The 57,671-nt window shown below is 34.9% G+C and carries 45 protein-coding genes and 1 tRNA gene (2 of these 46 running past the window's edge); 29 read left to right on the forward strand and 17 right to left on the reverse strand.

Annotated features, from left to right (window positions below; genetic code table 11):
* On the reverse strand, positions 1 to 115 hold the beginning of the coding sequence (locus tag M9897_02265) for an acyl-CoA dehydrogenase family protein (protein MCO5267703.1). Its footprint begins 1,574 nt before the window's first position; 115 of the gene's 1,689 nt are visible here — the first part of the coding sequence; it begins with the start codon at positions 113 to 115; the stop codon falls past the left edge of the window.
* Between the two features lie 152 nt (positions 116 to 267).
* Here M9897_02265 and M9897_02270 point away from each other — a divergent pair, with 152 nt between their 5' ends.
* Positions 268 to 588: a hypothetical protein gene (locus tag M9897_02270; protein ID MCO5267704.1), complete on the forward strand. Its 321-nt coding sequence runs from the start codon at positions 268 to 270 to the stop codon at positions 586 to 588.
* Between the two features lies 1 nt (position 589).
* On the opposite strand, the gene M9897_02275 is transcribed toward M9897_02270, so the two are convergent.
* Positions 590 to 1,996: a cbb3-type cytochrome c oxidase subunit I gene (locus tag M9897_02275; GenBank protein ID MCO5267705.1), complete on the reverse strand. Its 1,407-nt coding sequence runs from the start codon at positions 1,994 to 1,996 to the stop codon at positions 590 to 592.
* A gap of 509 nt (positions 1,997 to 2,505) precedes the next feature.
* Here M9897_02275 and mfd point away from each other — a divergent pair.
* Positions 2,506 to 5,850: a transcription-repair coupling factor gene (gene mfd, locus M9897_02280; GenBank protein MCO5267706.1), complete on the forward strand. Its 3,345-nt coding sequence runs from the start codon at positions 2,506 to 2,508 to the stop codon at positions 5,848 to 5,850.
* A 56-nt stretch (positions 5,851 to 5,906) separates the two neighbouring features.
* On the opposite strand, the gene M9897_02285 is transcribed toward mfd, so the two are convergent.
* From M9897_02285 to purD, 3 genes are all read right to left on the reverse strand, one after another.
* A complete protein-coding gene (locus M9897_02285; protein ID MCO5267707.1) occupies positions 5,907 to 8,111 on the reverse strand; it encodes a peptidylprolyl isomerase in 2,205 nt (734 codons plus the stop codon).
* 94 nt (positions 8,112 to 8,205) lie between these two features.
* Complete coding sequence (locus M9897_02290; protein ID MCO5267708.1) at positions 8,206 to 9,462, reverse strand: hemolysin family protein; 1,257 nt, start codon at positions 9,460 to 9,462, stop codon at positions 8,206 to 8,208.
* Between the two features lie 39 nt (positions 9,463 to 9,501).
* Positions 9,502 to 10,776, reverse strand: a complete 1,275-nt coding sequence (gene purD / locus M9897_02295) for a phosphoribosylamine--glycine ligase (protein ID MCO5267709.1) — start codon at positions 10,774 to 10,776, stop codon at positions 9,502 to 9,504.
* Positions 10,777 to 10,946: 170 nt separating this feature from the next.
* On the opposite strand from purD, the gene M9897_02300 reads away from it, so the two are divergent.
* From M9897_02300 to M9897_02310, 3 genes are all read left to right on the forward strand, one after another.
* Entirely contained in the window at positions 10,947 to 12,263 is a 1,317-nt protein-coding gene (locus M9897_02300; protein MCO5267710.1) for a peptidoglycan DD-metalloendopeptidase family protein, read from the forward strand.
* 2 nt (positions 12,264 to 12,265) lie between these two features.
* On the forward strand, positions 12,266 to 13,324 hold the full coding sequence (locus M9897_02305; protein MCO5267711.1) for an FAD-binding oxidoreductase: 1,059 nt from the start codon (positions 12,266 to 12,268) through the stop codon (positions 13,322 to 13,324).
* Between the two features lie 110 nt (positions 13,325 to 13,434).
* Positions 13,435 to 13,848: a BrxA/BrxB family bacilliredoxin gene (locus M9897_02310; protein ID MCO5267712.1), complete on the forward strand. Its 414-nt coding sequence runs from the start codon at positions 13,435 to 13,437 to the stop codon at positions 13,846 to 13,848.
* A 77-nt stretch (positions 13,849 to 13,925) separates the two neighbouring features.
* On the opposite strand, the gene dprA is transcribed toward M9897_02310, so the two are convergent.
* Positions 13,926 to 15,041, reverse strand: coding sequence for a DNA-processing protein DprA (gene dprA / locus M9897_02315; protein ID MCO5267713.1), 1,116 nt, complete (start codon positions 15,039 to 15,041; stop codon positions 13,926 to 13,928).
* A gap of 51 nt (positions 15,042 to 15,092) precedes the next feature.
* On the opposite strand from dprA, the gene M9897_02320 reads away from it, so the two are divergent.
* Genes M9897_02320 through crcB form a run of 6 tightly spaced genes read left to right on the forward strand, consistent with a single transcriptional unit; the run spans position 15,093 to position 22,134 of the window.
* Positions 15,093 to 17,477: a TonB-dependent receptor gene (locus tag M9897_02320; GenBank protein MCO5267714.1), complete on the forward strand. Its 2,385-nt coding sequence runs from the start codon at positions 15,093 to 15,095 to the stop codon at positions 17,475 to 17,477.
* 1 nt (position 17,478) lies between these two features.
* Positions 17,479 to 18,204 carry a 3-deoxy-manno-octulosonate cytidylyltransferase gene (kdsB, locus tag M9897_02325; GenBank protein ID MCO5267715.1) on the forward strand — a complete coding sequence of 242 codons (726 nt, stop codon included), beginning with the start codon at positions 17,479 to 17,481 and terminating at the stop codon, positions 18,202 to 18,204.
* A 38-nt stretch (positions 18,205 to 18,242) separates the two neighbouring features.
* Entirely contained in the window at positions 18,243 to 19,436 is a 1,194-nt protein-coding gene (locus M9897_02330; GenBank protein MCO5267716.1) for an SPOR domain-containing protein, read from the forward strand.
* An 18-nt stretch (positions 19,437 to 19,454) separates the two neighbouring features.
* Positions 19,455 to 20,663, forward strand: coding sequence for a C1 family peptidase (locus tag M9897_02335; protein MCO5267717.1), 1,209 nt, complete (start codon positions 19,455 to 19,457; stop codon positions 20,661 to 20,663).
* A 2-nt stretch (positions 20,664 to 20,665) separates the two neighbouring features.
* Complete coding sequence (locus M9897_02340; protein ID MCO5267718.1) at positions 20,666 to 21,733, forward strand: hypothetical protein; 1,068 nt, start codon at positions 20,666 to 20,668, stop codon at positions 21,731 to 21,733.
* A gap of 2 nt (positions 21,734 to 21,735) precedes the next feature.
* Entirely contained in the window at positions 21,736 to 22,134 is a 399-nt protein-coding gene (gene crcB / locus M9897_02345; protein MCO5267719.1) for a fluoride efflux transporter CrcB, read from the forward strand.
* On the opposite strand, the gene M9897_02350 is transcribed toward crcB, so the two are convergent.
* On the reverse strand, positions 22,124 to 23,362 hold the full coding sequence (locus tag M9897_02350) for a glycosyltransferase (protein MCO5267720.1): 1,239 nt from the start codon (positions 23,360 to 23,362) through the stop codon (positions 22,124 to 22,126). The genes crcB and M9897_02350 overlap by 11 nt on opposite strands.
* Positions 23,363 to 23,409: 47 nt before the next feature.
* Positions 23,410 to 24,411 carry a lipoate--protein ligase gene (locus tag M9897_02355; GenBank protein MCO5267721.1) on the reverse strand — a complete coding sequence of 334 codons (1,002 nt, stop codon included), beginning with the start codon at positions 24,409 to 24,411 and terminating at the stop codon, positions 23,410 to 23,412.
* A 411-nt stretch (positions 24,412 to 24,822) separates the two neighbouring features.
* Here M9897_02355 and recQ point away from each other — a divergent pair, with 411 nt between their 5' ends.
* Genes recQ through M9897_02380 form a run of 5 tightly spaced genes read left to right on the forward strand, consistent with a single transcriptional unit; the run spans position 24,823 to position 29,250 of the window.
* A complete protein-coding gene (recQ, locus tag M9897_02360; protein ID MCO5267722.1) occupies positions 24,823 to 27,015 on the forward strand; it encodes a DNA helicase RecQ in 2,193 nt (730 codons plus the stop codon).
* 18 nt (positions 27,016 to 27,033) lie between these two features.
* The gene (locus M9897_02365; protein ID MCO5267723.1) at positions 27,034 to 27,804 is read left to right on the forward strand and encodes a tRNA pseudouridine(38-40) synthase TruA; all 771 of its coding nucleotides are present in this window, start codon (positions 27,034 to 27,036) and stop codon (positions 27,802 to 27,804) included.
* A gap of 21 nt (positions 27,805 to 27,825) precedes the next feature.
* The gene (pnuC, locus tag M9897_02370; protein MCO5267724.1) at positions 27,826 to 28,425 is read left to right on the forward strand and encodes a nicotinamide riboside transporter PnuC; all 600 of its coding nucleotides are present in this window, start codon (positions 27,826 to 27,828) and stop codon (positions 28,423 to 28,425) included.
* Positions 28,422 to 28,928 (forward strand): ATP-binding protein, encoded by a 507-nt coding sequence (locus M9897_02375; protein MCO5267725.1) that lies wholly within the window; start codon positions 28,422 to 28,424, stop codon positions 28,926 to 28,928. The genes pnuC and M9897_02375 overlap by 4 nt, the downstream gene beginning before the upstream one ends.
* 37 nt (positions 28,929 to 28,965) lie before the next feature.
* The gene (locus tag M9897_02380) at positions 28,966 to 29,250 is read left to right on the forward strand and encodes a hypothetical protein (protein MCO5267726.1); all 285 of its coding nucleotides are present in this window, start codon (positions 28,966 to 28,968) and stop codon (positions 29,248 to 29,250) included.
* Between the two features lie 7 nt (positions 29,251 to 29,257).
* Here the strand turns inward: M9897_02380 and M9897_02385 are convergent, their stop codons facing one another.
* Positions 29,258 to 29,605: a MerR family transcriptional regulator gene (locus tag M9897_02385; protein MCO5267727.1), complete on the reverse strand. Its 348-nt coding sequence runs from the start codon at positions 29,603 to 29,605 to the stop codon at positions 29,258 to 29,260.
* Between the two features lie 131 nt (positions 29,606 to 29,736).
* Positions 29,737 to 32,175 (reverse strand): gliding motility-associated C-terminal domain-containing protein, encoded by a 2,439-nt coding sequence (locus M9897_02390; protein MCO5267728.1) that lies wholly within the window; start codon positions 32,173 to 32,175, stop codon positions 29,737 to 29,739.
* Between the two features lie 249 nt (positions 32,176 to 32,424).
* Here M9897_02390 and atpB point away from each other — a divergent pair, with 249 nt between their 5' ends.
* From atpB to M9897_02440, 10 genes are all read left to right on the forward strand, one after another.
* Complete coding sequence (gene atpB / locus M9897_02395) at positions 32,425 to 33,519, forward strand: F0F1 ATP synthase subunit A (GenBank protein MCO5267729.1); 1,095 nt, start codon at positions 32,425 to 32,427, stop codon at positions 33,517 to 33,519.
* A gap of 33 nt (positions 33,520 to 33,552) precedes the next feature.
* Positions 33,553 to 33,756: an ATP synthase F0 subunit C gene (gene atpE / locus M9897_02400; GenBank protein ID MCO5267730.1), complete on the forward strand. Its 204-nt coding sequence runs from the start codon at positions 33,553 to 33,555 to the stop codon at positions 33,754 to 33,756.
* Positions 33,757 to 33,831: 75 nt separating this feature from the next.
* Positions 33,832 to 34,326 carry a F0F1 ATP synthase subunit B gene (locus tag M9897_02405; protein ID MCO5267731.1) on the forward strand — a complete coding sequence of 165 codons (495 nt, stop codon included), beginning with the start codon at positions 33,832 to 33,834 and terminating at the stop codon, positions 34,324 to 34,326.
* A 2-nt stretch (positions 34,327 to 34,328) separates the two neighbouring features.
* On the forward strand, positions 34,329 to 34,862 hold the full coding sequence (atpH, locus tag M9897_02410) for an ATP synthase F1 subunit delta (protein MCO5267732.1): 534 nt from the start codon (positions 34,329 to 34,331) through the stop codon (positions 34,860 to 34,862).
* Positions 34,863 to 34,898: 36 nt separating this feature from the next.
* Complete coding sequence (gene atpA / locus M9897_02415; protein ID MCO5267733.1) at positions 34,899 to 36,473, forward strand: F0F1 ATP synthase subunit alpha; 1,575 nt, start codon at positions 34,899 to 34,901, stop codon at positions 36,471 to 36,473.
* A gap of 40 nt (positions 36,474 to 36,513) precedes the next feature.
* Positions 36,514 to 37,389, forward strand: coding sequence for an ATP synthase F1 subunit gamma (gene atpG, locus M9897_02420; GenBank protein MCO5267734.1), 876 nt, complete (start codon positions 36,514 to 36,516; stop codon positions 37,387 to 37,389).
* 156 nt (positions 37,390 to 37,545) lie between these two features.
* Entirely contained in the window at positions 37,546 to 42,345 is a 4,800-nt protein-coding gene (locus M9897_02425) for a PKD domain-containing protein (protein ID MCO5267735.1), read from the forward strand.
* 114 nt (positions 42,346 to 42,459) lie between these two features.
* Complete coding sequence (locus M9897_02430) at positions 42,460 to 45,261, forward strand: PKD domain-containing protein (protein MCO5267736.1); 2,802 nt, start codon at positions 42,460 to 42,462, stop codon at positions 45,259 to 45,261.
* Between the two features lie 290 nt (positions 45,262 to 45,551).
* Positions 45,552 to 45,932, forward strand: a complete 381-nt coding sequence (locus M9897_02435; GenBank protein MCO5267737.1) for a hypothetical protein — start codon at positions 45,552 to 45,554, stop codon at positions 45,930 to 45,932.
* 33 nt (positions 45,933 to 45,965) lie between these two features.
* Complete coding sequence (locus tag M9897_02440; GenBank protein ID MCO5267738.1) at positions 45,966 to 48,488, forward strand: PKD domain-containing protein; 2,523 nt, start codon at positions 45,966 to 45,968, stop codon at positions 48,486 to 48,488.
* A gap of 122 nt (positions 48,489 to 48,610) precedes the next feature.
* Here the strand turns inward: M9897_02440 and M9897_02445 are convergent.
* The 7 genes from M9897_02445 to M9897_02475 form a co-directional block, all read right to left on the reverse strand.
* Positions 48,611 to 48,685: transfer RNA gene (locus M9897_02445), tRNA-Val, on the reverse strand.
* Positions 48,686 to 48,772: 87 nt separating this feature from the next.
* On the reverse strand, positions 48,773 to 49,957 hold the full coding sequence (locus M9897_02450) for a Mur ligase family protein (protein MCO5267739.1): 1,185 nt from the start codon (positions 49,955 to 49,957) through the stop codon (positions 48,773 to 48,775).
* 28 nt (positions 49,958 to 49,985) lie between these two features.
* Positions 49,986 to 50,717: a hypothetical protein gene (locus tag M9897_02455; GenBank protein ID MCO5267740.1), complete on the reverse strand. Its 732-nt coding sequence runs from the start codon at positions 50,715 to 50,717 to the stop codon at positions 49,986 to 49,988.
* 19 nt (positions 50,718 to 50,736) lie between these two features.
* A complete protein-coding gene (locus tag M9897_02460; protein MCO5267741.1) occupies positions 50,737 to 51,171 on the reverse strand; it encodes a biopolymer transporter ExbD in 435 nt (144 codons plus the stop codon).
* Between the two features lie 11 nt (positions 51,172 to 51,182).
* The gene (locus tag M9897_02465) at positions 51,183 to 51,887 is read right to left on the reverse strand and encodes a MotA/TolQ/ExbB proton channel family protein (protein ID MCO5267742.1); all 705 of its coding nucleotides are present in this window, start codon (positions 51,885 to 51,887) and stop codon (positions 51,183 to 51,185) included.
* A 41-nt stretch (positions 51,888 to 51,928) separates the two neighbouring features.
* Positions 51,929 to 53,287, reverse strand: coding sequence for a sodium:proton antiporter NhaD (gene nhaD / locus M9897_02470; protein MCO5267743.1), 1,359 nt, complete (start codon positions 53,285 to 53,287; stop codon positions 51,929 to 51,931).
* Positions 53,288 to 53,418: 131 nt separating this feature from the next.
* Positions 53,419 to 54,489: an anhydro-N-acetylmuramic acid kinase gene (locus M9897_02475; GenBank protein ID MCO5267744.1), complete on the reverse strand. Its 1,071-nt coding sequence runs from the start codon at positions 54,487 to 54,489 to the stop codon at positions 53,419 to 53,421.
* 121 nt (positions 54,490 to 54,610) lie between these two features.
* On the opposite strand from M9897_02475, the gene M9897_02480 reads away from it, so the two are divergent.
* From M9897_02480 to M9897_02490, 3 genes are all read left to right on the forward strand, one after another.
* Positions 54,611 to 55,753 carry an acyl-CoA dehydrogenase gene (locus M9897_02480; protein ID MCO5267745.1) on the forward strand — a complete coding sequence of 381 codons (1,143 nt, stop codon included), beginning with the start codon at positions 54,611 to 54,613 and terminating at the stop codon, positions 55,751 to 55,753.
* Between the two features lie 59 nt (positions 55,754 to 55,812).
* Entirely contained in the window at positions 55,813 to 57,561 is a 1,749-nt protein-coding gene (locus tag M9897_02485) for a T9SS type A sorting domain-containing protein (GenBank protein MCO5267746.1), read from the forward strand.
* An 86-nt stretch (positions 57,562 to 57,647) separates the two neighbouring features.
* Positions 57,648 to 57,671, forward strand: the 5' end (the start) of a protein-coding gene (locus M9897_02490; protein MCO5267747.1) for a cob(I)yrinic acid a,c-diamide adenosyltransferase. The gene runs 528 nt beyond the window's last position; 24 of the gene's 552 nt are visible here — the first part of the coding sequence; it begins with the start codon at positions 57,648 to 57,650; the stop codon falls past the right edge of the window.

The following is a 57,671-nucleotide window of genomic DNA, read 5'->3' on the forward strand; positions in this document are numbered from 1 at the left end:
GTAAGTGATGTTTTATGAAATAATCTTGAAGTACTTGATCTGTAGTAAAAAGGTTATAATCCGAAATTTCAGTATATTGATTAAACACTTCGTGTGTGTTATATTCATTATGCATAGTAGTAGTTTTATTTTTTTAAAGTTAAAAATTATTTCTTAAATAAGTTAGCTTCTTGAGTATTTAAAAATGAGCAAATAAAAAGCTTTTTATATAATCACATAAACTCTTTTTTTTGCAGAATGTTATACTTAAAATGTTAAAATTAAATAATGTCAACTAATAACTCTAATATTCAAATAAAAGATATGCAAGATGCCATATCTAAGGTAGTTACCATAAGTCCCGAATTTCTTTCACATAAAATTTCTGCAACCCAGATGGCTCATACTATGATACAAGCTGTTGAGGAGTATGAAAAGAAAGCAAAACAAGATGGGAGCCTGTATCCCCAAAGTTCGGAAGCAGAAGAATTATTAGCAATTTTAGCTGAACTCAATGGTTGTGGTTCAGGATTTCTGGCAGATCGTTGTGATGCTGCTTGCGTGGCTAGAACAATTACCTATGTAGCTAATAAATATCCAAATAAGTAGTCTATTTAGCTCCCTTGAAACTTTTCCAAATAGCGATTAAAAACATGATTCCTCCTGTTACTGCGAGTAAACCTCCAATACCTGCAATGATGAGTCCTATCATGGCTTCGTTTGTGGCAATAATCTGATCGGTTCCAAATTTCTTACGTTCTAATCCGTGTGACCCGGCATAAGCAAAACCGATAACAAATAAGAGCATTCCAATTCCAAAGACAAAAGGTTGTTTGGCTGCTAATTTTTTCACCTTTACTGTTGGGAAAGGTTTTCCATATACTTCCATTAAGACATAGGTAGCTGTCATAAATGCGATTGTTACTGATCCTAATGTGGAATGATAATGTGCTGGAGTCAGGGTGTTTGGGCCTAAACCACGAATTGATGCACCAATCAAGAAACCTAGGGACATAAAGGTCATACTTACAATCAATCCATTAAAGAGTGGGTTTTGTAGTGCCTTCTCTTCATATAATTTCTCTTTTCCTGCTTTCCAAAGTTGATAGAAAAGTACAATAATAATGGTAGAAACGATAGGGAAAATACCCCAGCGCATATACTGTGAGAAACCAATATAATAGGTTCCAGATGATGTTCCATCTTGTATTAAAAGTGGAGAAAAAAGAGGTGGAATTACATAAATAATAAATAAGATAGCTGAAAATTTATAACTAAGTGCTGTACGTTTGGTAATCTTTTTAAATAGCATTAGCCATACTGCAACTGTCGCTGCTGCATTAACGAACTGAAGAATATGTCCTCCTCCCCACATCATAAACTCATAATATGTTTGGGTAGGTAATCCTTTTTCAGTTTGAAAGTATGAGATGACAAATAAGATAATACTTACAATAAATAGGATAGCAGAAGCTTGAAGTGCAGGGATAGCATCTTTCGCTAAAATTTTGAATTCTAATTCTTCATACTTTGAATAATTAAAAAATAAATAACGATTCGCAATAACCATGATCAAAGAAATCCCAAAAAGAAGTAAACCAACTAGATATAATTTATGATCTAATACAGGTACATAGTTATTTAATACTGGTGTCGTATTGGGAATAGCTAAATTAAAAATTAATATGAGCGTTCCTATAATGGCTAAGTACAAAGCAGGCTTTTGTAATATAAGTTTAGTGTTGTTTCGGGGGATTAATAAAAACATCCCACAAATGAATGAATACAAGAAAATAATCAATGCTAAATCAACATGTACAACTAATACACGCTTTACCCACATAGGATCCGTAAATATTTTACTGATAAAAGGAGCTCTACCAAAGATAAAGGCAAGTGACATTAATCCCGCCAATAAAAGTGATCCAATACTTAAGTAAAACCAAGGTTTAGAAATAATAGGAGAATGTATTAATTCTTTTTTATCTGATGAGGAATTGTTTGTATCGTTAGCCATGAGTTTCAAATTTTCGACAAATTTAGTTTTTTTTGATGAATGGGAAATATTAGAATGGAAAGTTTGCTTATGTTGTCAGTCCTCGGTACGTTGTCAGCCCTCGGTACGTTGTCAGTCCTCGATACGTTGTCAGTCCTCGGTACGTTGTCAGTCCTCGATACATTTTTCTCCTATCGTCAAAAAACTCGGTCTGACAACTGGATGAACTGTTAACCCTTGATACCCTTTGGTGTACTCAGGACATGCATTCCTCATTTTTCGGTATACTTGGTCTGACAACCGAATGGACTGTCAGGTCGAGTGATTTTTCGCAGAAAAATTTGCCTGTCCTGAGCTTGCCGAAGGGTATCGAGGACTGACATTGTAGTATTCGGGGTCTTTTGTTAACTATTTCATTTCTTAAATCTTTACAATGAATACTACCTAGCATTCGTATTTAATATTAAAACTTCTATGAGCTTTGCATAAACCTAATGAATCTCTTACCTTTGCACTCACAATATTTTTGCGTGGATATTCAAAGTGTACAAAAGGAATTTCAGAAACTTGAAACGGTTAAAGAAACAATCGATAGACTTCGTAGTAGACCTGCGTTTATCCAGTGGAGAGGAGTTGTAGGCTCAGGGAAAGCTTTTGCAGCTAGTGTTGTAACTGAACAGGTTCCGGGACATCATCTATTTATCCTACAAGATAAAGAGGAAGCGGCCTATTTTCTGAATGATTTACAAAGTATTTACGGTGATGATCAACGCATCGTATTTTATCCGTCTTCTTTTAAAATCCCCTATCAATTAGAAAAAACGGACAATGCTAATGTAGTTAGTAGAACGGAGGCACTTGATTTAATTTCTAAGAATCCTAATTCCCTGATAATAACTTATCCAAAAGCACTTTTTGAAAAAGTACCCACTAAACAACGCATCGAAGATAATTCCTTTAAAGTTGAAAGAGGAAGGGATTATGATATTGAATTTTTGAACGAATTTCTGATGGAACAAGGTTTTTCCATTGTTGATTTTGTATATGAACCAGGACAATTTGCGATAAGAGGAGGTATTCTGGATATTTTTTCCTATTCTAATGATCATCCCTATCGATTGGAGTTTTTTGGTGACGAGATAGAATCTATACGATCTTTTGATCCGGTAACACAATTGTCAGTTAAAGAACATGGGTTTTTCCATATTGTACCTCATATCCAAATCTCTTTGAAGAAAGAAGAAAATGGAAGTTTTCTATCCTTCTTAGGGTCAAATACACAAGTTTGGCTCAGTTCATATAAAGAGATTCTTGGTCAATTAGAAAATGAATACAAGAAAGCAGCTGAGATTTTTGATAATTTACCCGATACAGGAGTAAAACATAGCCCTCCCGCCGATTTATTTTTTCACCCAAGTGAATTTGAAAAACAAATTGCCTTATTTTCTCAAGTGGAGTGGGGACCTGATTATACGCATCACGAAGCATATAGAATTGATTTTAATCAGAAAGCACAACCAGCTTTTAATAAGAACTTTGAGATTTTATCTCAAGAGTTGGTATTAAAGAAAAAATCAGCCTTCCATAATTATATATTCTCCAATCAACCTAAACAAATTGAGCGTATTATTGATATTCTTAAAGATATGGGTGAAAAGGCTGAATTTACCCCTATTCATCAGGCGATACATGAAGGATTTGTGGATGAATCGTTGAAGTTAGTTTGCTATACAGATCATCAATTATTTGAACGTTATCATAGATTCCGCTTAAAAGAAGGTTTCAAGCAAGCACAACAAGCTTTAACTCTCAAAGAATTACAGAGTCTCCAAAAAGGTGATTTTGTAACACACATTGATCATGGGGTTGGTCGTTTTAGCGGTTTGGAAACGATTGATGTCAATGGCAAACCACAGGAAGCCATTCGTTTAGTATATAAAGATAATGATGTGTTGTATGTTTCCATCCACTCACTACATCGTATCTCTAAGTTTACTGGTAAAGATGGAACACCGCCAACCATGCATAAATTAGGTTCTCAAACCTGGTCGAAATTAAAGCAAAAAACAAAGAAAAGAATAAAGGAGATTGCCTTTGATTTGATTCAATTGTATGCCAAGCGAAAGAGTCAGCCTGGTTTTGCTTTCTCTCCTGATACTTATTTACAGCATGAGTTAGAAGCTTCCTTTATTTATGAAGATACGCCAGATCAATTAAAAGCAACGGAAGCTGTAAAACGAGATATGGAGAAGGATATTCCAATGGATCGTTTGATTTGTGGTGATGTTGGATTTGGAAAAACAGAAGTTGCTGTACGTGCCGCTTTTAAAGCAGCTACAGATGGGAAACAAGTGGCTGTTTTAGTACCAACTACGATTCTTTCTTTACAACATTACAGAAGTTTTTCAGAACGTTTAAAGGATTTTCCCGTGCGAGTTGATTATGTTAACCGTTTTAAGTCAACTGCTAAAACAACGGAAACACTGAAAGATTTAGCTGATGGCAAAATTGATATCCTGATAGGGACTCACAAAATGGCATCTAATAATGTTAAGTTTAAAAATTTAGGTTTGATCATTATTGATGAAGAGCAGAAATTTGGTGTTTCTGTAAAGGATAAATTAAAAACGTTGAAAGCTACGGTTGATACGTTAACTCTAACAGCTACACCGATTCCACGTACACTTCAGTTCTCCTTAATGGGTGCTCGTGATTTAAGTGTTATTAATACATCTCCTCCTAATCGACAACCAGTACTTACAGAAGTTATTGAATTTAATGAAGAAGTCATTCGGGATGCTATTTCGTATGAGATAAGTCGTAATGGGCAGGTATATTTTGTCCATAATCGATTAGAAAACATTCAGGAAGTTTCCGGAATGATACAACGTTTGTGTCCAGGAGTTCGCGTTGGCATTGGTCATGGTCAAATGGATGGTGCTAAATTGGAGAAAGTTATGATGGATTTCATCAATCACGAATATGATGTGTTGTTAGCAACTACGATTATTGAATCAGGTATTGACATTGCTAATGCAAATACGATTATCATTAATCATGCGCATAATTTTGGTTTGAGCGATTTACACCAGTTGCGTGGTAGAGTAGGACGATCTAATCGAAAAGGATTTTGTTATCTGATAGCCCCCAGATATAATATGCTAACTTCAGAAGCACAGAAACGTTTAAACGCACTGGTACAATTTTCAGATTTAGGTTCTGGATTTAGTATTGCTATGAAAGATTTAGATATTCGAGGAGCTGGAAACTTATTAGGGGGAGAACAAAGTGGATTTATTGCTGATATAGGTTTCGATATGTACCAAAAAATCCTCAATGAAGCAATCGAAGAGTTAAGGGAGACAGAATTTAAACAACTTTTTGAAGAGAGAGAAACGGATGATTTTCAACAACATACACAAGAATGTGTATTAGAGACTGACTTGGAAATTCGCATTCCAGATGATTATGTAAATAATGTCAATGAACGTTTGTCTCTCTATCAAGATTTAGATAATCTGGATAATCCAAACGATTTAAAAACGTTTAAAAACGGTTTGATTGATCGTTTTGGTCCGCTTCCACAGTCCGTAGAGGATTTATTTTTATCTCTCCAGCTTAGATGGAAGGCTCAAGAGATTGGGTTTGTACGCTTGGTCATTAAATCTCAAAAAATGATTGGGTATTTTAATGAGAATCCAGAACATAGCTATTATCAAGGGCCTAAATTCACTCAAGTATTGAATTATATTCAGCGTAATCCCAAGGGAGTAAAGATGAGTGAAAAAGATAATAGATTACGTCTAATCTACTCAGATGTGAAAGATATTAATGATGCTCTAACACGTTTAAGTGAGGTAATGATGCCTTTATAACAATTAAAAAAGGCTGCTTCAATTGAAACAGCCTTTTGCATTATTGTGGGAATTTTTTAACGAATTCCGTATTTTCTTAAATTTCTATTATCTACCACTTGTGCTCCTTCAATCAATGCATTTTGGAATTGATTTCTCAGGTTAGAAGCATCTTGGCTTTTTAATTGTTCTTTTTCAGCAGAGTAATCTTCTGTAGCAGGAGCATCAGCTGTTGCATCTATTCTAACTACAAACACACCATTCTGACCTTTAACAGGGATAGAAGTTTCACCATCAGCTAATCCAGAGAAAATAACACCAACTAATTCTGGTTCACTACCCACTTGTAAGTTTCTAGCGGAGAAAGTAACACCTTCAGAGATAATGTCAACCCCTAAACTCTCAGCCATTTTCTTCAAATCTTTTCCGAAAGCAACCATATTGTCAATTAAGTATTGTGCTTGTTTTTCTTTACGGACTTGTGTGTTAATTTGATCTTTTACTAAATCAAATGTAGGAACGCCTTCAGTAATAACGCTAGCAACGTATGCCACCATGATTTGATCATGATCACGAATAGGAGAAGAACTGATATTTCCTTCTTTTACACCTTCTTCATACGCTAAGCGTAAAAATTTACCTTCAGCAATTTCACTAAATCCTCCAGCTAATTGAGGGTTATCATCTCTAATTATTTCAAAACGAACACTAGAAGCGTTTAATTTAGCGATAGAATCAAATAGTTGTGCATGTTCTTCTGCATTCTTATTTTTGAATAAGTCATCTAATTGGAAGATAATGCTTGAGGCAATACTATTTGTATTATCTACAGTTATTTTGGATGGTACAATACTCTTTACTATAGAAGCTATAACAGGTCTATTTGTTTCCTCTCTCCCTAACACTTCAATGATATGAATACCATAACTAGTTTTAACACTACCAAGTGTTCCAATAGGTTTTTGAAAAGAGAAATCATTAAACTCAGGAACCATCATTCCTTGTGTAAATTTCTCATATTTACCACCATTGCTAACAGAACCTGGATCTTGACTAAATTCAGTAACCATTTCTTCAAAGTTGTGTTTAGTCTTAATTACTTTGATGATACTATCTGCTTTCTTTTGGGCTGTTTCAACAGCTTCAGGAGTTTGAGCTGTTAATAGAATATGTCTTACAGTAGCTGTCTTTTCGGGAATAAATTTAAGAACTTTGGAAAGTACAGCTCCTTTATTACTGATATAAGGACCTACTAGATCACCTACTTTTGCATTTTCCATCTGAGATGCTATAGTCAAAGGATAGATGTTCCCGTAAGGAACTCCAGAATTCTCTGGGCGTGCCATTGCAGTAGAATCACTTGCAAATACTTTCTCATCACTATATTTTAGTACGAATGCAGAATCTTTATTTGTTTCTTTGAATTTAGGTGCTAACTTGTTTAAGAATTCCACAGCGTTGGCTGTATCAGCATCGCTTGGAAATACATACATAGAGAAGTAAGCAATCTTTCTACTTGCTTTTTGCTTGTAAATCCCTTCTTCTTTATGTTTATTAAAGTAAGCCAGCATTTCTTCTTCTGTAGGATCGCCTATAGCACCATCAGGGATTCTAGCAAAAGCTTGATATACATAGGATACATTCTTTACAGTTTTTGTATTGTAGTATTCTTTCTTTGCTTCTAAGCTTGTAGTATGCACCCCACTAGTTAATAAAGTTGTATATTTTTCTTCTAATCTAACTTGACGAACGTAGTCTAAAATACTTTGATATTGTTTTACCTGATTAGGGTCGTTAGATTCTTGTAAAGAATTTAATGCTTTTCTTAACTCTTCAGGAGCAAATTGACCAGTCACAGAATCAGTAAATTGAGCAGATAAACTAGAAGGAGTATATCCGTTTTCTCCATATAAAATATTGTCTAATTCAAACTCGTCCACAATTAGGCCAAGTTTTTTATATTCGTTATCCATTAACTTTTCGACAACAGAAGTTCTCCAAGCCTGATTTCTCGCATTCATTTCATCTTGACGAGTAAAGGTTGCTTGTTGTCCTGGGTTTTGCATCTGTTTGCTTTGGAAAATATTATTACGAGCATTATTTAAATAATTCTCATATTTTGGTTCATCCATTTTTTCCCCATTTACAGTACCAATTCCATAAACATCTTCTTGTTGTCCAGAACTTTTATTAAAATCTCCAATGATAAAAGCAAGCATAGCAACACCTACTACTATCACTAAAAGCCATGATTTTTCACGTATTTTTCCAATTAATGCCATTTGTATATTTTAATTAAGGGTGCGAATATAATATATAAGAATCAAATTTAAAAAGGATTAGGAGATATTCATTCAGAAAACTATATTTTTCTAATTAATCTTCATCTAGTTTCATCTGTATCAGCTCAATTCTACGCTCACTTACGCTTTTAATCTCTATAGTATATTTACCTAATTTTAGAATATCTCCTTCTGTTGGAATATCTTCTAAATGGTAGAGAATTAAACCTCCTAAGGTTTCATATTCATTAGATTCTTCTAATCCAAAATCATAGGTTTCATTTAAGTAGTCAATATATTGTCGTGCTGAAAATAAGAATGTCCTCTCATCTATGCGTTGTTCTATGAGTTCATCCTTATCGTGTTCATCCTCAATATCTCCAAAAATTTCTTCTACTACGTCCTCAATAGTTACCAAGCCTGAAGTTCCGCCATATTCATCTACTACTACAGCTATATTCCCATGTTGTTTGGCAAATATTTCTAATAAATTTTTAGCTAGGAGCGCTTCTGGAACAAAAGCAATCGGTATCAGAATTTCTTTTACTCTTTCGGGTTTTTTAAAAAGTTCAAAACTGTGAACATATCCGATGATATTGTCAATAGAGTTTCTATAAATCAAGATTTTAGATAATCCGCTTTCAATAAACTTTTGTTGTAGTTCCTCAATAGTACATTCAATATCTAGGGAAACGATATCTGTTCTAGGAATCATGCAATCACGTGCTCGTAATTCGGAGAAATCTAATGCATTCTGTAAAATTTGCATTTCGTTATCCAGTTCACCTCCTCTTTCTTCCATGCGTTCATTTAAATCACGCACATAATAATCTAAATCTACACGTGAAAATTCAGTCACGTCACTTTTCATTTTGATTCCAAAAATGCGGAGTAAGGCATTGCTTAATAGAACCGTAAATAGGGTGAGAGGATAAAGTAAGTAATAAATAAGAGCAGTTGGAAGCACTAATAATCGTAGCATAAAGTTAGGATTAATTTGAAAAAGTGCCTTAGGTAGAAATTCAGATAAAATAAGTATGATTAATGTGGAAATAAAAGTTTGGGTTAGCATAACTAGCGCGTCGTTTCCACCGACTAAAGGTGAAATCCATGACTCTAATAAAAGTGCCATCCAAATACTATATACAACCAATGCGATATTATTTCCTAATAAAAGAGCTGCAATAAATCTGCTATCATCTTTTACAAAACGTGCTAAAATCTTTCCTGAAAGAATACCTTTCTGTTTGTCTAACTCGATTTTTAAACGATTGGCACTTATATAAGCTATTTCGACTCCAGAAAAATAAGCTGATGCTAATAAAGAAATTAAAATGATGCTGAGAATCATGTGAGTGTCTATTCAATAGTTAAAAGTACTAAAAAAAGATTATATCAAATCTTTTCCAATATCTTTTCTGTAATATGCACCTTCAAATTCAATATTTTCTATGGTAATATATGAATTTTCGGTTGCGGTTTCCACATCTTTTCCAAAAGATGTTATTGAAAGGACACGACCTCCACTAGATAAAACCGCAGGTCCATCCGCTACTGTTCCGGCGTGAAAAATCAGACTGGAGGTAGGAACATTTAACCCATAAATAGTTTTACCTTTTTGATACTTTTCGGGATATCCTCCTGAAACCATCATAACCGTTGCGGCTGTTCTTTCATCTATTTCTAGATCTCTTTCAGAAAGTGTTTGTGTGGCAACACCTTCAAATAAATCCATGATATCCGATTTAATACGTGGAATTACCACTTCAGTTTCAGGATCTCCCATACGACAGTTGTATTCAATAACGTATGGCTCTCCTCCAACATTAATAATTCCAATAAAGATGAAACCTTTATAATCTATTTTGTCTGCTTTAAGCCCTTTAATCGTGGGAACAATCACCTGATTATATACTTTATCTAAAAATTTACCTTTTGCAAAAGGAACTGGGGACACGGCGCCCATTCCTCCGGTATTGAGTCCTGTATCATTTTCTCCAATTTTTTTATAATCTTTTGCTTCAGGAAGCACTTTGAATCCTTCTCCATCTGTTAATACAAAACAAGAAACTTCAATGCCTTTTAAAAATTCTTCTATAACAACCTTCTTTCCTGCAACACCAAATTTATCATCCAATAACATTGAAGAAAATTCCTTCTTAGCTTCGTGAATATCGTTTAAAATTAATACTCCTTTTCCAGCAGCTAAACCATCTGCTTTTAGTACGTATGGAGGTTTTAATGAGTCTATGAAAGCAAAACCCTCTTTGATATTTTCTTTGGTAAATGTTTGATGTTTGGCTGTTGGTATGCCATGTCGATTCATGAAGTCTTTTGCAAAATCTTTACTCCCTTCAAGTTGAGCTCCTTCTTTGCTTGGGCCAATAATAGCTATAGAAGATAATTCTGAATCATTTCTAAAGAAATCAACGATCCCTTCGACTAATGGCGCTTCGGGTCCAACAATAACCATGTTAATTTTTCTACTAATCACAGCTTCTTTTACCGCTGTAAAATTACATGGGTCAATGTCTAAATTAAGACCAAAATCACTAGTACCCGCATTGCCTGGTGCGATATATAAATTATCTAATATGCTACTTCTAGCTATTTTCCAAGCAAGAGCATGCTCTCTTCCTCCAGATCCTAATAACAATACGTTCATTATCTTCTTCTAATTTCTCTATTATTTTCTGTTACAAAATTAATATTTAAGACTTGAAAGAAGGGACAGCTTGTTAAAATTTATCAAAAAAATATGTTTATATCTCTTAAAGTGTTTAAATTTACGGCTTGTTTTGCTAAACTTTACCTATACGGTTCTAATTTTTTTACATGAGAAATAGAAAAAACTCCGTAACAAAAAATATAATACGACTTGCTAAAGTTGCTCTTCTTGTGGCTACTATAAGTTTGTTAACTTTTTGTAACTCAACATCCAAGAATATTTCGTCTAATTATCCAGCAGATACATTGAAAATACAAAAGCAAATGCTTTTTGGCTTTGATTTAAATCTATATGATGTTCATTATGATACCGTTAAGAGTGGATGGACATGGAATAATCTTTTTGCCGATTTTGAAATTGGGCAGCACGCTATTAATCAATTGGTTGAAAGATTGAGAGATAATTTATTTGGAATGAAATATATTGTGGCGGGTAAACCATTTGCTGTTTTCAAACCTAAAACCAAAAATAAATCTCCCCTTCTTGTTTATGAAACTGATGCACTTTCATACGTTACTATGCAGTTTGAAGATGATACTGTTAAATTAAATAAAGCATATAGACCTGTAGAACTTGTTGAGAAGACAATTAGTGGGACTATTGCACAGAACTCCAACCTTTCTAACGAGTTAAACAAGCAATTTTCTTCTTATAACATGACAGCAACCATCTCTGAAGCTATTGAAGGTATTTATGGTTGGAGTATCGACTTTTTTAAATTGCAGGTAGGAGATAAGTTTATTACTGTATTTGATGAACAAGTTGTGGATGGTGTACCTTATAAAATTGATAGAATTAAGTATATATGGTTTGAGCATGCAGGAAAAGGATTATATGCTTTCTATTACAATGATTCTATTAATGGTATAACAGGCTATTATGACGAAGCAGGGAATGAGATGAAGAGACCTTTCTTAATGGCTCCCGTACAATACTCGCGCATTAGTTCAGGTTTTTCTGCCAGCCGTTTTCATCCGGTTCAAAAGAGATTTAAAGCACACCTAGGAACGGATTATGCTGCGCCAACTGGAACACCTATTCAAGCAACTGCTGATGGTACTATTGAAAAAGCAGCCAGAAGTGAATACAACGGGATTTTTGTTAAAATAAGACATAATTCAGTATATGAAACGCAATATTTACACATGAGTAAAATTGCAGATGGAATTCGTCCGGGAGTACGTGTGAAACAAGGACAAACTATTGGATATGTTGGACAAACGGGATTAGCTACGGGTCCTCATGTTTGCTATCGATTTTGGAAAAATGGTCAGCAAATAGACCATCGAGCAGAAACCTTCCCAAAATCTGAACCAATGAAAGAATCAGCTAAACCTGCTTATCTTGAATATATTTCTCCATTAAAAGAAAATATAGACAAAGAGATTGTTAAAATAAAGAAGGTAGGTAAACCTGTAGTATAAGCATGAAAGCCTTAATTATTGGTGGAGGTTTATCCGGAATTTGTTTAGCACATCAATTTATTGATAAGCATATTGATTTTAAGATTATTGATGATAATCAAAATTATAGCACCAAGATAGCAGGAGGGATGATTAATCCAATGACTTTCCGAAGAATGATCAAAACTTGGAGGGGAGATGAGTTGATTCCTGTATTAAAAGAAGTTTATACTTCTATTGAAAAACGTATTGGTGAGAAGTTCTTCTTTCCTATTAATATACGCAGAGCTTTTTCTACAGAACACGAGCGTTTGTTGTGGGAAGGTTGTACAGATGATGAGGCTTATAGTGCGTATGTGAATCCGATAGAAAAACCCGAAAATACGCCGGCATACTATCATAACCCGTTTGGGAATGCCATTGTAAATAGCCCGGGATATATAGAAGCAGAGATCTTTATGGATGCTAATCATCGCTATTTTATGGCACACCATTTATTACGTTATGAAAAAGTAAATTATGCAGATATTGATGCAGAAAATCTTTCTTATAAAGGTGAAAAATATACGCATATAATTTTTGCAGAAGGAGCTCGTGCTGAAAAGAACCCATTCTTTAATTATCTACCCTTTAAGAATGCAAAAGGAGAAATATTGACTATAGGGCCCAATATCTTTCGTAAAGATGAGATCTTAAATAGAAAATGCTTTCTTCTACCCACACAGACCGAAAACTATCGTTTAGGTTCTACTTATACATGGGGAACATCCGACCCTTCTATCACTCAAGAAGCAAAGGATGAGATTTTAGAAAATTATAAAGATTTATGTACTGTACCTATAACAGTAATTGACCATAAGGCTGGGATTCGACCAGTAGCTTCAGATAGAAGACCTTTTATTGGCGAACATCCTACAAAAAAAGGTTTATATATATTTAATGCCATGGGAGCTAAAGGTTTTATGATTGCACCTTATTTTTCAATCCATTTTGTTAAATATCTATTGGGTGAAACGCAATTAGATAAAGAAGTGAATATCTTCCGCTATTCTGAGAATTATTTTACTCAAAATGCTGAGTAGGCATCTTCAATGTCATTTTTGTATCATCTGGAAATAAAACTTTCATTTTCTATTAAAATCTAACTTTTGCTCCGTATCTTTGTTGCTTAAATTATTAAAAATTAAGAAATATGTATCCTCCAGAATTAACTACTCCGATGAAAGATGAACTTACATCTATTGGATTTAAAGATTTAACAACACCAGAGGCAGTTGATAATATCATAAATAACACAAAAGGAACACTTCTATTAGTGGTGAATAGTGTTTGTGGATGTGCTGCCGGAAATATGAGACCAGGTGTAATTTTTTCTCTTGATGGAGATGTAAAACCAACTGCTTTGGGAACTGTATTTGCAGGAGTTGATAATGAAGCTACACAACGTGCTAGAAGTTATTTCCTACCTTATCCTCCTTCCTCTCCTTCTATTGCCTTATTTAAAGATGGAAGATTGGTTCACTTCTTAGAACGCCATCATTTAGAAGGAAATACTGCTCATGCGATTGCTGCTAACTTAAAAGAAGCATATAAAGAATTTGCATAAATTGTGAAGAAATAACATATAAAAAAAATAGGCTGTCAAATCTGACAGCCTATTTTTTATGTTACGTATAAATTCTTCTAAATACCATTAAGGCTATATTTTTTTCCGGGTAAGGATAATACCAAGCCCTTTAATTCAAGTCCTAATAGTAATGAACTCAGGAGATTTACTGGTTTTTGTAAACGAAGAGCGATACTATCAAGAGAAATAGCTTCAAATTCTTGGATGGTGCTTACCACCAACTTTTCATCTCCATTCAAGCCTTCAAATAAATTTGTTTGGATAGTATTTTTTGTGGTATTTCCTTCTTCCCAACCCATTATTTCAATTAAATCTTTGCCACAAGTAATGATTTGTGCTTTATTTTGAGCAATTAATTGATTACACCCTTTTGAAAATCTTTGAAAAACATTGCCAGGGTACGCAAATACGTCTCTATTATAATCATTTGCTAAATTAGCGGTTATGAGTGAACCTCCTTTTATATCACTTTCTATTACAATGGTAGCATCTGCCATTCCTGCCACAATTCTATTTCGTTGTGGGAAATTCTCTTTATCAGGATTGGTGCCATTCGGAAATTCAGTAAGTAGCCCACAACCTTGTGTGTTTAGCATTTTGCTTGCTAATTTCCGATGACTACTTGGATAAAGTCTATCTAGTCCATGTCCTAAAACTCCAATGGTTGGAATTCCGACTTCCAGACATTTTTGATGAACATATCCATCTACCCCCAAAGCTAAACCCGAAATTATTTGAATATTACAATCAGCAATGGCATAAATTAATTCATTAATTATTTGTTTTCCATAGCTTGTCATATTTCTTGTGCCAACGATAGCAATGGTGTATTTGTAATTCAAGTCTATATCTCCTTTATGATAAAGTAGCATAGGTGCGTCCATACATTCTTTTAAGCGCTTAGGATATCTTTTTTCTGTATAAAAGGTAGTATCCAAATCATTCTTTTCTACAAACTGAACAATTTCTGCAGCTTTCTGTAAAGCACCTTCTCTGTTTAGCATTCGGTATCGTTCCTTTGCAAAACCTGGAATGGATGTTCGTAAATTAAGTTTTGAATTAAATATGTCTTCTACGTTGCCTACATAGGCTAATAAGGCTTTTGCTTTCACTGCACCTACTCCTTCTAATAGAGTTAATGCAACTTGATAATTCAGATAGTTGTTTTTCAAAATAATTATTTTAATTTAGGCCTCTCTAAGTTATATATTAATGTGCGAAATATGAAACTTTTTTTAATAATTTTTACAATATTAAGCTTAAACGCATACAGTCAAGAGATTAAAGGTAGTGTTACTGACACGGGTGGAGAACCGCTTATTGGAGTATTAATAAATACAGATCAAGGTGTTAAATCTCGAACGGATGTGGAAGGGAATTTTACGATAACAATCAATCAATTTCCAGTTTCTCTAACCTTAAGTATGTATGACTTTAAAGATAAAGTTGTTAAATTGGATACTTATCCACAAGAGAGTATTAAGATTAAAATGGAACCAACTACCCAAGAACTTGAAGGTGTAGTAGTTTCTGCCTCCAGAAGAAAGCAAAATATAGAGGATGTTACTGTTTCTATTGAAATTATCAAATCTGATTATATTACCAACAAGGGAATTACAAACATTGAAAAAGCAATTGATTTAGCGCCGGGTGCTTATACAATGGATGGACAAGTGAGTATTCGTGGGGGTAGTGGTTTTGCTTATGGAGCAGGTAGCCGTGTAATGGTTGTTTGGAATGATTTGCCAATGTTATCCGCAGACGCAGGTGATGCCAAGTTTGAATCGATTCCTATGGAAAATTTAGATCAGATCGAGATTCTAAAAGGAGCATCTTCTGTATTATATGGTAGTGGTGCCCTTAATGGTATCGTTTCACTAAGAAGTAAAGAACCTACCAAAGAAGGAGAAACAAAAATCAACTATCAAATAGGTGTGTTTGATAAAGCACCGCGAGAAGGATTGCGCTGGACTAAAAAGTCTCTTTTTGATAACCAATTGAGTATATACAATGGCCAGATGTTTAAAAAATTTGGATATACTGTTTCTGCTTATGCATTCCGTAGTGATGGATATAGGAAGGGTACTGAGCGCGACCGTTTACGATTTAGTGGTAGCTTCTTATACAAACCTGAGCGAACAAAGCGTTTAAAATTAGGTTTAGATTATTCATTCTCTATGGAACGAAAAGGAGAATTTCTTATCTGGGAAAGTGCCGAATATGGATATACACCTAGTGGAGGAATGGGAGACCCTTATGCGCCTGGTTCTACTTTGTCTTATATTGAGGCTTTACGAATACGTATAGATCCATATGCTGTGTTTTATGATAAACAAAATAACAAACATAGCTTAATGACACGTTATTATAATACCACAAATAAATCCCTTGGTGGATATGACGCTACTGCTAATACAATCTATGCAGATTATAAGTTTGAAAGAAGAATGCGTGGAGAATGGGTCTTAACGGTAGGTGCTACTGGAAAATGGGACCAGATCGTTTCTCAATTATATGGAAATCATACTTCCCAAAACTATGCTATGTATGGACAAATTGAAAAAACCTTTTGGGAAAAATTAAGTTTAATTGCCGGTTTTAGAGGAGAGTTTTATCAAGTAAACAACAATATACCTGATTCTAGAATTTATCTCTCCAAAACTGATTCTACCAAAACCTTTCCGATTCGACCTATCTTCAGAGTTGGTGCAAATTATAAAGTATTACCTTTCACGAATATTAGAGCTTCCTTCGGACAAGCATATAGATTCCCTTCTATTGCTGAACGCTATGCCTCAACTTCTGTGGGTATGTTAAATATCTTTCCGAATGAAAATTTACAATCGGAAAGCGGATGGTCTGCCGAACTAGGTGTAAAGCAAGGATTTAGAATCAAAGACTTCAAAGGATTCATAGATGTATCAGGATTTATTAATGAATACAAAAATATGATGGAATTTACTTTTGGATTCTATATTCCAGATAGTATTCCACCAAGTTTTAATCCTAATCTACCTGGTTATGTTGGGAATTGGTATGGTTTCCGTGCTGAAAATGCTGAGCATGCGCGTATTGTTGGAGCAGAATTATCAGTTAGTGGTACAGGAAGTATAGGCCCACTTGAGATTACAACTCTTTTAGGTTATACCTATATGCACCCAATTGTCCTTAATCCAGATTCATCCTATATTTATGGTACTGAAAATTTAGGAGCTGTAAACGGTGGATTATCTAATCCAGAGTCTAATATGTTAAAGTATAGATTCAGCCACATGGCAAAAGCAGATATTCAATTTAAATTATACAATGTTTTCGTAGGGTTCTCTGGTCGCTATAATAGTTTTATGGTAAATATTGACAAATCTTTCGAGAGTGGTGTTGAAGTTGTGCTAATTGGTAATCAACAAGTACTTCCTGGACTTAAAGAATATCGTGAAAAACACAATAAAGGTGACTTCGTTTTAGACTTACGCCTTGGATATGATTTTGGTAAAAAATATCAATTGAGTTTCCTTATCAATAATGTGCTTAATAATGAATATACAACTAGACCTGGTGATATTCAACCTCCTCGTCAGTTTATGCTAAGATTCCAAGCAAATATTTAATATGAAGAAACTCGCTATCATACCTGCTCGTTATAGCTCTTCCCGCTTTCCTGGGAAACCGTTAATTGACTTGCAGGGGAAAACAATGATACAGCGAGTTTATGAAGGAGTAAAACATTCAAATTTATTTGATGAGGTTGTTGTAGCTACAGATGATGAGAGAATATTTTCTCACGTTGAGTCAATCGGAGGGAAGGTAATCTTAACAAAAGAGACCCATAATAGCGGAACAGAAAGATGCGGGGAAGTCATAGAAACATATAAAGATTATGATATTGTCGTAAATATTCAGGGAGATGAGCCGTTAGTGAATACAGAACAAATACGTATCTTATTAGAAACCTTTCAAGATACTGACGTCCATATTGCTTCCCTCGGCTCACCAAATATTACAAAGGAAGATATAGATAATCCGAATAGGATTAAGATAGTTTTGAATTATCAATCGGATGCCATTTATTTCTCGAGGAGTCCCATTCCGTATGAACGTAACAAGGAAAATTATCCTTACCTCAAGCATATAGGTCTTTATGGTTTTCGTACAGAAACGCTCAAAAAATTGATTCGATTGACGCCAACTGAATTAGAGGAAACAGAAAGTCTAGAGCAACTAAGATGGTTGTATTATGGATTTCCGATACGTATTGCTCTAACTACAATAGAAACTCCGAATATTGACACACCTGAGGATGTTGAAACTGTTTTGACTATTTTACGTAAAGAATAGTAAGTTATTCAACTAAAATTAATTTGTATATTTGTTGTATGAAACATTTGGAAAATTGTATTGGCACTTTACTTTTACGCAATAACTGCGTGATTATTCCTTCTTTTGGAGGGTTTGTTGCTAATTATGTTTCCGCACGAATTGATGAAGTAAATGGCTGCATTTATCCGCCTCGCAAAGCAATTAGTTTTAATAAAAGTCTGATTAATAATGATGGATTGATTATTTCCTATTTAGCACAAGAGGAGGGTATTTTGTATGAAGAGGCAGAAAAAATAGTTAATTCGGAAATTCAAGAAATGAAGATGACACTCCAACAAGAGCAGCGTGTTAACTTTGCAAATGTTGGATATTTATATGTGAATTCTGCTGGAAAAATTGCTTTTGAACAAGACAGATTCTATAATCTTTTACTCTCTTCCTTCGGATTGGGAAATGTACACTTCGTAGAAGAGATAGAAGAAAAAGTAATTACACTTACACCTCAACAAAATTTAGTAGAGGAAACTATTGTTGAGATAGCGAATAAACAAGAAGATATTGAGATTACATTTGGAAAAGCTCAAGCTATCAAAGTGCTTACTCCTACTAAGGATATTGTACACCCTGCCGCTGAGAAACAAATATCTTCTGGTAAACAATTGATAGGTAAGATTGTACGTTATGCTGCAGTTGCTGCTTTAGTTCCTGTTATCTTTTATAGTTTATGGATACCTATCCAAACTGACGTCTTACAATCCAGAGTGCTTTTTTCTACTGATTTTAACCCGTTTAAAACTGTTAATACCCAACAATACGACATTCACCAAAGTCAGAACCCAATTACTAAAAGTGAGGTTTTAAGAGCTTCTAGTTTTGATCAGATCGTTAAGAACTTATCCTCTCCTACGGCTAATTTTAATTATCCGATTGATGATGACTTCTTTGTACATGTAAAACGTGAAGAAACAACTTCTCAGCAAAAAAAAACTGAAAATGTTCAGGTAACTTCATCTCAAATTTCCAACAAGAAAAATGGATATCATATCATAGCAGGATGTTTTAGTAACCCAAATAATGCTCAGGGTTTGATCTCTCAACTAAAGGAGATGGGCTTTGAAGCGTATGAAGTAGATGTGATGGGTGGATTACATCGTGTTTCTGCCGCTTTTCTCGAAAACCAGAGTGAAGTACAAGATTTACGTAGCAAATTAACTCAGGCTGATATTTCTACCTGGGTACTCAAGAAATAACCCAAATAATTATAGATTATGAAGAAAATATGTATCATACTTGGAGTTCTTATTCTAAGTACTTATGGCACTATTGCTCAAACAACAACCAATATTCAAGGTTCAAATTACGCATTCACGAAAGTAGCCTCCATGGAAGCTTCTCCTGTTGTTTCTCAAGGAAATACGGGAACTTGCTGGAGTTTCTCAGCACTCTCTTTCTTTGAATCTGAAATGATGCGTAAAGGATTTAAAAATACGCCTATTCTATCCCAAATGTATATTGCTCGAAAAGCCTATGAAGGTAAGGCCGATTATTACATACAAATGGATGGAAAAGCTAATTTCTCACAAGGTGGTGCATTTCATGATATTCCCTTTGTTTTTAGAAATTATGGAATTGTTCCTAATAGTGTTTATTCAGGGTTAAACTATGGTTTGGAAACCCACAATCATCAAGAATTGTTTAGTGCAATTGAAGGGTATATGAATGGAGTATTAAGTTATGTAAATAACAAAGGGAATAAACCTTTATCTAAGCAGTGGAAGGTTGGATTAAACGGTATCTTGGATGCTTATCTTGGAAAAGATCCAGAAAGATTCACGTATGAAGGGAAAGAATATACACCCAAATCTTTTGCAGAATATACTAAACTAAACATGGATGATTATGTTTCTATTACTTCATTTCAGAATATGCCTGTATATGAAAAAGGATTTTTACGCATACAAGATAACTGGGAATGGGGTTCTGTTTATAATGTAACATTAGATGATTTAGTTAAAATCACAGAGGAAGCCCTAAAGAATGGATATACTGTAGCTTGGGGCGCAGATGTTTCCGAGAAAGGGTTCAACTTTAGAAAAGGTTTGGCTATTGTACCGGAAGATGAAAGTACTATTCAAGTAGCAGGAAAGGATAATCGCAACTATTCAGATGCAGGTGCTGATAAAAACTCTGATGCATTTATGACTCCAGTGAAAGAATTAACTATTACTCCAGAATTAAGACAAGAAGCTTATGATAATAAAACAACCACTGATGATCATGGTATGCATATCACAGGATTATTCCAAGAAGCTAACGGCACGTATTTTTTCTTAGTGAAAAATTCATGGGGGACAAGTAATTATCCGGAAGGATACTTATATGTATCAGAAAATTATTTCAAATATAAAACCATCAATATCTATTTACATAAAGACGCTGTGCCAAAGGATATTGCTAAGAAACTAAACCTGAAATAAGCATGGCTAAAAGAATCGTTTTTGCAGGAATAGGATTAGCTGTTGTAATTGTCTTTTTAGCGTGTGGTAGTTCAAAAGAAACAGCAGGTGTTCACGTAAAACAAATTAGTTATAAGAACTTTGAAGACTTTCAAGATAAACCTTTCATGTTCTATAATGTAGAGAATCTATTTGATACTATTAATGATCCTGCCAAAAATGATGATGAATTTACACCCCAAGGCGCTAATTTATGGAATTCTAAACGGTATTACGATAAATTAGAAAAACTAGCGTCTGTGCTTACTTTTCCCTCTAAAAATAACCCTGTATTTGTTGGGTTTGCGGAGGTAGAAACAAAAGCTGTTGTAGAAGATTTAATGAAAACAGGTAGATTAAAATCTTCTCCCTATAAAGTTGTTCATTTTGAATCACCGGATGAACGTGGTATTGATGTAGCTTTTGCATATAATTCTGCATGTTTTAAAGTAGAATATCAAGAAGGAATCCGCTATGTATTAAAAGGAGAACCTGGTTTTAAAACACGGAATATTCTATATGTAAAAGGAGGATTTAAAGATAGTACCATCGTACATATCTTTGTAAATCATTGGCCTTCTAGAAGAGGGGGAGAGGAACAAAGTGAATATCGAAGAATTGCTGCTGCTCAACTTCTGAAAAGAAAAACGGATTCTATTCTTGCTATAGAAAAAGATGCTCGCATTTTTATTATGGGAGATTTTAATGATTATCCTACAAACCGCTCTATTATAGAGGTGTTGGATGCTGGGATGCCTGATGGAAAACAGAGTTTTGTGAATCTCATGCTAATTCCTCATAAAAATGGTATAGGTAGCTATAACTACAAAGGATATTGGGGTATGTTGGATCAATTTATTGTAACACCTAATTTTATAAACACTACCCAAGGCTTGGCTATTAAAGGAAATACGATGTTTCTGGTGGATGATGACCGTTTTATGCATTTTAATGACAATGGCAAATTTCCAAGTAAAACTTATGGCGGACATAAATATTATGGCGGTTATTCAGATCATTTGTCAGTTTACGGTTATTTTGAGAAAAGATAAAAATGGGAAATATATTTAATGCAATAACGCTTATTGTAATCTTTATAGGAGGTGGTTTGGGAAGCGTTTTACGTTACATAGGTTCTATCTTGGGAAGTAAATTATTTCCTACTACAAATTTTCCGGTGGGTACTTTATGCGTGAACCTTATAGGCTGTCTCTTAATAGGGTATTTTACGAGTATTTTCTTAAAAGAAGAAGACTTACGTTTACGTTATTTCTTTATTACAGGATTTTGTGGTGGTTTTACTACATTTTCTACTTTCTCCATGGAAAATTACCAACTTTACCTCCATGGGAATTACGGTTATTTAGCCTTGTATATTACACTGAGTATTCTGATAGGAATTGGTGCGGTATTTTTAGGGTTGTATCTCGGAAAAGGTATGTTTAATGTATAGAAAGCGTTTTATATACGTTTATATACCGATTAACACCTTTTTTCAAGCTAAAATATTCTTCTGCACTTTGTCGTATCTGCTCGGCTTCAAATGTAGCCTTTGATATTTCTCTTATTTGCTGAAAGATGTCTGGTCTTTTGAAAGTATCTACTATAAAACCCACTTTAAATTGTTGGATGAGATAACTCGTGTCTCCCATGTCTCGGTTGCTAATGATAGGAATCCCCATAGCAAGCATTTCTCCTAACTTAGTAGGAGAACTTGCAATTTTTGAATATTTTGGTTTTATAAAACATATTCCATAATCCGCTGCATGAGCATATATAGAAATATCCACCCTTTGAGCAAATTGAATAATGAAATCTTCTTCCTTCAATTCTAACGCAACAGCTTCATTTAAAATTTCTTCTTTACGATGTGGGGTGAGAAATAAGAACTTTGCGTCTGGATTATGAACTTTTAAGGCTTTAAAGAAGCGCAACATCTCAGGAAGCATATACCAAGTACCGAGGGAACCGATATACAATAAAACGAATTGATCTTTTCTCAATCCTAAATTGAGTTTAGCTTGTGCTTTGGTTTCTATAGTATTCAGTTCAAACACATCAAAATCAGCAGTACATGGGATTACTTCAATCTTATCTTTGGTAAGTTCGGTTATGTTCCATTTCAGCATTTCTTCCCTACCAGCGTATGTTAGGGAAATGATTTTATCGGCTTCTTGTAAAAATTGTTTTTCTTTCTTCTTAAAAAAGTTATATACTTTCTTGAAGATGGATTGCTGCATATCCCAAATCTCTCCGTCAACACGTTCATCTGCCCAAAAACCGCGCATATCAAATATAAATTTGATTTTCTTTTTACGTTTAAATCGAAGTCCTACCAATGCGGTAATATAACTTCTGCAATGAATGATTCCAAAATGTTTTTTACGGTATATACTTCTTGCCTTGCAATACATCTTGGATAAATCAAAGAGTGTCGATAAGATAGGTGGTTTTCTTGTATAAAATAGAGGATGCCAATCTATTTGATAATTATTACAAATGTTTTGGATAATTGCTTTGTGCTTGTGATAAAGCTCTTTTTTTTCACATGAGATGAGCGAAATCTGATATCCCTCCTTGCTGAGTCCGGCTAAATATGGTAATACTTGACTCTGACCCAAAGGGTCTGTCATGCCATCATAAGAAAGATATAAAACTTGATTCTTGTTCACCTTTTTCATGGAGACAAATGTAGTAGATTTTATGTTTGATTCCCTTATTAAAGAATCTATTCATCTTCTCCGTAAAGTAATTGCACAAAATCTTCTTTATCCAAAGCTCCAAAATAATCTTGGATATTTACATCTTTCAAAGCGGCTTGGATAGAGAATTTATCGTAAGGAACTCCTTTTAATTTTTCATTCAATTGTTCCACCGGATATTGACCAAAAAAGTCTCCAAATATATGTAGAGTTTCGATTCTACCTTTCTCAACAAAAATTCGTGCGTCAATAATCCCGACAGGATAGCGTTTAGTTCTTTGGATATTGAATTTTGGAGATCTACCATAATTCCAATCCCATGTATCGTATTTGGAATCACGTAATGCGTAAACACCGTTCCATTCTTCTGCTGTTAAGTGATATTTCTCAAAATTAGGTTCACCTTCAAATAAACCTTGAAGTAACATCTCCCTAAATTCATCCATCGTAAGTCGTTTTTTAAGAAAATCATTGATGTTAGCCACACGGCTTCGCACAGACTTATGACCTTTAGATTCCAATTTACTGATTTTCACTTGAAGTGCATTATTGACCTCATCCAAGTCAGAATCAAGTAACAAAGTACCATGACTAATCATACGCCTACTGTTAGAAAATTGTGCTGTTCCCGATATCTTTTTTCCTTCGATTAAAATATCATTTCTACCAATCAGCTCAGCATCTAAACCTAAATTTGTTAAGGCGTCAATGACTGGTTTTGTAAACTGTTTGAAATTATGTAGTTTTTTGATGTCGTGATTAGTAATGAAACTAAAATTCAGATTACCCAAATCATGATAAACAGCACCTCCACCACTAATTCTTCTCACCACATAAATATTGTTATCCTCAATGTATTTCTGGTTCACTTCTTCAATAGTCACTTGATTTTTTCCAATTATAATAGAGGGTTGATTGATATAAAACAAGAGGTAATCGTTTTGTGCAGGAAAATTTCTCGCTACATATTCTTCCAAAGCTAAGTTGATACGAGGATCGTTACATCCTTCATTTTCAATAAAAATCATATATTCTTATTTTAACTTACAAAGTAATAGTTGTTTTTGATTAGAACAAAGAAAAAAGGGACTTCTGTCAAATTATTACATATTCACTCCAATCTCTGCAGAAAACGCGAAGCACAAAAAGAAAATACGCTAAGTAGGTAAACTTAGTGTATTTTGCGGTTAACTTTATCTCATAATCAGAATCTATAAATTACATCTCATTTTAACTTATCCTACCAGAAATACAAATTATTGTTAAAATTTGTCGAATTGAAATAAAATTTGTAACTTCCAACTCGGTTAATCACTAAAAAAACTGGTTTCATCCTCGTATAATGGTCATACGGCTATTGTCTTTGATTATCAGTTCTAGATTGATTAATTTCGTGTTCATTATTTTTAAACATATCGAAAGAGATTAAAATTTTAACTATGCCTGTGACAGAAGTTTCTGAACTAAATCAGTCTTTACGTAAATATTTTGGGTATGACCATTTTCGTGGAGATCAGGAAGACATTATAAAAAGTGTTTTAGATCGTAAAAATACTTTTGTAATTATGCCCACCGGTGGCGGTAAGTCGATGTGCTACCAATTACCGGCTCTTATCTCGGAAGGTACAGCAATAATTGTGTCTCCACTTATCGCTTTGATGAAAAATCAAGTAGATGCTATTCGCAATGTGAGTGATAGCGATGCAATTGCACACGTACTCAATAGCTCTCTTACAAAAACTGAAATTAAGCAAGTGAAGGAAGATATCACTTCAGGAAAGACAAAACTCTTATATGTAGCTCCAGAATCACTTACCAAGCAGGCCAATATTGATTTTTTTACTTCTGTAAAGATTTCTTTCTTTGCTATTGATGAAGCACACTGTATTTCTGAATGGGGCCATGATTTTAGACCGGAATATCGTCGTTTACGTGAAATATTTGAAGCAATTTCGGATGTTCCTATCATCGCACTTACAGCAACTGCAACCCCAAAGGTTCAGCAAGATATTCAGAAAAACTTGAATATGCAGGATGCACAAGTCTTTAAAGCTTCTTTTAATCGCCCGAATCTGTATTATGAAGTACGCCCTAAAAAAGACATAGAAAAAGAAATTATTCGTTATATCCGCAACCATAAAGGTCAATCCGGTATCATTTATTGTTTATCTCGTAAGAAAGTGGAACAACTTTCAGAAGTTTTACGTGTAAACGGTATCAATGCACTAGGATATCATGCGGGAATGGATGCTAATACAAGAGCTATGCATCAAGATATGTTTTTGATGGAAGAAGCTGATGTGATTGTTGCAACTATTGCTTTTGGAATGGGAATCGATAAACCAGATGTACGTTATGTTATCCATTATGATATTCCAAAGTCTTTAGAGAGTTATTACCAAGAAACAGGTCGTGCGGGAAGAGATGGAGGTGTAGGTGAATGCATTGCTTTCTATTCATACAAAGATGTAGAAAAATTGGAAAAGTTCCTACAAGGAAAACCTGTTGCTGAGCAGGAAATTGGTCGTCAATTATTATTTGAAATTGTCTCCTATGCAGAAACTTCTATTTGCCGTAGGAAATATTTGCTTCATTATTTTGGTGAAGAATACGATGAGCATCAATGTACAGAGATGTGCGACAATTGTAAGACTCCAAAAGAAAGAACAGAAGGAAAAGAAGATGTGCTGAAACTTCTACACTCAGTTTCTGAATTGAAAGAAACGCAGCGCTCGGATTATATCTGTAACTTTCTGCATGGAGATCTTACTACAGAAATTGAATCATATAAACATGATCAATTGCCTCATTTTGCCTCTGGAACTGATAAAGAGAAAACCCATTGGAACGCCGTTGTAAGACAAACTCTTGTAGGAGGACTTATTTCTAAAGACATTGAATCTTATGGAATCTTGAAATTAACGGAGGCTGGTGCAGCATTCATGAAAAATCCGAAATCATTTACCTTAATTAAGGAACATGATTATTCTGCCAGCGAAGATGATGAGGATGTAGTGGTGTCTTCAGATATTAAAGATGCTTTTGATGAACCTCTATACCAAGCTTTACTCGATTTGAGAAAGCAATTATCTAAAGAAAAAAATATTCCACCTTTCGTTATTTTTCAAGAGGCTAGCCTGAAAGATATGTGTTTCCAATATCCTATCACAGAAGAAGAAATGACTAATATTCAGGGGGTAGGACAAGGGAAGGCAAAGAGGTATGGAGCCCCTTTTATAGCGCTTATCCAAGAATATGTTGAAGAGAATGAGATTGAAAGACCGCAAGATTTAGTGGTAAAGTCGCTGGTAAACAAATCAGGATTGAAAGTAAAACTAATTCAGAATATTGATAGAAAATTGCCATTGGAGGATATCGGAGCTTCACAAGGGAAAACACTTCAAGAAGTTATAGATGAGATAGAAGGTATTGTAAATTCGGGTACGCGGATCAATATCAATTATTATATTGATGAAATTCTAGATGAAGATACCCAAGACGAGATTTACGATTATTTCGCAGAAGCTGAAACAGATTCGATAGAAGATGCTTACAACGAATTTGACGGAGAATATTCGGAAGAAGAATTGCGATTGATGCGTATTAAGTTTATGTCAGAAATGGCTAATTAATCAAATATCCTTTTAGGTATGCAATTCTACTACCTGTTAGAGATGCAATATCTCGGATTTCGTTTTCATGGCTGGCAAACACAGCCAAATGTTAAAACTGTACAAGAAACTATCTTGAAAACACTACGTCATGTGTTGCCAGATATAAAGTCAAAGATTATTGCTTCGGGCAGAACTGATGCAAAAGTATCTGTAGAGCATACTTACATTGAACTTTTCACAGACCAAGAGATGGAAGATTTGGAAGCATTTCTGCCATTGCTTAATAAAAATCTTCCTGCTGATATCAGAGCCCTTTCCATCCAACCAACGGATGCAAATTTTAATATTATCCTTGCACCTAAAATAAAGGAATATCATTATTTTTTTGCTTTTGGAGAGAAATTCCACCCTTTTTGTGCGCCTTATATGTGCAACATTATGGATAATCTAGACATAGAACTCATGAAAGATGCAGCTAAAGCCTTTGAGGGAGAAAAGGATTTTTTCTCATACGCCTTTCGCCCCACTTCAACCACAAATACAAGGGGAGAAGTAATCTCATGTGAAATTGTAGAAAACAATTTTTTTACGGCCTCCTTCTTTCCAAAGAAAAGTTATGTTATGAAAGTAAAAGGTAAAGGATTTAAACGCAATCAGATTCGCTTGATGATGGGGATGTTATTTGACCTCGGGAGAGGAAATACCATGTGGGATGATTTCCAAAAAACTTTAGATGGTTCAAACAAGATTACATTAATTAACATCGCGCCTGCTTCCGGTTTACAATTATTTAAGGTCAATCTCTAAAACATTTTTATCTTCGTTGTCGTGGAGATATTATCAAATATGCATCAAGGCATACAGCAAACCTCAGGAATAGAATGGGTTGCTGTACTTTTAAATCTATTGTATGTACTTCTCATTGCTAAAAAAATACGCTGGGGCTGGTGGAGTGCCTTTGTCAGTAGTATTCTTTTCACATATCTGTGTATTTCTACACAATTATATATCGAGTCGGCTCTTCAACTCTTTTACGTGGCTATGGCTTTGTATGGATGGTTTATTTGGAATGAAAACTCGCGAGAAGAACGTCTTATCCGAAAATGGTCTATCCAATCCCATGTTCTGAATATTGCAATAAGCAGTTTTGTAACATTATTACTAGGATATATAATGTCAAAATTCACTGATCAAGCAAGTCCTTATTTGGATGCTTTTACGACAGTTTTTAGCTTAACAGCAACTTTTATGGCAGCAAAACGGGTACTCGAAAACTGGTTATATTGGATAGTAATTGATACAGCAGCTATTTTCTTGTATGCCGGACGTGAACTTTATCTTGCAAGTTTGCAATATCTCATCTTCACAATTATTGCTATTTTTGCCTACCTATCTTGGGTAAAAATGTATCAAAAACAAGTGGTGTGAAAATCGTGTTTACAGGTCCTGAAAGTTCAGGAAAAACTCAGTTATCTCAAGCAATTGCAAAACAATTTAATGCGCAATGGTTCCCTGAATACGCTCGGGAATATCTTCTAGCAAGAGGTGGGAAATATGATGTAGATGATATAGAAAAAATAGCGGTAGAACAAGATGACTTAAGAAGGTCTAATGAAGAATCTGGATTAAAAGTGTATGACACAGAAAATATCGTTTTTTATATTTGGTCTCAGTTTAAATATCAACGCAGCTCTGAAACAATTGTAAAATTAATGACGGAACAGCAATTTGATTATTATTTTTTGTGTGACCCTACGGATATTCCATGGGAAGACGATCCACTTAGAGAACACCCCAACCAACGAGAAGAGCTATTTACACTGTATTTGGACCAATTACGCCTTCTAAATGTACCATTTACTATTTTATCGGGCAACTTCAAAGAAAGAATGGATGTGGTTATAAAAGTTGTAGAAGGAATTTTGAAATAATCTGTAAGTTTTTGTTTTTTTAGCTACCTTTGCTTATATGAAAAAATGGGTTCCATATATTATTCTACTTATTCTATTTATTTTCTTATTTACAGGAAATATAGATGCGCAATGCTCACAATGTAAATTGATGGCGGAACAAGCAGGAGAACATCTAGACGATAGTATTTTAGATAAAAAGAATGGGAACAATATCAATTCAGCAATATTATATATTATGGTAGCTCCTTATCTCTTAATGGGAGTTTTAGCACTTGTTTTTAGAAAGCGAATTAAAACCTATTTTGTAGATAGAAAAAAGGCATCAACACCAGAAAATTAAGATAGTTTTATTTTAAAGCTAATAAGCGTTCACGGATATTTTCGAGACGTTGAATAATGATTTTACGTTCAATGTCTTCCATACTTTCAGCAGGGGTATTGCTAGCTTCGCCCTGACGTAGAGCTTTTTTAGCACCTTCTAAAGTATATCCTTCCTTTTTCACTAATTCATAGATGTGTTGAATCTCCATGATGCTTTTAGGGGAGAAAAGTCGATTCCCCTTTTTATTTTTCTTAGGCTTGATGCTTGGAAATTCATTTTCCCAAAAACGTATTAAGGAAGTGTTAACATTAAACATATTAGCCACTTCTCCGATGGTATAATACAATTTGGTAAGCTCAGCTTCTTGAATCATTGCTTCAATTTAACATAGCTAAAGTAGTGAAAATTATTGAACATACACCTTTTAGAGAAAAAATATTGGAAGTTAACCTCAGAGATTGTTTGATTTTTATGGAAAAACTCCGTTTCTTTTACATTAGAGTATCATCTTAAGACATGGATAAACCCATGCTTTTCCTTTCCATCATATTCTATAATATATGGATAAACACCTTCATTTAGTTTAACTCCTTTTAATGTCTTTCCTGTAAAATTAGGCCCGTTATTTTTAGTTTCAAACACTACATTTCCCCATCGATTAATAATGGTTACTTTGTATTCAATACATTTCCCAAAGATTTTATAGAAATCTATTTCATCATTAGTACCATCGTTGTTGGCTGTAATTACGTTTGGAATGAGCTCTTCAAAATTCTTAGGATATGCTTGATTAGCTATAATCTGGATAGCAGTAAAAGAAGATGTACAAGCCCCATTGTCGGCATTTACATATATGGTTGTTATATTTTGATTCACACCAATATTCCAGTCATTTCCGGTGTGCATTATATTTTGTGTAGTGTCAAAGTACCAATTATAACCCAAGGAATTATCAGGGTTAATAATTTCTCCTATAAAATTATCGTTGAAACATTCTAGTGGTAAATTATTACTTACTGCTGGCTCTTCAGGTCTTGGAATTTCTGTAATTACAAGTGTTAGTAGTGAATCACAGCCTAGCGGACTAGGAACATTTACAGTGTAGGTTCCTTCAGAACTAAAGCTTTGTCCACCATAATTAATAGTAGATCCCTGACATAATGCAAGTTGATGTGTTCCTGTAGGAATGGGACTCACATATATGGTTACAGTATCAGTAAACATACATCCATCTCCCATTGCTACGACTGTATAGGTAGTTGTTGAAAAAGGAGCTGCCATAGGATCAGCTGTTGTAGGATTAGTGAGCGTATTTGACGGAGCCCAAGAATAATTTAATGCACCCGGGCTAGCGTGCAATTGTGTAGCATAATGTGTGCATATTGTTTGATCTGGGCCAGCGGTAAAATCAGCTTGATATGTAATATTAAAAACGCAAATACTATCACACCCCGATTGATTTTGTAATTGTGCGTAATATACCCCAGATTGAGTAACAAGTTGATTGTCTGGCAAGGTGTAAGAAGTTGTGCCACAAAGCAGTACATCTTGATATGTTGTATCATTAGTAGGAGGGGTAATAGTAATTTCTTTTGTAATCGTATCACCTCCACATTCAAAATAGCGAATCAATTGAACAGTAAAAGTACCAGTTTGTCCATAATCATGTGAAGGGTCTAGTTCTGTACTAGAACTGTTTGGACTATTAGGGTCTCCAAATAACCATTTAATAGAGTCTAAAAAATTTCCTCCTTGTACTTCAAATTGAGTTTCAGTTGATCCACAGGCAGTGGTATTCTTAATAGTTGGTGCGAAAGATTGAATAAACGGAGGTAAACCTAGCCGGGATTGTCTTCCCCCTAAATCCACCGCATTATTTTGCATGTTACAACCTAATCCAAGCACATTTGGATCATGAATTACACCAAGAAAGGCATTTCCTGTATGGCAATAATAAATCTTCCCATCTGGACCTAATTGCATGGCACCACCTTTATAGTTCGGTCGAACAGTTGCACTTCCTTCGGAATCACCTAAATAAAATTGTGAATTAGGAATATCCTGTGCCGTTAAGTCCCATTGTGCTACTGCCCAATTTTCAATATTTGTTCCATAAAGAATTTTGCTATTGGGTGAAAAGGCCACTCCATAATGACCCCAATCCCAGCCTGCATAGTTCATATTTCCTAAATATAAAGGGTTGGATATTTCTCCTGTCTCATTATTGAAATCTAATAATTCAATCCCTGTTATCTCTGAGGCGCAAGCTAATTTTTTACCATCGGGTGAGGCAACTAAATATCCCCAGTTTTCAGAAATGGTGGTACTAATTCCTTCTGCAATGATTGGACTCTCAACATGAATTCCATCACAATCTAGTAGAAAGGTAATATAGGTTTGCGATTTTCCAAATTCTAAATATCTACCAATTATCCAGAAGAATACGCCATTGGAATGACGAACAACTGCTATTTTCTCAGAGGAAAGCCCAAACATGGGGATATTCTTAGCACTTGATACAACATCCCCTAATCCATTATTCAGCGTCATATCAATGATAGAATATCTCATCCCTTCATAGGATCCTTCATGGGGAACTGTAATTAAATAATATTTCTTGCTATCACCTGGTTTAGGAATAGCAATTCCAGATTGTGCGGCCGAAGTATGTCCCATTAAGCCAGATCCGTTTGGCATAATCTGGTGTGTTCTATCCCATACTGTAATTCCGTTTGTGTAGAATAATAGATTCCCATCTTTATCAGAAATACTCGAACATCCTTCATAAGTATTCATTTGCCCATCCAATAATGCGGTGGGAGGAGTTGTATTAAAAGTAATTCCTGCATTAGCACCAAAATACCAATTATTAGTCTCCTTTTGGGAGAATAAGATACTGAGTTGGATTGAAAAAAGAAATATTAAAATAATTGTTCGTTTCATATACAAAGTTGTCTGTTGTGAATGAGAGACGAGGAGGCTTTAAAATTAGTTGCACTTGCAATTTGATTCTGTATGTAATAAAATATGATAAAAGTTCTTTTTTTATTTTTAACTGACTGTATGTCAATCACGTATGTTTTGCACATCAATTTCCAAATTTAAAACAAACAAAAACTATTGGGGATTAAAAAAGAATATATATCTTTGCACCCAAATTTGAATATTTATACACTTTCTAAAGTGAAAAGAATGTACACAAAGGCAGTTAGACTCTTATTTATCTTGGTAGCAGCTTTGCTATCTTCTCCAATTTTTGCCTCAGAAACCACACAAGAAGAGGAAAAACTAGATATGACCGAAGTAATTATGCACCACGTAAAAGATGCACACGAATTTCATATCTTGTCATACACTGCAAAAGATGGTAACAAAAAAGACATTTCAGTATATTTCCCTGTGATATTGTTAGATAACGGATTACAAATCTTTTCTTCTAAGAAATTGTATCATGGAGAAGAAGTAAATGAACATGGACATTCATACCATATCAATAAAGAATTAGGATATGGATTATACCATGAGAAAATCTATAAACTAAATGCTGAAGGGGCTTTAACATTTAATGCAGAAGGTCACCCTGAGAATATAAAACCACTTGATTTTTCTATTACGAAGAACGTATTTGTGGTTCTTTTCTCTGCACTGTTGTTGTTTGTCTTAATGCGAGCTGCTGCTAAGACATATAGAAAAGATGAGGTTCATGCTCCTAGAGGTTTTGCCAAAGCTATTGAGCCATTTGTGATTTTCGTTAGAGATGAAATTGCAAAAGACAATATCGGAGAAAAGAAGTATGAGAAGTATTTACCTTATTTGTTAACTATTTTCTTTTTTATTTGGATTAATAATATGTTAGGATTAATTCCAATTTTCCCAGGAAGTGCCAACTTATCTGGAAATATTGCTTTTACATTAGTTCTTGCGGTGTTTACTCTAATTGCAACAGTATTTTCGGGAAATAAGAATTACTGGGGGCATATCTTTGCTATGCCAGGAGTTCCAAAACTATTATTGATCATTATGGTTCCTATCGAAATCATTGGAATCTTCACCAAGCCATTTGCCTTAACTGTACGTTTGTTTGCAAACATTACAGCTGGGCACATTATCGTATTATCTTTAACAGGAATTATTTTCACGTTTGGAAGTGCGGCGTGGGCGGGACTAACTGTTCCAATGTCTCTTTTTATGGGAGTATTGGAGTTATTAGTTGCGTTATTACAAGCCTTCATTTTTACGATGTTATCTGCGCTATTCATTGGTGAAGCAGTTGCAGAGCATCATTAATTAATATGTATCAATAAATAAAAATAAATAGTTATGACTGGATTAGCTGCTATCGGAGCTGGAATCGCTGCACTAGGTGCAGGAGTTGGTATTGGTAAAATCGGTGGATCTGCAATGGATGCTATCGCTCGCCAACCAGAAGCTTCAGGAAAGATTCAAACTGCAATGATTATCGCTGCTGCACTTGTTGAGGGTGTTGCATTATTCGGAGTTGTTGTTGGTTTGCTTCAAGGTTAAAAACTCTAAACTTCTGTATAACGGTTGGTTATACAGAAGTTTATTTAAATTTGAAATTGAAAAAAATTATATAAAATGGATTTAGTAACTCCCGACTTAGGACTCATTTTTTGGACAGGTTTAGTGTTCCTTCTTTTGTTATTTATCTTGACAAAATTTGCTTGGAAACCGATGTTAAATGCAATTAACACAAGAGAAGCAAATATTCAAGATGCTTTGGATATGGCAAAAAAGACCAAAGCTGAGATGGAACAACTTCGATCTCAAAATGAGAATGCTTTAAAAGAAGCTCGTGTTGAAAGAGATCAAATGATTAAAGAAGCAAAAGCTACTAGTGATGAAATGATTGAAGCGGCAAAAGCTAAAGCAAAAGTTGAAGCAGACAAAATTATTGAAACAGCTAAAGCAAGTATCGAAACAGAAAAGAATGCAGCGATTGCTGAGTTAAAAACTCAAGTAGCTTCTATCTCTCTAGAAATTGCTGAAAAAATATTGCGCGAAGAATTATCTACAAAAGATAAACAAGCACAATTAGCTGAAAATTACGTTCAAGATATTAATCTGAATTAATAATGGAAGGATTAAACGTAGCAAGGCGTTATGCCCAGTCGTTAATTGAGCTTTCAAATGAAAGAAATAGCACAGAGATTGTATTAGAGGATATGAAAACTATTCTCGTTGCAGCAAATGAAAATAGAGACTTTCGTGCTTTTCTAAACAGTCCATTGATTAAAGAGGACAAGAAAGCTAATATTTTCGATAAGATATTCACAGGGTGTAATGAACTTACACATAAATTTAATCATTTATTGATTAAAAATAAAAGAGAATATCTTTTACCTCTTATCGCAGAACAATACATCGTTAAGGTGAATGAACAAAAAGGAATCGTTCCGGTAACTTTAACTTCTGCAACTGAATTAAGTACAAAAGTAAGAGAAGATATCCTAGCTAAATTAAGTAAGAATATTCAAGGTACTCTCGAGTTAAAAGAAACTATTGACCCATCCCTAATTGGAGGATTTGTAGTTAAAATGGGTGATACCAAAATTGACGCAAGCGTTGCTCATCAATTAGCAAAAATGAAGCAACAATTATTGAATTAAGAATAATAATAAAACAAACCATTTAAAATTTGACAAATGGCAAATATTAAACCAGCAGAAATTTCTGCAATTTTAAGAGAAGAGCTTTCTGGAGTTAAAACAGAAGCAGAATTACAAGAAGTTGGTACCGTACTTACAGTGGGTGACGGTATTGCTCGTATTTATGGATTAGGAGGAGTTCAGTATGGTGAATTAATTGAATTTACTGGAGGACTACAAGGAATGGCATTAAACCTTGAAGAGGATAACGTAGGTGCCGTAATCTTTGGTAAATCTACTGAAGTAAAAGAAGGTGATTCTGTAAAACGTACAGGAAGAATTGCTTCTGTAAAAGTAGGTGAAGGCATTGTTGGTCGTGTTGTAAATATGTTGGGTAACCCAATCGATGGTAAAGGGCCTATCGAAGGAGAACTTTTCGAAATGCCTATCGAAAGAAAAGCTCCTGGAGTTATCTATCGTGAGCCTGTAACTGAGCCTTTACAAACTGGTATTAAAGCTATCGACTCTATGATTCCTGTTGGACGTGGACAACGTGAGTTAATCATTGGTGACCGTCAAACTGGTAAAACAACAGTTGCTATAGATACTATTATCAATCAAAAAGAATTTTACGATGCTGGGCAACCAGTTTATTGTATCTATGTAGCTGTAGGACAAAAAGGTTCTACTGTTGCTGGAATCGTTAAGAAATTAGAAGAAGCAGGTGCAATGGCATATACTACAATTGTTGCTGCAAACGCATCTGATTCTGCTCCAATGCAATATTTTGCACCAATGACAGGAGCTGCTATTGGTGAGTTCTTTAGAGATACTGGAAGACCTGCATTAATCGTTTATGATGACCTTTCTAAACAAGCTGTAGCTTACCGTGAGGTGTCTCTATTATTACGTCGTCCTCCAGGTCGTGAGGCTTACCCAGGTGACGTGTTCTATCTACACTCTCGTCTATTAGAAAGAGCTGCAAAGGTAGTTAATGATGATGTTATTGCTGCACAAATGAACGACCTTCCAGAGTCTTTAAAAGGAAAAGTAAAAGGAGGTGGTTCTTTAACTGCACTTCCAATCATTGAAACACAAGCAGGAGACGTTTCTGCTTATATCCCTACAAACGTAATTTCAATTACTGATGGACAGATTTTCTTGGAGTCTGACTTATTCAACTCTGGTGTCCGTCCTGCAATTAACGTTGGTATCTCTGTATCTCGTGTAGGAGGTAGTGCTCAGATTAAATCTATGAAGAAAGTATCTGGAACATTAAAACTTGACCAGGCACAATACCGTGAATTGGAAGCGTTTGCTAAGTTTGGTTCTGACCTTGATGCTGCAACAAAAGCCGTACTTGATAAGGGTATGCGTAACGTGGAGATTCTAAAACAAAATGATGGAGATCCATATACGGTTGAAAGACAAATTGCAATTATCTTTGTTGGAACAAAAGCGTTAATCCAAAACGTTCCAGTAAATAGAGTGAAAGAATTTGAAGCTGAATTCCTTGATTATATGGATGCTAAGCATAAGAACGTTATGAACGACTTAAAAGCTGGTAAATTAACGGAAGAAGCTACAGATACTTTGACAAAAGTTGCAAAAGAAATTGCTTCTAAATATTAATAAAAAAATTGCTCCGAAAGGATAAATTGAGCTATCCAATATGGCAAACTTAAAGGAAATAAAAAATAGAATTACATCCATCTCTTCTACGATGCAGATTACACAAGCTATGAAATTGGTTTCTGCTGCTAAGTTGAAAAGAGCTATGGATGCGATTACTCAATTAAGACCATACGCTAATAAAACACAAGAAATTCTTGAGAATGTTAGCGCTTCTCTAGATTTATCTGAAAATAAATTTGCTGAACAGAGAGAGGTAAATAACGTGTTACTTATCCCTATTTCATCAAATAGAGGTCTTTGTGGTGGTTTTAATCAAAACGTAAATAAGACAATTAATTCATTATTAAATGGAGAATTAAAAGGCAAAAACGTAGAGATTTTAACTATCGGTAAAAAAGTAAATGATGCATTTAAAAGAAGTGGACGTGTTAACAGACCCGAATCTTTAAGTGCAGCAGAAGCAATTTTTGATGATTTAACGTTTGAGCATGTTTCAAAATATGCACAATTTGTTATGGACAGCTTTATCTCCAAAAAATATGATAAAGTAGTCATTGTCTATAACGAATTTAAAAATGCTGCGGTACAAATTCCTAGAGCAGAGCAGATGTTACCTATTATGCCTGCTTCTGCAGAGGGAGGTAATGAAGTAGGAGATTATATCTTTGAGCCTTCTAAGCACGAAATTATAAGTGAATTGATACCTAAATCATTGAAATTACAGTTGTACAAGGCTGTCTTAGATTCTCATGCATCTGAGCATGGTGCAAGAATGACTGCTATGCATAAAGCAACTGATAATGCTTCAGAATTAAATAAGTCATTAAAATTAGAATATAATAAGGCTCGTCAGGCTGCAATTACAAATGAAATTTTGGAAATTGTTGGTGGGGCAGAAGCACTTAACGGATAGATTATTATCCCCTTATAATGCAAATTTACCGCTTATCATTTTTTTGATAAGCGGTTTCTTTTTATACACCTTTAAAAGGCAACCTATTTAAGATTTTTTCGTATTATTATGGCTCCATTCTACCATGCAATATTATGGGATAAAACTATAAGGCTTATGAATATAAATAAGTACAAACAAAATTCGTTTACAGTCAATATCTTGAGTGCTTTATTCTTGTTTTTTGTTTCCTTCTTTTTTGGAAGCATAAATGCTCAAGTTAATTATACAACCCCAGGAACTTATTCTTGGACAGTTCCACCTTGTGTTACTGAAATCACCGTAAAAGTTTGGGGTGGTGGAGGAGGAGGTGGAGGTACCTCTTCAAGACAAGGTGGAACTGGTTCTGAATGGGAAGCGTGCACCGGTGGCGGTGGCGGCGGCGGTGGAGGATATGCTCAAAGGACATACACTGTTACTCCTGGAGAGACATATACAATTGTTGTTGGAGCTGGTGGAGTGCAAGGTATTGGAACAAATGGAAACGCTGCGGCTGGAACTGGTGGAACTGGTGGTACAAGTACATTCTCAGGATCTGCTACTACCGGACCAGGTACATTAACAGGAACTGGTGGAACTGGAGGTACTGGTGCTTCAGCTAATAATACAAGTGGATTTAATCATATTGGAGATAATGGCGTTGGAGGAACTGGAGGGATGGGTTCTAATGGTACTATCAATAGTCAAGGAGGAAGTGGGTCTGGAGGATCGCACTCTGCTAGTTGTGCAGATTTAAGTGGTGCGGGAGGTGCAGCTGGAAGTTCTGGTGGTAATGGTGCTGCTGGACAATTTATCGGACCTTGCCCGCACACCGCAGCAATGGCTGGTGGTACTGGAAATAATGGAGGAGGTAATGGCGGTAATGGAATTAAAGGTTCTATTAATGCTAGTAAAGACAATCAAGATGGAAAGCCAGGAGTAGCCTATGGCGGTGGCGGTGGCGGTGGTAATATCCACTTAAATAGCTGGGCAAACACATGGGTAACAACTAAGGGGGGTAAAGGTGCTGACGGTGCTGTAATTATTGAATACTCTTCAAGTGGAACTGTTCCAGACGCTCCTACTATTTCAACCACTCCGCCAACATGTAGTGCTAATGGTACTGCTACAATAACAAACTATAACAGTTCATATACGTATACATTTACACCTGCTGGTCCAACCATAGGCGGTGGTGGGGTGATTAATAATCTTACACCTGGTACATCATATACCTTAACAGCAAATGGAGGCTCTTGCGATTCTGATGCAAGTATTGCCTTCTCTATTGATCCCCAATTACCTCAACCACCTGCTCCAACAGCAGCAGATCAAACATTTTGTGGTTCAGCTACCATTGGTTCATTAGTTCCGTCTGGTAACGATTATAATTGGTATAGTGTACAAACAGGAGGTACGCCACTTAGTTCTAGCACTTCATTAAGTGATGGAACAACATATTATGTGTCAATCACACAAAATGGGTGCGAAAGCCCTAGGACTCCGGTTACTGTGACTTTAACTGATGGTCCAGAAATCACTATTATTAGCGATACAGCCATCAATTGTAATACGAGCGTAGTTTTAGGAGAACCTGCGCCTTCCACTCCAAATCCACCAGATTTTACGATGGCTCCGACTTGTCAAAAAACAGCTATGAGTCAAAATGGACCCCTAACACAAGGAAGTGGGATTTATAACAACGGCGTTGTTACTACAGGAGGAACAACTAATATTAATAATACAAATACGTTAGTTGACGTGACACATACCGATCCAATGGGACCTAATGCATGGCAAACATTGTGGTATAGTGATTATTCTAACCAATTTGTAGAAGTTTGCCCAAATAACTCTTTCAATATTACGATTAATGCAAAATCATTATATAGCAATAGCCCTTACTTCTGCCAAATTTGGGTGGATTGGAATAATGATGGTGCTTTTGATGCAAGTGAGGTAGTTCATAACTCTGGTCCTTATACTACAAATACCTTTACAGTAAATGGAACTATCACTGTTCCTGCTGGTCAAAACGACGGAATGTTCCGCATGAGAATTCGTTTTAAAGATAATGCACCATTTGTTCCTACAGATAATGCAGATGGATGTAAATTTAAAAACCCTGTAGGTATTCCTCCAGGTTATGGTGGTTACACTGGAAATAACTACGGAAATTACTACTTCTCCGATGAAGTTGAAGATTATGCTGTAAAAGTAGATTGTGGAAATAACTCAGGTAATAGTGGAGATATAACTTATCAATGGACTCCTCCAACTGGGCTAGATTATGATGATATTCCTAATCCAACAGCAACTCCAGATGAAACTACAACTTATACAGTAACCGTAACAGATTCTGATAACGGTTGCGTTGTTACTGCACAAGTTACAGTTATTGTTGCTGGACATATTACCATTCAAGCTACTCCGGGAGATTGTGAGAACGGAAAATATGATTTAACTGGTACTATTACTACTGATCAAGCACCTAGTACAGGTACTTTAATTGTTGAAGATTGTGATGGAAATGCTATAACTATAGCGACAGCTCCATTTAATGGAACGTCTTTCCCATTCACCATTACAGACTTGGATGCTAATGGAAACAATTGCAATTTACATGCTTATTTCTCAGATGCTAACTGTCCAGAAGATTATAGTTTTACGGCACCTGCACCATGCAATAACTGCGTTCCTCCTGTCTTGACTATTAATGACATTGTAAAATGTAATGATAATAATATAGATTTAAACGATGCCGTTGATGCAAGTTCAGAACCAGCAGTAATCACTTTTTATAGCTCAGAAACAGATGCAGAGAATGCTACTAATCCAATTGGAAATAATGTAACGACTTCAGGAACATATTGGGTAAGAGCTGAAGATACAGGTGGAGATACTGACTGCTATAATGTATATTCTGTAAATGTAACTATCAATATATTAACTTATACTGCTAATATTACTGATGAAAATTGTGGTAGTGCAGATGGACAGATTGTATTAACTGAAAATGGAGGTGTTGCTCCTTATACATATACTCTTAATGGAGGGTCACCTCAAAGTAATGGTACTTTCTCTAGCTTAGCTTCGGATTCTTATAACGTTACAATTACTGATGCAAATGGTTGTCAAGTAACTGGAGTTGAGATTGTAAATAGTATTGGAGGTCCTACAATTACTCAAGTTACGCCAGTTCCAGCAAGTTGCCCTACAGTATGTGATGGTTCTATTAGTGTTTCAGCAACTGGAGGAACTACACCATATTCTTATATTTGGAAAGATGGAGGAGGTAATGTGATTGGAGGTAATGCAAATAGTGTTCAAGATTTATGCGAAGGAAATTATACTGTTCAGGTGATTGATGCTATTGGCTGTAAAGCAAACGGAACAGCCATTATTACTGCTGGAAATAATCCGGTAATCTCACAAGTTACTACTGTAGATGCAAGTTGTACGAATATATGTGATGGTGAAATTAGTGTAACGGTTAATGGGGGCACTGCGCCTTACACATACGCTTATACAGATAATAATGGTGTAGCAGCTGGAACAAATAGTGCTAACGTAAATGGAATATGTACAGGTACTTATGATATCTCTGTAACTGATGTAAACGGTTGCCCAGCTAATGGAACGGCTAATGTGGGTGTGCTTGATCCTGGGACATTTAGCGTAAGTTCAATAGACCCTACTTGCGGAAATGTAGATGGAAAGATTATAATTTCTGGATTAGTATCTAATACGGGGTATGATATTACTTATAATCAAAATGGTTCTCCAGTTACAATTTCAGGTACTTCTGATAATGCGGGTACTTTTACAATTGATCATCAAGAAGCAGGAACATATAATAATTTCTCTGCAACCGAGAATGGAGGTTGTACTATCACTTCTACTTCATCAGTTGTGTTAACTGACCCAACTCCACCGACCGTTTCTGCACCAAGCGATATTGCAATTTGTGTAGGAGAGAGCGTTACATTAACAGCAAATGCACCAAATGGAGGTACAATATCATGGGATAATGGGGTTTCGAATGGTGTTGCGTTTGTACCTTCAACTCCTGGAACATATACCTATACTGTTACTTCAACTATTGATAATTGTGTTGCTACAGATGCTGTTGTTGTTACAGTAGAAGGAATACCAACACCTGATTTTGTTGGAGATAAATTATATGGTTGCGAACCATTAACAGTGAATTTTATAAGCACAGGTTCTTCTGGAACTAATTGTATATGGAATTTTGGAGATGGAACAACAGTTAATAGTTGTGGTGCTGTTACACATACCTATTCAAATGCAGGAATTTATACTGTTTCCTTAACAGTAACTTCTGCTGCTGGATGTACAGGAACTATAACAAAACACAATTATATTGAAGTAACTCCTAAACCAACAGCTGCTTTTACAGCAGATCCTATGGTAACGGATATATTTAATACACAGGTTAATTTTACAAATGAGTCATCAAATGCACATGATTATATATGGGATTTTGGAGATGGTTCGGCTTTAAATTATCAAACAAATCCATCATATACCTATTCTGATGAAGAACCTGGAAATTATATCGTTACTTTAATTGCAACTAACGGTGATGGATGTTCTGATACCGCACGAGCTGTTATTAAAATTAAAGACGTGTTGATATTCTACGTTCCAAATGCATTCACCCCTGATCATGATCATTATAATGAGGTATTCAAACCGGTATTTGCATCAGGATATAATCCATACACATATACTCTTTTAATATTCGATAGATGGGGTGAGATTATTTTTGAATCTCATAATACGGATATTGGTTGGGATGGTACCTATGGAGGAAACATTGTTAAAGATGGCGTTTATGTTTGGAAAATAGAATTTAAGGAAACAATGTCAGACAAACATCATAGGTATGTCGGACATGTAACGTTGATTAGATAGAGTATAAGCCTTCCAAGTATTTCATAAACCGATAAAAAAAAAGATGTAAAGAATTCCAATAAATAAATAGAACTTTCGACTATTAAATCATGAAAAATCATATATAAGAAATTAGTGAAAGTTGTATTTATTGGGATTCTTTTTAGTTTAAATTCATTTGCCCAATCTCCTATTCCATGTTCAAATCCAGCAGATCCTCCCGGTGAAACCGCTTGTCTAGCTACACCAATTTGTGACTTTAATGGATATTGTGGAAGAACCTTATCTTCCTATTCTTCAGACGCATGGACAGATTTAAAGAATGCCATCAAGGCTGCAACTATTGATCAATGGGGTATTGATTGGTTGACAATTGAAAATGACAGTTATCTTAAATTTATAGCATCTTCTTCTTCAATTACTTTCAACGTATATGTGTATGATTGTAATGGCGCTGGAACAAAAGCAATTCAAGTTGTATTCTTCAAAGCTGATAATTGCAGCGGTGGCCCTGTAACCGTTGTTTACGCAAATAAAGAAATGGTTCAACAGGGCGCAGCTCATAATGTTACTGTAACGGGACTAACTCCAGGTGATGTTTATTATATTCTAATTGATGGATATAGTGGTAAAAATTGTGGATATACTTTTGAAGCAGTAGCGGGAGTACAATCTCCAGCAGTTCAGATTGATATTGCTCCACAAGTTACAGTTTGCCCAGGTGATCAAATTACAGCAACTGCCTCAGGAGGTGATAATAGCTATCAATGGACAGGTACAGGATTGAGCTCAGCTACTGGAACAAGTGTTATTATCACAGCTCCAACAACTCCTGGCTCATACAGTTATGGGGTTGAAGCTACTGGAGGAACCGCATTTTGTCCACAAAGTAGTACAGCACAATTAACAGTAATTGTAGATAACTGTACCTCATGTACTCCTCCTCACTTAAATATTGATAACCTTACAATATGCACTGGTTCCAACATTGATTTAAATACTGCTATAAATCCAAACTCTGATCAAGCAAATTTAAGCTTTTATAACTCACAAGCAGATGCAACTAGTGCAAGCTCGTCTATAAATAATATAACTTCTGTTGCTGGAACATATTGGGTTCGTGCAGAGAACCCCAATGATCCTACTTGTTTTGATGTTTATGCTATTACAATAACGGCAACTACAGTTTCCTATACAAGTTCTACAACAGATGCAAATTGTGGTTCAAATGATGGGTCTCTTAATATAACCGCAACGGATGGAACAGCTCCTTATACTTTTTCTATCAATAATGGACCTACTCAATCAAATGGTACTTTTAGCAATTTAACTGCTGGATCATATTCAATATTAATTACTGATAATAATGGATGCCAAAAGTCTGGAACAATTTCTATCAATAATTTAAATGGTGTAACAATTATCCAGCTAACAACCACAGATTCAAATTGCGGTGCATGTGATGGAGTAATTACGGTAAATGGAAGTGGTGGAACTCTACCATATACTTATAACTGGATGGATGCAAACGGTTTAGTAATAGGTGGAAATTCAGATCAAATCTCCAATATATGTTCGGGCAATTATTCGGTAGAAGTAACTGATGCCAATGGATGCTTAGCAAGTTCAGTTGTTACATTGGGAAATTTGAATGCTCCTACAATTTCATTGTCAGGGACTAATCCTACCTGTGGAAATGCAGATGGAAGTATAAAAATTAGTGGATTAAATAATAATACTTCTTATGGTTTAACCTATCAACTTGGCAGTGAAACACCAATCCAAATAACTACAAATAGTGATAATAGTGGGAATATTAATATTATCAACCTTCAACAAGGAACATATAGCAATTTTAACGTGGTTGACCTTGGAGGTTGTGATATTGTTAGTTCTGATGTAATCACACTTTCTGAGCCAAATGCTCCTGTTCTTATAATGCCGGATAATATTACTGTTTGCGAAGGTGAAACTGTTACTTTAACTGCGAGTGCGTCAAGTGGTGCTGTTATTACATGGAATAATGGTATAAATAACGGGGAGCCTTTCATACCAAACAATATTGGAGTAACTACTTATACTGCGACAGCCACTATAGATGGATGTTCATCAACTGGTACAACTCAAATTAGTGTAGAAGGAATGAGTAATATAAATTTTGAAGGAGATATATTAACTGGTTGTTCGCCTTTAACCGTCAACTTTAGCAATCTTACTTCTGGTTCTTTTAACGGAGTATGTAAATGGAATTTTGGGGATGGTTTAACCGCTTCTATTTGTGATAATGTATCACATACTTATTATGCTGTAGGAGATTACAGTGTGACATTGACGATGGAGTCCTTGAGTGGATGTGCAAGTAGCTATTCTCAAACAAATTACATTCATGTTTCACCTTCGCCGATAGCAAGTTTTACTGCTGATCCAATGGTGACAAATACCTTAAATCCAACTGTAAATTTTTATAACAACTCATCAAACGCAAGTTCCTATGAATGGGACTTTGGGGATTATTCAGTCACTAATACAGAGGACAGCCCCTCACATACTTATGATGAGAATAATCCAGGAAGTTATATTGTAACTTTAGTGGCCTCAAATGGCAATGATTGTAACGATACTACGCGAATGATTATTAAAATTGATGAAGAAGTTATTTTCTTTATTCCAAATACATTTACGCCTGATGGCAACATGTTTAATGAAATTTTTCAACCTATTTTCGCATCAGGGATAGATCCAAATGATTTTTCTTTTATTATTTTTAATCGATGGGGAGAGGTGATATTTCAAACGAAGGATATACATGCTGGTTGGGATGGTTTATATAAAGGAAATATAGCGAAGGATGGTACTTATGTATGGAAATTAGAATTCATGGAAACCATTTCTGACAAGAGATATATTTTTAATGGTCATGTAAATATTATTAGATAATCTGCATTGCATTTACAGAAAAACAATTAGAATAAAAATTGAATACCGACACTATCGGTGTTCAATCTCTTACTATTCCTAATCTGTTAAATTGATTATTGCTTGTGTTGTAAAACCTAGTTTTTTTTCATCAAAAGGAGAAAGATGCCCGCCCTGAGTACACCGAAGGATAAAACCATGATCTGTATATTTTCTAAATACTCTATAAGTTAGTTAAAAATATATTTATATATTCGTGCAACCTTTTTTTGATAAAGGAAGTCTATGCCTATAATGTTAAAACTATTATTATGAATAAAAAATCTTTGTTAACCTTTTTTGTTGTACTTGCCACCCTATTTTTCTCTCAAATAAGTTATTCTCAGGTTACTTCTGCTTTACAAGGAAGATATCAAGTTATTTCTCCGTCTAATGCTGATATTACTGAAATTTCTGCAAATGAAATTATTGTTCGGGCAGGAGAGTCTGTTGTAGAACAGTACAATCTCATAGAGACAAAAGATGATGTGTATTATTTTGCGAAAGTTAATTTAAGAACTCCTTCTAAAGCAAATTCAGAAGAAAAGAGAATATATCAATTTAAGATAATTGAGGTAAAAGATAATGAATATACAATCCATGTTCTTATACCAAATGGTAAGGAAATGGAGATCCAATTAAGAAAATTATAAACTATTATAACCAATACTATTAAACAAGTCTTTATGAAAAATCTACTTATTTTAATTTTAACGCTATTTTTTCTTTTTGCTTTTAAAAACGAAACCCTCGCAATTGGTGGTGGTGATTGGGTAGATCCACCTGCAGGGATGCCTAGTTGCGCAGGTCAAGATGCTCCTGGAAACACAGCATGTATTGCCACGCCCATTTGTGATTTAAATGGATACTGTGGTACTACTTCCTCTTCTTATGGCGCTAATACTTGGAGTCAGTTGACAAGTGCTTTCTGTGGTTCCATTGAGAATAATGCTTTCTTATCATTCACTGCTATTAATAGTAGTATAAGCTTTGATGCATACGTATATAATTGTTATGATGATGAAGCTATCCAAGTATTTATTTTTAGCGCAGCTAGCTGTAATAGTGGTCCTGTAACAGCTCATGTATGTGTAAATGAAATGTATGCACAGAATAGTACATATAATGTCTCTGCGTCAGGTTTAATTCCAGGCAACCAATATTACATCATGATTGATGGATTTGGAGGAGATGTCTGTGATTATACCTTTGTTGCTACATCTGGGGTTGCAACACCGGTAAGTTCCCAAGGTGCAGAAGTTTCAATAGATCCTAGTAATAACTATACGTTATGTGAAGGTGGAAGTTTAACTGTTACTGCTTCTGGTGGTTATGGTGGTTATGCTTGGTCTGGAGATCCTGGATTAGGTGGTACTACTGGAACAACAGTAGTTATTACTCCACCTAGTACACCTGGTGTATATAATTATCATATTGAATCTACAGGTATGCAAGGAATGTGTCCTGGTAGTGAAGATTATGATTTTACTATAACTGTAGTTCCTGCAAATCAACCAACATTATCTTCAACAGATCCTACCTGCAATGCTTGTGATGGTACTGTTTCGGCTAGTATGTCTGGAGCTACTTTCTCTTGGGAAGATATCAATGGAACTGCTCTAGGAAATACGAGTTCCTTATCTAACCTTTGTGCAGGAAGTTATATTGTGACTACTAGTTATGGTGGCGGTTCATGTAATATAATTGACACTATTTCTATTTTTGCACCTGGTGCTGATGATCCAAGTTTTAACTTTGCTAATTTTTGTATCGAATCTTCAAACGGTCCTACTGGAATAGTTAGCTCGGGTGGAAGCTTTAGCTTTAATCCAGCGCCAAGTGATGGTGCGACTATAAATTCAAGCACGGGAGTTATTTCGAATCCTACAGTTGGAACAACATATACTGTTGAGCATACAACTACGGGAGTTTGCCCTCAAACAAGTTCTCAAAATGTTACAGCTAATGGATTCACGATTTCTTCTAACTCTACGAATGCTAACTGTGGAGCAGCCGATGGAAGTATTACAGTTACCCCAACAGGTAATGGTTCTACGTATAATTATTCTTTAAATGGAGGTACATCTCAAGCAAGTGGAAATTTTGCTAATCTATCTGCTGGCTCCTACTCAATTTCTGTTACAGATAACAATGGTTGTACGGCTACTGGTTCTGCTTCTATTGGAAATATTGGTGCGCCTTATTTTGAAGCACCTCAAGATGCTTCTATTTGTTTAGGCCAGAATGTTACACTTACAGCAAATAATCCTAATGGGGCAACTATTACATGGGATAATGGGATTACTGATGGGGTTGCTTTTACACCAAGTTCTGCTGGAACTACGGTTTATACTGTAACCGCCACAGCGTCTAATGGATGTGATACAACTGCTACTGTATCAGTTACAGTGTATGATAATCCTACTCCATCGTTTACAGCAGATGTAACAAAAGGATGTAACCCTTTAACAGTAACTTTTACAGATAATTCAGGAATAACTTCTACTGACTGTTTATGGGACTTAGGTGATGGAAATTCAAGTACAGATTGTAATTCTGTAACTCACGTTTATGATCAATCTGGAACATATACGGTTACCCTAACTATAACCGATAATAATACGTGTTCTGGTACAGCAAGTCAAACTAATTATATTGAAGTAATTGATGCTGTAGTGGCTAATTTTACTGCTAATCCGATGGAAACTACAACTAAAGATCCAGAAGTTGACTTTACAAATGCTTCTTCCAATGCTACAGATTATATATGGGATTTTGGAGATGGTTCTTCTAATAGTACAGATTTAAATCCAACACATTTATTTCCTAGTGATGAACCAGGAACGTATATTGTAACTCTATATGCAAGTAATGAGAGTTGTATGGATTCTGCCCAAGTAACAATCAATATAATTTATCCAGACCCTGAGTATGAGCTTCCAAATGTCTTTACGCCAAATGGAGATGGAGATAATGATTTCTTTAAATTTATATACTATAATAACATTAAGAAGATTGATTTGGTTATTGTAAATCGCTGGGGTAATGCTGTGTTTACAAGTGATAAACCAGATTTCAATTGGAATGGTAAAGTGAATAACTCTGGAGGGCTATGTTCTGAGGGAGTATATTTCTACAAGATGACTATATATGACTTTACAGATAATGAATATCCTGTGCATGGATTTGTTCATCTAGCAGGAAAGTAATTCAGGTAACTAGCTATTTAAAAAGGCGTGACTTTGTCATGCCTTTTTTGTAATCTTTAATAAATGAATCTTGTTTTAAAAAAAAATCCCGATAGTTCGCTATCAGGATTTTGATTTTTACGTGGGCCCTACAGGATTCGAACCTGTGACCCCCTGCTTGTAAGGCAGGTGCTCTGAACCAGCTGAGCTAAGAGCCCTATTTTTTTAATTGCTATTCGTTAATAGCAATGCGGGGGCAAATATAATCACATTTTTTAAATAGATACCTAGTTTTCTTATTTTTTTTAAATAATTTCTTCTAATAAATAGAAACTCCCAAAGACAAGAAGTAATTCATCCTCCAGTGTACTTTCTTTTGCTATTTGAAAAGCTTTCTTTACATCATTGAAATAGCTGATATTCAATTGATTTAGATGTTCTATTTGCTTAAATTCTTCTATTGTTGTAGAACGTTTGTTTTTAAATTCAGAAATGTAGTATATCCAGCCTTTGGGAAATAATTGAATAATTTTTAATATGTTTTTGTCATTAGATGCTCCATAAAGTGCACGAATTTGTTTGGTAGGGTATTCCATCTGAATATCATGAATAAGTCGTTCAACCCCCATTTGATTGTGAGCTACATCCAAAATGATTAGTGGATTTATACTATATATCTGTTTACGCACTATCCATCCACTATTTTTCCATAGATTGTCAATAGCTCTTTTTTTAAAATTATTCCGAATAAGTTTTGGTGTGTCTTTGAGTAGAAAATCATCTATGGCAGTGAATGCTACTTGTTTGTTATGTTCAAAAACTGTTGAATCGGTTTCTTTTGATATAAATGAGATTGGAGCTTTTTCTTTCTTAGCTTTATTTCTAAAGATTTGATCCAGCTCTTTATCGCTTTCTCCAATAATTATGGGAATCTTTGCTTTGATAATTCCTGCTTTTTCATTGGCTATCTGCTCGCGTGTATCTCCTAATATCGCTGTATGGTCTAATCCAATATTTGTTATGATTGTTAAAATGGGATGTATGATATTGGTTGCGTCTAATCTTCCTCCTAATCCTGTCTCTACAACAATAATATCACATTTCTTTTGATAAAAATAGGAGAGAGCCATAACCCAACTCATCTCAAAAAAGGAGGGCGAAATAGTAAACTTTAATTCCTGAAATTTAGAAATATAATTTACCACTTCTTCTTCAGAGATCATTTCTCCATTTATACGAATACGCTCACGAAAATCTTTGATATGTGGTGATGTGAATAACCCAACTTTCTTCCCTGATTCAGTTAATGTACTGGCAATAATGCTACAAGTTGTTCCTTTACCATTTGTACCCGCTATATGTATGAACTTCATTTTTTCAATAGGCACATTGAGAACGGACACTAATTTTCTAGTGTTATCTAATGTCGGTTTAAATGCAGTATTACCAATTTTTTGAAAAGCTGGAAACTGATTGAACAACCAATCCACCTTTTTTTTGTATAAAGAATCATCCATCTTAGCTTGGGCGCACAGTAACCGTATAATAAGCTATTTCATTTTGAGCACCATCTTTTGCCTCATAACGAACTTCTTGCTTAGCAAGTTCCACTACTTCGTCTATTAGCTTTTGATTAGTAGTGGTTGTTTTATCACGAATAACATCTACACGCACTACTTTACCTTGCGCATCTATGGTTAATTTAAGTGCAACTTCACATTTCTCGTTGTTTATGGTGTGAGGCTTAGATGTAATATTTTTTGTTCTTATCCGAGTTTTTCCTTTTGAGCCAGTGCCAGGATCTCCTGCACCTGAACCAGGACCATTATCAGAACCTAATCCAGGTCCAGTACCATCCTTACCTTGTCCACCAGTTCCAGTTCCAGAAAAAGGGTTTGGAGCACTTGTATTTTCAGTATTGGATTGTTTTCCTTCTGTTTTCCCTTTTCCAGAAGTGACTTTTACAGGGGAATCCTCCTTTTGAGTAGCTTGTTCTTTAGGCTCATTTTTAGTTGGTTGTGGAAGAGGATTTACTTGTTCGCTTGGAGAACCTCCGCCACCATTATTGATATCAAAATCGGTAATTCCTTCTTCTCCTAATATAATAGGAATAGGTACTGTTATTTTTGGAGGATCAGGCTCACTATACTTAATAAAGAAAAGAATAAAGAGAAGTGATAATACATATATTATCGCTATAATAATCCCATTGCGATTATCGGACTTATCAACTATCGGAACTACAGCCATAACGCACTATTTTAAGTTATTAATCATAGGCAAGAACTGGTTTCCAGCCTCTAGACTTTGATAAAGCCAGAATCTGGAAAACAGCTTCATAAGATGCCTTTCGAGCACCTGCAATTTTAACTTTCATTTCAGGGGTCTTCTCAACCTCCTGAATTAAGAAATCATGAATCTGATCATAAGTTGCGCCATCTGTTTTTATGCCAAATGGATTCTGTGTATTTTTTTCATCACTTAACATAATCTGATACAAGTCATTCTCAGTAACCACAATAGTTGTTGTTGTATTTTCTTTTGAAGTCTCTAATGTTTCATTCGGTTGGGGTAACTCAACAGGAGTGTTCTTTTCTGACATGGTGCTCATAATAATGAAGAATACCAACAACAAGAACACTAAATCTGTCATAGAGGCCATTCCCCCTTCTACCTTTACCTTATTTTGAGATCTAAGATTCATTCTTTATCTTTCTATTTTGAAGGAGTATTTAAAACATCCATAAATTCCATAGCGTCATTTTCCATACGGTAAACTACTTTTGAAATTTGAGAAACTAAATAGTTATATCCCATAAACGCTACAATACCTACAATTAATCCAGCTACAGTTGTAATCATTGCAGTCATAATACCTGGTGCGATAGTGCCCAGATCAAGAGTGTCTAGGAATTTCATAGCATTAAATGTCTGAACCATACCGATAACTGTTCCCAAGAAACCAATCATAGGACCAGAACCAGAAGCACTCGCTAAAAAACTTAATCTTTGCTCTAGTCGAGCAATTTCTAACTTTCCTGTATTTTCAATAGTAGATGAAATAATATCGATAGGTTTTCCTATGCGATCTATTCCTTTTTCCAACATTCTAGCAGATGGGGAATCCGTACGGATACACAGATTCTTTGCTTCATCTATTTTCCCTTCGGATAGAAATCTTTTTATTTCAGAAATAAAGTTAGGTTGTGCTTTAGAGGCTCTTCTTAAAGCTAAAAATCGTTCCACAAACACATATACTGCATACACGGACATAATAGCCAACACGACCATAATGATTAATCCTATTGCAGTGTTGCATGCCTCAGCGACAGCTTCCCAAATAGCCACTTCTTTATAACCCTCATTTACTCCTGTAGAAACAGAGTCATTTGCGATTTGTAATAAAAATGAAATTCCCATACTTATATCAACGAAATAAAAATTGTTTTGTTATATACGAACTATCCAAAAATAGCTCTTTCCATTAAGTACCATCCTGCTCCTCCAAAAAATCCTAACATGGCTAATAGAGAAATATTCTTTACATACCAAAAGAAATTGATTTTCTCCATTCCCATAGCCACAACTCCTGCTGCAGAACCAATGATCAAAATGGAACCTCCAGTACCTGCACTGTATGCAATAAAATGCCATACCAATTCATCTATACCTTCGGTAAACATTCCCATACTAGCCGCTACTAATGGAACGTTATCAATTACAGCTGAAGCCAAACCTAGTACAATAATAAAAGGAGATTCGCCCATGCTTGCGCTTACTGTTTGTCCAAAGTTAAAGATTACACCGATAGATTCAAGAGCGCCAACAGTTAACAAGATACCTAAGAAGAATAGTATAGATGGCATTTCGATTCTTGAAAGCGCTCCTACTAATGGACCTTTTCCTGCGTGATGGTCTTCGTCATTTGCGTCACCTGACATAGAAAGTGCTTTCAATTGTTTGTGAGCTTTTAATTCAGCTACTATAGCTACAATAGCTAAAGAGAACATCATTCCCATAAAAGGAGGCAAACCAATAACTGTTTTCAATACCGGAACCATCACAATCATTATCAAACCTAGATACATCATAGTTGAAGCATTTGGGTCAACCTTCTCTTCTTGTGGTAAATCAAAAGTTCCTTTAAATGGTTTCATGAAACTTGCAATAGCGGTAGGGATTATAAAACATATTAAAGAAGGAATAAATAAATACTCCATTAATTTAGGTGCTGTTACTTTGTTTCCAATCCAAAGCATAGTAGTAGTTACATCACCAATTGGGGACCAAGCACCCCCTGCATTTGCAGCAATAACAATAAGACCAGCATACCAGATTCTATCTTCATTCTTATCTAATAATTTTCTCAGTATAGAAATCAATACGATAGTTGAGGTTAAATTATCAATAATAGAAGATAAAACAAAGGCCAAAAATGCGATAATCCAAAGTAAAGATCTTTTTGAATGTGTTTTTACAAATTTCTTAATAGTAGAGAAGCCATCGAAATGCTCAATGATTTCAACGATTGTCATTGCTCCTAGAAGAAAGATTAGAATTTCAGCAGTTTCCTCAAAATGATGCGCTAAAGATTCATGTACTAGATCCATTCGTGCAGCTTCTCCTAGACCAGTAATATCAATGAGAGCCTTTTCACCTGAGTTAAACCATTCAGTAAAAGCGCTTACATCTAAAAATATAGCAGCCCAAGCGACCACCATCATTAAAAGTGCAGGGATTAATTTATCTAATTTTAATTTATCCTCAAGAGTTATAGCTGTATAACCGATAACGAAGACAAGGACAATGAAAGTAATCATTTTCTTATAGTTTAGTTTTTAAATAATGTTAATTTACTGAACAAATTTAGAAATAATTTGATACTGATATTCTTTTCAGCAAAATAAATGATAAACGGTTGAATGTGCATAAATCTCCATATTCAGATCACCTATGGTATTACAATATTTCCCGAACATGAATCTCTCCTTGCTCCTGTTACACTTGCCCATACATTTGTTTCATTTCTCCAACGTAAAAGTCCAAGAAAAGCAAAACCAATCGCTTCTTTAAAATCAATGATTCTACTGTCAGGTAAAATAATTTTACTTTTAGTATTTGATTGAATACGTTCTATGAGAAAATTGTTTTTTGCACCACCTCCTGTGACTAAGGTTGTTTTTGCATGTGTATCATCTAATGATTTTCCTATCTGATTTGCAAAATGTTCGTACAGGGTTCGAACCTGGTTCTGAATGTTTGGTTCCAAAGAAAGTAAAGGTAATATATGTTCTTCTACCCATTCCCAACCTAAAGATTTTGGAAAGGATTGTTGATAATAATTGAGTCTATTTAATTTTTGTAATAATTCCTGATTAATAATTCCTGTTTTTCCAAAATTCCCTCTATCATCATATTCTTTACCTTGTTCCTGCATAATTTTATTAATTACGATATTAACTGGACAGATATCATAAGAATAAACTTGATTCTCTTTCAGAAATGAAAAATTACTAAAGCCTCCTAGATTTAAAAAAGTATCAGCATATTGTTTGAACAACAAGAAATCAGCCACTGGAATTAATGGTGCTCCATTTCCTCCTAAAGCAACATCTTTTGTGCGAAAATCAACTACTGTTGGTAGATTAGTGGTAACAGCTAATTCTGGTCCATTTCCAATTTGAAGTGTATATCCTTTATCAGGTTGATGGAAAATGGTTTGCCCATGACTAGCAATAAAATCAATAGTATTCTTGTCAATGGAATATTGGTCAATGAAGTCATTTACTATTTCGCCATAATACTTTCCCAACTTAGAACTAAGTTCAAGAATTTCAGGAGTTTTAAATGAATAGGCCTCTTTTAATTCTAAATAAGTCATCTTATTATATGGAAATAAATGGCAGTTTAAAACTTTAAACTCCCATCGATTTTTATCATTCAGAAAAAACTCAACTTCTACAACATCCACTCCATCTAAAGAAGTTCCTGACATTAAACCAATAACATGATATTTACCCACTATTGACAAATTATTTAACAGAGTTTAAATATTTCAATTATTTTTGTGAAAAATCAAATTATTATGAAAATCTTTTTTCATGAATAAGATAAATTAAGCTATTTAAATTAAAATACGTAAAATGAATTTTGAATTAACCGAGGAGCAAAAAGCAGTACGTGATGCGGCACGTGACTTTGCACAGAATGTATTAAAACCAACAGTTATTGAGCGAGATGATAATCAGAGAGTAGCTCATGAAGAATTGAAACAATTGGGAGAACTTGGATTCTTAGGAATGATGGTCGACCCTAAATATGGTGGTGGTGGTATGGATACTATTTCGTATGCATTAGCAATGGAAGAGATATCTAAGGTTGATGCTTCAGTATCCGTTTGCATGAGTGTAAATAACTCATTGGTTTGTTGGGGATTAGAGATGTTTGGAACAGAAGAACAAAAACAAAAATATTTAGTTCCACTTGCAAAAGGAGAAAAAATTGGCGCTTTTTGTCTTTCAGAACCAGAAGCAGGATCAGATGCTACTTCACAACGTACAACAGCAGAAGATAAAGGTGATTATTATCTTCTAAATGGCACTAAAAACTGGATTACAAATGGTTCTACAGCATCTATTTATTTAGTGGTTGCACAAACACATCCAGAAAAAGGTCACCACGGAATTAATGTCCTAATCGTTGAAAGAGGAATGGAAGGATTTGAAGTAGGTCCAAAAGAAAATAAAATGGGTATCCGTGGAAGTGATACGCATAGTCTAGGGTTCACAAATGTAAAAGTACCAAAGGAAAATCGAATTGGAGAAGACGGATTTGGATTCAAATTTGCCATGAAGACATTATCTGGTGGTAGAATAGGTATTGCAGCTCAAGCCTTAGGTATTGCAGCAGGAGCTTTGGATTTAGCTGTTGCTTACTCTAAAGAAAGGCAAGCATTTGGAAAACCGATTAATGAGCACCAAGCTGTTGCTTTTAAATTAGCTGACATGGCCACACAAGTAGAGACAGCACGTTTAATGGTTCATAAAGCGGCTTGGGAGAAAGATCAGCATGTGAATTTTGACACTTCCAGTGCTATGGCAAAATTGTATGCTTCCGAAATCGCACAAACTGTAACAAGTGAAGCTGTTCAGATTCATGGAGGTTATGGATATGTAAAAGAGTACCATGTAGAGCGATTGATGCGTGACGCTAAAATCACACAAATTTATGAAGGAACATCTGAAATTCAGAAGATTGTAATCTCTCGTAATGTTATAAAAGGATAATTATTTGGCATTATTAATAAATTGTCTTAAATTTGAAATTCAATTAAAAAAAACAAAATATGAAAAGAATTTATTTAGGTTTAATTACTATTATGGGTAGCGGCCTCGTTTTGGCACAAAATTACCCAACAATGAGCGTAGCTAAGAATAAAACTGTTGTAGAAGCAACAGCGAGTGATGTTACAAATAAAGCAGAGGGAGATATTATTTGGCAAAATGATTTTTCTAATGCTACAGATTGGACAAAAGTAGCTGTAGTTGGAATGGATAACTGGGTGATTGGAACAGCAGTCCCTTCAGGAGATTTCCCAATAGATCCAATCAATTCCACTTCAAAAGCAAATGGATATGCATTATTTGATTCTGACTTAATGTGTTCTGGAAATCAAAATGCTTATATATACAATACAACTCCAATTGATTTATCCGGATTTGCTAATGCAAACCTTACTTTTGAGTCATATTATAGAAAGTTTCAAGGTCAATGTTTCGTAGGATTCTCTACAGATGCAACTAATTGGGCATGGGTTGAAGTACATACATCACTTGTTGTAAATGAAAGTTCGGCTAATCCAACAATTGTTTCTATTCCTACAGTAGGTATAGGTGGGTCTTCTACAGCGTATGTAGCTTTTAGATACGTAGGTGGATGTGATTATGCTTGGATGGTGGATGATGTAAAACTTGTTGAGCCATTTGATAATAATGTTGAAATCTCAAAACTTTTCCAAGCTACAGAAATAGGAACAACTGAAGGCTTAGATTATTTCTATATTCCTGCTTCTCAAGCTAGTTTTCCTGGATTAACTTTTGGTATTTATGCTAGTAATGTTGGTGGTCAATCACAAACAGTTACAATAGATGCTACAGGACCTTCTTACACTGAAAGCAGTAACTCAAAAGTTATTGCACCAGGAGCAATGGATTCATTATCAATTGCGGAACCATTTATGATTCCAACTGCTGTAGGTGCTTATACAGTTAATTTCGTAGCTTCTCTCTCTGGAGGCGCAAATAATTATACTGGAATTAATAAATATGAAATCAACAGAACTCAATTTGTTTACGGAAGAGATAACGGAACAGCAAAGAGTGCAATTTCAAACTTTTCTAGTAATGGAGGGAAAGAATTTAAAATTGGTAATGTCATGGAAATATTTGATGATATGACTATTACTGGTGTTCAAGTGGCTTTAGCAAATAACCAACCAAATGCTGTTGGACAATTATTTGATGCTTCTATCGAAATCTTAAATAGTACAGGAGATGATTTTGAATATTTAGTTGATTCTGATGTACATACTATTGCTACTGAAGATTTAGGTGCTTTTGTTACCCTTCCACTAGATGGAGGTCCTGTAACTATTCCAGCGGGATCTGTTGTATTGGTAATGGCTCACCACTTTGGTGATGGAGGTACTGGTAATGATGATGTTGCATTCCTAGGTGCTCAATCTACAACAGAGCAAACTGTTTTAGGTTACGATGCAGGCGGAACAAGATATTATTTAGGTAGCCCAAGCGCACTTATGGTTCGTTTAACTGAAGAAGTAACAAATGGATTGAATAGTAATGAATTAACTGGAGTAAGTGTCTATCCAAACCCAACATCAGGTATTATTACTGTTACAAACGATGCTAATGCTCGTAATACAATTGTAATTACAGATGTTACAGGAAAGAATATTTTAACAACAGCTTCAACTACAAATGAAGTTATTGATTTAAGTTCTTTTGGTGCTGGTATTTACTTTGTAAATGTTTCAAACGAAAACGGAAGAATAGTTAAAAAGATTATTGTAGATTAATAATTACAATTATAAATTTTAAATGGAGCATTCAGTGAGTGCTCCATTTTTTTTTGTACTTTCATCATCTAAATTTTAGATATATCATGAAAGTATATACAAAAACAGGA

It is taken from the genome of Brumimicrobium sp. (genome assembly GCA_023957385.1).
Lineage (GTDB): Bacteria > Bacteroidota > Bacteroidia > Flavobacteriales_D > Crocinitomicaceae > Brumimicrobium.

What these genes read in the sequence shown, in the direction of transcription:
- M9897_02270 (MCO5267704.1), top strand. Translation starts at nt 268, where the DNA reads ATGTCAACTAATAACTCTAATATTCAAATAAAAGATATGCAAGATGCC.
- M9897_02275 (MCO5267705.1), bottom strand. Translation starts at nt 1,996, where the DNA reads ATGGCTAACGATACAAACAATTCCTCATCAGATAAAAAAGAATTAATA.
- M9897_02285 (MCO5267707.1), bottom strand. Translation starts at nt 8,111, where the DNA reads ATGGCATTAATTGGAAAAATACGTGAAAAATCATGGCTTTTAGTGATA.
- M9897_02290 (MCO5267708.1), bottom strand. Translation starts at nt 9,462, where the DNA reads ATGATTCTCAGCATCATTTTAATTTCTTTATTAGCATCAGCTTATTTT.
- purD (MCO5267709.1), bottom strand. Translation starts at nt 10,776, where the DNA reads ATGAACGTATTGTTATTAGGATCTGGAGGAAGAGAGCATGCTCTTGCT.
- M9897_02300 (MCO5267710.1), top strand. Translation starts at nt 10,947, where the DNA reads ATGAGAAATAGAAAAAACTCCGTAACAAAAAATATAATACGACTTGCT.
- M9897_02305 (MCO5267711.1), top strand. Translation starts at nt 12,266, where the DNA reads ATGAAAGCCTTAATTATTGGTGGAGGTTTATCCGGAATTTGTTTAGCA.
- M9897_02310 (MCO5267712.1), top strand. Translation starts at nt 13,435, where the DNA reads ATGTATCCTCCAGAATTAACTACTCCGATGAAAGATGAACTTACATCT.
- M9897_02320 (MCO5267714.1), top strand. Translation starts at nt 15,093, where the DNA reads ATGAAACTTTTTTTAATAATTTTTACAATATTAAGCTTAAACGCATAC.
- kdsB (MCO5267715.1), top strand. Translation starts at nt 17,479, where the DNA reads ATGAAGAAACTCGCTATCATACCTGCTCGTTATAGCTCTTCCCGCTTT.
- M9897_02330 (MCO5267716.1), top strand. Translation starts at nt 18,243, where the DNA reads ATGAAACATTTGGAAAATTGTATTGGCACTTTACTTTTACGCAATAAC.
- M9897_02335 (MCO5267717.1), top strand. Translation starts at nt 19,455, where the DNA reads ATGAAGAAAATATGTATCATACTTGGAGTTCTTATTCTAAGTACTTAT.
- M9897_02340 (MCO5267718.1), top strand. Translation starts at nt 20,666, where the DNA reads ATGGCTAAAAGAATCGTTTTTGCAGGAATAGGATTAGCTGTTGTAATT.
- crcB (MCO5267719.1), top strand. Translation starts at nt 21,736, where the DNA reads ATGGGAAATATATTTAATGCAATAACGCTTATTGTAATCTTTATAGGA.
- M9897_02350 (MCO5267720.1), bottom strand. Translation starts at nt 23,362, where the DNA reads ATGAAAAAGGTGAACAAGAATCAAGTTTTATATCTTTCTTATGATGGC.
- M9897_02355 (MCO5267721.1), bottom strand. Translation starts at nt 24,411, where the DNA reads ATGATTTTTATTGAAAATGAAGGATGTAACGATCCTCGTATCAACTTA.
- recQ (MCO5267722.1), top strand. Translation starts at nt 24,823, where the DNA reads ATGCCTGTGACAGAAGTTTCTGAACTAAATCAGTCTTTACGTAAATAT.
- M9897_02365 (MCO5267723.1), top strand. Translation starts at nt 27,034, where the DNA reads ATGCAATTCTACTACCTGTTAGAGATGCAATATCTCGGATTTCGTTTT.
- M9897_02380 (MCO5267726.1), top strand. Translation starts at nt 28,966, where the DNA reads ATGAAAAAATGGGTTCCATATATTATTCTACTTATTCTATTTATTTTC.
- M9897_02385 (MCO5267727.1), bottom strand. Translation starts at nt 29,605, where the DNA reads ATGATTCAAGAAGCTGAGCTTACCAAATTGTATTATACCATCGGAGAA.
- M9897_02390 (MCO5267728.1), bottom strand. Translation starts at nt 32,175, where the DNA reads ATGAAACGAACAATTATTTTAATATTTCTTTTTTCAATCCAACTCAGT.
- atpB (MCO5267729.1), top strand. Translation starts at nt 32,425, where the DNA reads ATGTACACAAAGGCAGTTAGACTCTTATTTATCTTGGTAGCAGCTTTG.
- atpE (MCO5267730.1), top strand. Translation starts at nt 33,553, where the DNA reads ATGACTGGATTAGCTGCTATCGGAGCTGGAATCGCTGCACTAGGTGCA.
- M9897_02405 (MCO5267731.1), top strand. Translation starts at nt 33,832, where the DNA reads ATGGATTTAGTAACTCCCGACTTAGGACTCATTTTTTGGACAGGTTTA.
- atpH (MCO5267732.1), top strand. Translation starts at nt 34,329, where the DNA reads ATGGAAGGATTAAACGTAGCAAGGCGTTATGCCCAGTCGTTAATTGAG.
- atpA (MCO5267733.1), top strand. Translation starts at nt 34,899, where the DNA reads ATGGCAAATATTAAACCAGCAGAAATTTCTGCAATTTTAAGAGAAGAG.
- atpG (MCO5267734.1), top strand. Translation starts at nt 36,514, where the DNA reads ATGGCAAACTTAAAGGAAATAAAAAATAGAATTACATCCATCTCTTCT.
- M9897_02425 (MCO5267735.1), top strand. Translation starts at nt 37,546, where the DNA reads ATGAATATAAATAAGTACAAACAAAATTCGTTTACAGTCAATATCTTG.
- M9897_02435 (MCO5267737.1), top strand. Translation starts at nt 45,552, where the DNA reads ATGAATAAAAAATCTTTGTTAACCTTTTTTGTTGTACTTGCCACCCTA.
- M9897_02440 (MCO5267738.1), top strand. Translation starts at nt 45,966, where the DNA reads ATGAAAAATCTACTTATTTTAATTTTAACGCTATTTTTTCTTTTTGCT.
- M9897_02455 (MCO5267740.1), bottom strand. Translation starts at nt 50,717, where the DNA reads ATGGCTGTAGTTCCGATAGTTGATAAGTCCGATAATCGCAATGGGATT.
- M9897_02460 (MCO5267741.1), bottom strand. Translation starts at nt 51,171, where the DNA reads ATGAATCTTAGATCTCAAAATAAGGTAAAGGTAGAAGGGGGAATGGCC.
- M9897_02465 (MCO5267742.1), bottom strand. Translation starts at nt 51,887, where the DNA reads ATGGGAATTTCATTTTTATTACAAATCGCAAATGACTCTGTTTCTACA.
- nhaD (MCO5267743.1), bottom strand. Translation starts at nt 53,287, where the DNA reads ATGATTACTTTCATTGTCCTTGTCTTCGTTATCGGTTATACAGCTATA.
- M9897_02480 (MCO5267745.1), top strand. Translation starts at nt 54,611, where the DNA reads ATGAATTTTGAATTAACCGAGGAGCAAAAAGCAGTACGTGATGCGGCA.
- M9897_02485 (MCO5267746.1), top strand. Translation starts at nt 55,813, where the DNA reads ATGAAAAGAATTTATTTAGGTTTAATTACTATTATGGGTAGCGGCCTC.